The following is a 49,450-nucleotide window of genomic DNA, read 5'->3' on the forward strand; positions in this document are numbered from 1 at the left end:
ACGGTGATGAGGTTGCCCTCGGCCGCTTCGGCACCGTTGATCACGTCGTCACCCGCTAGGGTGTCGATGGTGATGGTGGCTTCTGCGCCCAGGTTCACGTCATAGGACTTGTCGGTCTCGGCGCTGTAGGGGTTGCCCGCCGCATCTTCGCCGCTCACAGAGGCGCTGATGCTGTCGTTGGCCGCCAGCAGCGCTCCGGGGACGTCGATGGCGTAGACCAGGTTGCCGTTGGCATCGGCGGTCACCAGGCCGGTGAACGCTTGGCCGCCCACGGTCAGGGTGACGGTGTCGCCGGCCTTGGCGTCGCCGCCCACGGTGCCGGTAACGGTGATGAGGTTGCCCTCAGCCGCTTCGACACCGTTGATCACGTCGTCACCCGCCAGGGTGTCGATGGTGATGGTGGCGGTGGCGTCCAGGTTGACGGTGTAGTCACGCTCGGCGTCGGCGCTGTAGGGGTTGCCAGCAGCATCTTCGCCGCTCACGGTGGCGCTGATGCTGTCGTTGGCCGCCAGCAGCGATCCGGGCACGTCGATGGCGTAGGTGAGGTCTTCGCCCACCAGACCGGTAAATTCTTGGCCGCCCACGGTCAAGGTGACGGTGTCACCGGCCTTGGCGTCGCCGCCCACGGTGCCGGTAACGGTGATGAGGTTGCCCTCAGCCGCTTCGACACCGTTGATCACGTCGTCACCCGCCAGGGTGTCGATGGTGATGGTGGCTTCCAAATCGGCATCCGCATCCGCATCAGCGTCGGCATCCGCATCCGCATCGGCGTCGGCGTCTGCATCAGCGTCTGCGTCGGCATCTGCGTCAGCGTCGGCATCTGCGTCTGCATCCGCATCGGCATCGGCATCTGCATCGGCGTCGGCATCCGCATCCGCATCCGCATCCGCATCCGCATCCGCATCAGCATCAGCGTCGGCATCAGCATCCGCGTCGGCATCTGCATCGGCATCGGCGTCCGCATCGGCATCTGCGTCGGCGTCCGCATCGGCGTCTGCGTCTGCGTCTGCGTCGGCGTCGGCATCCGCATCAGCGTCTGCGTCTGCATCCGCATCTGCATCGGCGTCTGAGTCGGCATCCGCATCCGCATCCGCATCAGCATCAGCGTCGGCATCAGCATCCGCGTCGGCATCTGCATCGGCATCGGCGTCCGCATCGGCATCTGCGTCGGCGTCCGCATCCGCATCCGCATCAGCGTCGGCATCAGCATCCGCGTCGGCATCTGCATCGGCATCGGCGTCCGCATCGGCATCTGCGTCGGCGTCCGCATCGGCGTCTGCGTCTGCGTCGGCGTCGGCATCCGCATCAGCGTCTGCGTCCGCGTCTGCGTCTGCGTCGGCGTCTGCATCGGCGTCAGCGTCGGCATCGGCATCGGCGTCTGCATCAGCGTCGGCGTCTGCGTCGGCATCGGCGTCAGCATCCGCGTCTGCGTCGGCATCCGTGTCCGCGTCGGCATCTGCATCCGCGTCAGCATCGGCATCCGCATCGGCGTCAGCATCTGCGTCCGCATCGGCATCTGAATCTGCATCCGCGTCGGCATCCGCATCGGCGTCAGCATCTGCGTCCGCATCCGCGTCGGCGTCGGCGTCGGCGTCGGCGTCTGCATCCGCATCGGCATCAGCGTCTGCGTCTGCGTCTGCGTCGGCATCAGCGTCTGCGTCGGCGTCAGCATCCGCATCGGCGTCAGCATCGGCGTCGGCGTCGGCGTCGGCGTCAGCATCTGCATCCGCATCTGCGTCCGCATCTGCATCCGCGTCGGCGTCGGCGTCAGCATCGGCATCTGCGTCGGCATCTGCGTCGGCATCCGCATCAGAATCGGCATCTGCGTCGGCATCAGCATCGGCGTCCGCATCGGCATCGGCATCGGCATCGGCATCGGCATCTGCATCTGCATCTGCATCCGCGTCGGCGTCAGCATCTGCATCCGCGTCAGCATCGGCATCCGCATCCGCATCCGCATCCGCATCAGAATCGGCATCTGCGTCGGCATCTGCATCGGCATCGGCATCAGCATCCGCATCCGCATCGGCGTCAGCATCCGCATCCGCATCAGCATCAGCGTCTGCATCCGCATCGGCATCCGCATCGGCGTCTGCATCCGCATCAGCGTCAGCATCGGCGTCCCCATCCGCGTCGGCGTCAGCATCCGCATCTGCGTCTGCGTCTGCGTCTGCGTCAGCATCTGCATCCGCATCCGCATCCGCATCCGCGTCCGCGTCGGCATCTGCATCTGCATCTGCATCTGCATCCGCATCGGCGTCAGCGTCTGCATCCGCGTCTGCGTCCGCATCCGCATCGGCGTCTGCGTCGGCGTCCGCATCCGCATCGGCGTCTGCGTCAGCGTCAGCATCCGCATCAGCATCAGCATCAGCATCAGCATCCGCATCAGCATCTGCGTCAGCATCTGCATCAGCGTCTGCGTCTGCATCGGCGTCTGAGTCGGCATCGGCGTCCGCATCGGCGTCAGCGTCTGCATCCGCATCCGCATCGGCATCCGCATCCGCATCCGCATCGGCATCAGCGTCTGCGTCGGCATCTGCGTCGGCATCTGCGTCGGCATCTGCGTCGGCGTCTGCGTCTGCGTCGGCGTCTGCATCCGCATCGGAATCCGCATCGGAATCCGCATCAGCATCGGCATCCGCGTCGGCATCTGTATCGTCAGCAGTAGCGGCAGCGGCAGCACCTCCGTCAAACTCTACGAATTCGGCGCCTTCCAAGCCGCCTTCGGTGCTGAAGCTTTGTGGGTCGGTTTCTTCGGCGATCCGGGCAGCGCGGACGAAGCTGCTGCCGCCGCCACCGCCACCACCTGCGCCAGCACCGGCAGCAGTAGCATCGAGGAGATCGAGCAGGTCACCGTCTTCATCTTCGAGGGCGGCGAGCAGGGCTTCCAGGTCGTCGTCCTGGGCGCTGGCATCGGTGGCGACAATGGCGTCTGTGTTCAGCTCAGGGGTAACGGCGACTTCCTGGCCGCCCTCTACCACGTTGGCGCCGGTGCCGTCGGCAAAGTCCAGCTCGACGCGACCATCGGCGGAGGTAATGAGTGTTTCCCCCTCCTGAATGACGTCACCAATGCGCAGTTCACGCAGGTTGCCATCTTCGTCGCGTGCCCATGCTTGACCTGAAATCGCAATTACCGTTGCCATGTCTTGTTCTCCACCCACCGCTCGATTAAGGGGTTGCCGAGGCTGACTGACTGCAGACGCAGAAAAGCCTATTGGCGGCATTGTAAACAAGGTAGCGCTGGCCAACGGGGTTGCCTATTGTACCGGTGGCCAATACGCAATGAACGGGCAAAATTTGCGTGTCAAGCAAACGAGTAACGGAGGTTATGGGTCTGCGCGCAGGGATTCATGAGCCTTTAACAGACCCGCCATCATATTGAGGGCGCCCGCGTCATTATCGAAGCGGCAGCGGTGGCAAAACTCATGGGCTCGCGCGGCCAGCGCGATGTGGAGCGTGGCCTCTTCCGGGGAGTGCAGCGCTTCCCATTCGGGGCTTTGGGTGAGCTGCGGCCAGTTTGCCGACAACAGCGCGAGCACTTCCCCATTGAGTTTGGCCGAGAGGGGCCAATGGGCGCCCAGGGTATCATGGCTCCAGCCTTGCCAGTCGAGTAATAGAGGTTGTTGGTTTATCAATGCGAGGCGTGCACTGGCGGGGTTCTGAAGCGTGAGGCCGGGTGGCACCTTCTCGACTAGCGCGACCATATGTGGCCAGTTTTCCTGGAAACGCGTGATCTGAAAGCCTTGCCTATCGTCCTGCATCAAATAATCAAAGCGGTTCGTATCAATGCTTCTCATGCGTTCTGGCAACGTGGCAAAAGTAGCTCGGTACTGTGCTATCAGGCTCGGTGACAGCGGCGTCTGCAGTAACGTTTGGCGAAGCGCCGCCAGCCAGGGTTTGCGTTCTTCCGAGTTGAGCCATTGCGGGCGCAGGCTGCCGATGTCTAGAGCGACGTAATGGCACCAGAGCAAGTCGCCATGACCGATCAGTTTGGGTATTTCAGACGACACTGCTCCCGCCGCCGCATTGCGCTCTTCGAGCAGCGCAATTTCGTGGTGCGCTTCGTTCTCTCGCGAAGGCACGTAACATTTCAACAGCCAGTAGGAGGGGCTTGCGCTGTCCTGCTGCGTGCGTAGCAGCACATGGGCGACGGTACGACTGTGCAGCAGACGGCACTCGACGATATCGACGAATACGCGATGATGACGTTCGGCCAACCAGCCGGGCAGCCATTGGGTCAATCGTGCCGCATCAAAGCGCTTGAGGAAGTCCGTTGCTTCGCCAATCGCTACCTGCCGGGCGCGAGGGAGCAACAGCATGTTGATGTGCTGAACGTGTTTGATGATACCCAGAGCGTTGACCATGCCGTTGACGCTGGCGGCCATCATTTGGCGCAACGCAATCAGCAGAACGAACAGTGTGAACAGGGGACGCGCCGATCCATACAGATAGTCGATGACCAGGATGACAAAGCCAAGCGCAAAGCTGATATTGATGACCGACAATACGTTGCTTTGCAGCGTTTCCTGAAGCTGTGGCACTTTTTCGAAGCGGTAGTAACGCGCCACGATAAATCCCAGGATGGCCACGCAAACCGCTGCCAGGAACCCTAGCGCCGGGTGCAAAAGGGCAATGACCAAACAAAACAAGAGGGCAATGCACGTCGAGGAGAGCGCTCCCATCACGATGGCCAGCATGCGCCTGCCCAAAGGCCGATGATTGGCTACCAGACGTGTCTTGTTGAGCCTGTGCAAAAGGGCGTCGAACAAACGTGAGATGCTGCGCTTGACCCACCACTGCATTAGCGCAAACGCGCAAAAGCAGAGAACGGCCAAGGCCAATAGCATCGCCATCTTGTCATTATCGCCAAACTGTGCAGGCAACCCGCGGGTCAAACGACTCTGACCGCTCATCAAGACTTGTAACAGCTGCCAAGGTAGCAACAGGCTGGCCAGCAACAGTATCTGCGCTGTTACTTGCTTCAAGAGAATGGCGCCTACCTGCCAGCGGAATGGTCGCACCACCTCACCCAAAAGGGCCCACATCAGGTCGCGTAGGTGGCGACGATGAGCCCTCTGCTCTTCGGTTGCCGACATGTAACCCTTCACTCCCGTTCTTTCAGCATGGTATCGATCAGCTGCATGAACCTACGCAGCTCTTCAGGCTGATGCTCCTTCGGCGCGTAGGCCGATATCGCCCGATATAAAGCCGCCAGAATGGCATGGTTATACTGCAAGCTGCGCTGCTCGGCTTCGGCCCAGCCGTAAGTGGGCCATTGCTGTTGTTCAGCCAGGGAAATGCTCGCCTGATGGAGTGATTCGAACAGGGGCGCGACGAAGCGGCTACCGTGAAGATGGTCCAATGTCACTACCTGGCTGCCATCGTGGTAGCGCAGCGACATCAGTGAGCTGGGCAGCGAGATACTGCCTTGGGGGTCGAGTAGATAAAATAATCGTTGCCATAGGGTCACGGCGCCATAGCTCGACTGCATGATGCTTTCCAGGTCGCTACTAGCCGTAGGCAGAGGGGGACCGGGCTGCACGTCACCACTCAGCAGCGACTCCGACCAGCGTGCCAGCCCTTCGTGTACCCACCCTTGCTTGAACATCATGTGGGCGTTTTGATACAGGTGGAAAAGCTCGTGGGCTGGTGTCAGGTTAGTGGCGGCCTCAACACGTCCGCCCAGGGCCATGCGAATATGGCATTCGGGAATAGCCGGGTTACGCACTACTTCGTCATAGGCTTGGCCGCCGCGAACCTGGTCATTCCGCAGAATCACCACGATTTCCTCAGCCTGTAGATAACGCGGCATCTGTAGCGGGGGCGTTAGTCCTAGCACCTCATGAAAAAGCACATTGGCGGCAGCTAGTTGGGTGGCGATATCGTCCTGTCGAATGAGGTCTATTGCTACAGGTGGTTCGGAGTCTCGCACGACAAAGTGCGTCAATGAACCCGATAAGCCTGGCACCTGCATCGCCCCAACCTTCGCCAGTGCAGGTTCTCGTGTCAGCGTATGACAAACACCAACCCCCTGCTGAGGCTGCGCCAAGGTGGAGAAAGCGCTTATCAGGAGGATAGCAAACGCCATACCATTACGCGCGAGCTCCCTTCCAGCCAGCTTATCCAACAAGATTCGGCGCCGCGAACAGTGAGGCAAGTCCCACGCCATGAGAGGCCTTGACCAGCACATGGTCACCGGGCTGCAAGTGTTGCATGAGTTCCGGCTTGAGTGCCTTTACATCCGAGTAGTGAAAAACGCCCTGATCTTCGCCACCCAACATGGCCAGCAGCGGTTGGCTTAGAGGGCCGCACAATAGCACGCGTCGTGTGGCCAATGCGGCAATCAGTGGCGACAACTCACGGTGCAACGCTTCTGCCTCCTCCCCCAACTCCAGCATGTCTCCAATAATCAAAAGCTTATTTTCTCCCTTGACCGGCAAGGCAGCAAAGGCTTCCAGGGCCATGCGCATGGAAAGAGGATTGGCATTATAAGCTTCATCATGCAGGGTGATAGGCACTCCTTGGTAATTCAGTTGCTTGACTTCACCGCGGCCCGGTACCGCCTGAAAAGTGCGTAACCGCTCGATGACCTTTGCCAAGGGCAGCCGGTCATGCTGGGCCACGGCTAGAATAGCGAGTGCGTTCAACATCATATGGCGTCCTGCCGCAGCCAGCTCGACGGTATATGCATTGCCATCGATGCAGACTTGTCCGCTCAACCCATGATATTCCAGTAGTCGAACATCCGCTTCCTCATGCTCTCCAAAACTGATCACCGTCAAGCGGTAGTGTCGTGCTTGCCCTGCGAGGTACCCGTAGTGGGCGCTGTCGCGGTAGAGAATGGCCACCCCGCCTAGTGCCATACTCCTGAAGATGCGCGCTTTCTTTCGGGCGATTTCATCCAGAGAGTGGTGATAGACAAGGTGCGATGCAGCAATATTGGTGATGATGGCAAGGTCAGGCCGCGCCAGCGCTGTATTGACCGACATGGAGCCAATGGCCATCTCGACGGCCCAATAGTTTGCCGTTTGCGGCATGGACGCCAGATTCCAGGCCACCCCGATGGGCAAGTTGGCACTCCCACGACTCTGCCCCACGGGGCCGTCATCCAAAGCGTGTGCCAACATCGCGACCACGGTGGTCTTGCCCGCGCTTCCCGTCACCCCGACCACTCGCCCACGAAACTGGCGACGCTGATGTTGCCCAATGGCGAGTACCGCTGCCTGGACATCCTCTACCTGCAGAATAGGCACCCCAAGCGCTTGGTAAACCTCGGCTTGTTCACATATGACGGCCGAGGCCCCCTGCTCCACCAGCGCTTTTATGGCGGCTTCCGTCAAAAAGCCTGTGTCGGCCCTGCCGCTCGCCACCACGAGATGGCCTGATGCGAAAAACGCCTGCTTGCAACATAGCCCTGTGGCCTGCCAGCCCATCGGCGGCATCACATGCCAGCGCCCGCTGGTCGTCGATGCCAGTGATTCGGCCTCCAGCTTGCCCCCGTCCACCCTGAAACTCGCTTGCCGACCATGGCCCAGCAGTTGCTGATAGGCCACCAAACCGGAGAGATAGTGCTCGACATCGTCGATGCGCACGCGGAAGCTGTGATGACGAATGAAAAAACCGTCTTGCACGGTGTGCGGGGCCTTGAAGTACATGGCCACTTCTGGCCAGAAGAATCCATTTTGCAAGTAGTTCGCGCGGGTATGCAGCGCGTGATAGAACGCATCGATGTCCAGGCCATCGAGCACATCGGCAAGCTCCGGCATCTGTTCCAGCGTGAGCAGTGTCTTGTGGAACGCCATGGAGAGTTCCAGCAGCGTTGGGAAAGTAGTGATCCGGTCGCGGATGAAGTCGATGTACCCCGCTACGTTGCGCACCGCGAATTCAAAATAGCGGCGTTCGGGGCGGTACATCACCAGCTCATTGGTACAGTAGGCCAGCCAGTGATCGTGGGCCTGCTCATGGCCGTTGTCGATGAAATAGTCAAAGGCCTTGACGACACACGCCAGCCACTGGGGGTTGCGGGTTTGGCCGTATAGCCGCATCAAAGCAAAGGCCGCTTCGCCATCGTAGTAGATGATCCGAGACTTTTCCTTGAGTGATAAATCTGGCGCATTCAGCACGTGCACGAAGCTGCCATCGGCTTCCTGCATGCGGACGATCCCCAGTGCCAGCGCATCGGCCAGCCCGACATAGCGGTCATCGTCCATCACCTGCCGATACTTGACCAACGCCAGGATAGCCACTGCATTGGCACCCAGCTTGATGATGTTGCCCGTATCGACCACATAGGCCGCGCCATCACGCTGGAGGATATCGTGGGCACACAAACTTTCCAGCGCGCGCCCTATCTGGTCACGCAGCTGGCCTAGCGCTTCGTCGTCGAGCAGCCGTTGAGCAACGCAGCTTTCATAGCCCTCCAGCAGCGCGTAGGTGCTGCTGGCATGGCGCAGTATGTTATAGGTACCAATATCACGATTGAAACAGGGAAAATAGCCATACACATAGCGGCCATTCGCCTGTACCTGCCTACCCAGAAAGCGCGTCGAGCGGGCAATCAGTTCAGCGGTGGAGGCAGGCGTCAACGGCGGGGTTTCACGACGCCCCCAGCAGCGGGGCTGCGTGCTCAGAAGATGGTGGCTCGGCTGTTCACCGCCAAGCGCCAAAAAGACGCCAGCCGTAGCAAAGCTCCACATGGGCATCCCATCGGCAAAGCTTGGCATCTGACTAGAGCCGTGGCGGGCTTTGAAGTAACGCTCCAGATGGGCCTGATTGATTTGCGCATGACCCACCTGGTGCCCACCATACAGGCAGGCGTTGGCATTCAGCTCCATTTCACTGAGCAGCAGTCGGGGTTCGCGCTTGCCTTCAAACGCCAAACCGCTGCGAAAGTAGCTGCGCTTGTAGCGCTTGAGCTCCTGCTTGAACGCCCCCCAGCGACCTTCACGCACGGCGAAAGGCCACTCGATGCGACACCCCACCAACGGATGCTCGAATTTGCGCTGCAGCCGAGTAATCGCTTGTTCAAGCGCAGGCATCAGTACTTCCCACTGGCCCGCCCGCAGTGCGCTGACATCGACCGTCAGCGTCGTTACCTGAGCTCGCGTATAGCCATCGCTCACCGAGACCAGTAACAGTGAATCGAAAGGGGCTACGCTGGCATGCTGATGCCGCCATTGTGACAACACGTCAGGTCCCACAGCATGCAAAGCATCATGCAAGGCTGAGTGGATAGCCTCACGGGCAACGTGTGCTTCCTGAACGGCGTGATCCAACATGTCATGGCTCGCATAAGTAGTGAAGGTATAAGTGACGAACGAGGTGAGGTACTGACAGTGGATGCTTTGGTGTGCAACGATGTGGCCCCCAAAAACGCAGCCACAGCGGGTCACTCAACGTTGTCAGGGGCATGCTCCGCCACCGGCGCCAACTTGAGAATCAACTGCAACCGATCACGTACTGACAGCTTTCGAAAAATAGCGCTCAGATGCGCTTTGACCGTGCGCTCCGTGATCTCCAGCTGGCGGGCCACCTCTTTGTTCGTGGCGCCACGCGCCACGGCCAACGCAACGCCACGCTCTCGCTCGGTGAGCAACTGTAGGTAGTCGCTGTGTTGATAACGGTCATGTTCAACGCGCTGCTGAAGAGCCTTGAACGTACCACCGAGGACTTTCGCCAGTAACTCTTGCCCTACCCAAACACCCTGATGGGTAACGACCAGAGCCACCTGGTTCAGCACATCAGCCGCCGCCAGGGTATGCACATAGCCTCTGGCGCCCAGGTCCAATGCCCTTAGCGCTTCACGGTCGTCGGGGTTGTAGCTCAGCACCACCACGATGGCACCCTGCTCTATCAGCGCAGGAACCATGAGTTGCCAGCTATCCACGGTAGTGGAAAGCCACACAAGGTCGTTGGGCACTACGTGCTGGCCCCACATGCCTGGCGTCACAGCTTCCATATTTTGGAATGCTTTTTTCCAGCGCGCCTTCAAGCTCCCGTCTGTTGTTATAAACCAGTGTTTCATCAGCGCTCTCCCATGGAATCTCGCCACGCTCTTAAAACAGGTTTCAGCATGAACTGCATGACGGTTCGCTTACCGGTGACGATATCCACCTGAGCGGTCATCCCCGGTATGACCTGTAGCCGTTCGGCGACGCTTTCGTTTTCCAGGCTGCGTACGCGAACCAGATAAAAAGTATTACCCTCATCATCGGTAATGGTGTCGGCACTGATATGCTCGAGTTCTGCCTGCAGGCCGCCATAAATCGCGTAGTCGTAGGCAGTGAGCTTGATGGTGGCAGGTTGTCCTGGGTGCAGGAAGGCAATGTCCTGCGGAGCAATACGCGCTTCCACCAGCAGTTGATCGTCACTGGGCACGATTTCCACGACTTCCTGCCCTGGCTGAGCGACACCGCCAATCGTATTGATGTGGATGCGCTGTACGATGCCATCTACCGGTGAGCGAATCTCAGTGAGCCGGACGCGATCCTGCAAACCGGTGCCTGACTGCTGCAATGCATTCAGATCACCCAGCGCCTGGGCCAGATCATTACGCCACTCACTGCGACGCTCGGCCCCCAGCTCCCTCAGCTGGGTTTCGGCCTCTTCCACGGCAGCTTGCAAACGTGATACCGAGGCATCTGCCTGACTGCGCTCGCCCGTGGCACGCGATACTTCCCGCTGCAAACGCAGCACTTCTACTTCCGATACCGCACCAGATGCCAGCAAAGGACGTGTCAGGTTCAGTTCCTGGCTGGCCATGTTCGCTTCGCGCTGGGCCGTATCTCGTCTTGCCTGCGCTTCACGTAGCTCTTCTCGACGCTGCCGGATACGATCATTGAGCACGTTTTCCTGCTCGCGCAGCTCTTCGCGGCGGCTGTCGTACACTTCGCGCTCTTGCATAACAATATGCGGCACTTCTTCGCGCAGCTCATCGGAGGGTTCGAAGGGTGAATTGGTGGCCAGCGCCCTTAACCGCTCGGCGCGCGCTTCCAACGCAAAACGCTGGGCGCGGTTTTCCCTGAAATCCGAGACGAAGCGGGTAGGGTCGATCTGCATCAGCACATCTCCCGCGCTGACCAGCTGCCCCTCGCGAATCATGATCTGATTGACCACGCCGCCATCGAAGGATTGGATACGCTGGAGCTGGCTCGCGGGAATGACGCGGCCCGTGCCTCGGGTCACTTCATCGATGGCGGCGAAATAGGACCATGTCAGCAGTGCCACGATGGTCAGCAATACCGTATAAAGAAACAAGCGCGCACGGATAGGCTCTTGCTGCATGCGCGCCCAGTCGGTATCGCTTGCCCAGTCACGATTGAGGTGCGCAGAGGTGACCCGTTTGGCGAATAGCCTGTCCATGAAAGGGCGAAATGGCTTTTGTCCTTTTTCGGAAAAACGGCCAATCGCGTCGAACCCTTTCTGTTCGGAGGTAGTAGAAGGTTTGCGTGCCATCAGGAAGCCCTCCCGATCTGACCTTTGCGCAAGGCCTCCACCACGGTATCGCGGGGGCCATCGGCCACCACTTTGCCCGCATCCATGACGATGATGCGATCGACCAGCGACAGCAGCGATGTACGGTGGGTGACCACAAGAATCGTCTTGCCTGCCGACATTCGGGTCAAGTTGGCTTTGAAGGCTTCTTCACTGGCGTTGTCCATGGAGCTTGTGGGCTCGTCCAACAGCAAAATGGGCGGGTCCTGCACCAGCGCTCGGGCAATGGCTACCGCCTGCTTTTGCCCACCAGACAATGCCTGGCCGCGCTCGCCCACCTGCAAATCCACCCCATGAGGGTGGCCATTCACCAGCGCTTCCAGGCCCGCCAGTTCCAGCGCCCTGAGCAATGCTTCGTCATCCACGCGGTCATTTCCACCTCCGGCCACGATGTTCTCGCGCAAGGAACCCGAGAACAGGCTGACATCCTGCGGCACATAGCCAATATGGCGGCGCAGGTGCAGCGGATCCAGCTGGCGGATATCGACGTTGTCGACCAGCACGGCCCCTGCCGTCGGCTGATAGAACCCCATGATCAGCTTGTTGAGAGATGATTTGCCACAGCCAATACGCCCCAGCAGCGCCACCTTCTCCCCCGCCTTGACGTGGATCGACACCTCGCGCAGGGCATCGCGCTCTTCATTGGGGTAACGCAAGGTGACTTTCTCGAGACGAATATTGCCCTCGAAGCTGGGCTTTTCGACGTAGGATTTACCCTCATGACGCTCGCTTTTCTTGTCCATGACATTATTGAGCGACTCGAGCGCCGTGGAAGATTGGTGGTACTGAGCCAGCAGCGCAGCCGCTTGGCTAATCGGTGCCATGGCCCTCGAAGAGAGCATGTAAGCGGCAATCAAGCCGCCCTGGGTCAGGTTGCCTTGAATGATCTGGTAAACGCCGACGATGATCACGCACACCGCAATGCTGTGCTGCGCCCACTGCGCCACGTTCGACACCGACGTACTGACCATTTTCAGCTGACTGCCGGTTTTGGCCAGAAATGCCGTGGCTTTCTCCCACTGACGCTGAATACGGCTTTCGGCCCGCAGGGCCTTGACGTTTTCGAGTTGGGAAATCGACTCTACCAACAGCGAGTTACGCTGTGCACCCACCTCCCACGTGGTCTGCGACAACTCGTGCAACTTGCCCTGAGCAGCCAGCGCGTAAAGCAGCACGAAGACGATGCCCACCAACACCGGCAGCACCAGCCAGGGGTTGATCAGCGCAATGATCGCCGCAAACATCAGCACGAACGGCAAATCGACGATGCCTAGAATGGTCGCGGAACCAATGAAAGCCCGCACCGACTCGAAGGATTGAAGCGTCGAGGTAAACGAGCCGGTGGACGCAGGCCGTTCCTCGAGCCGCAGCCCTAGCGATTTCGCCATGATGGATGATGAGAGTTTGACATCTGCACGGCTTGCCGCCAGATCAACGAAGCTGCTGCGCATCAGTCGCAGCGCCAAGTCGAAACACAAGACGATAAAAATACCGACAGCCAATACCCACAGGGTCTCGGTTGCCTGATTGGGTACGACACGGTCATACACGTTGAGCACGAAAAGCGGCATGGCCACCGCGAACAAGTTGATGGCCAGCGAACCCAACACGATGTCTCGGTATAGACGACGATTTTCGCGGATAACGCCCCAGAACCAGTGCTGGTCGCGACGCTTCTTGCTATTGACGCTTGGCTCTGAAGCATTGTCCGTCAGAAACTTCGGACGCACATAAATGGCATCGCCACTGTAACCCGCGTGAAGCTCCGCCAGCGGTATCTCGACCTCTGACTCTGCCAACTCAGGAAACAGAACGCGTGCTTTTTGCTGCTTGAGGTCAATGGCCAACAAGACGCATGCCCGCCCAGGTTCGAGCAGCAGTACGGCGGGTAGCAGCGCAGGATTGAGTGCCGAAAGACGACTTTTGACGATACGCGCCGTCAGCCCGGCCCTGGAAGCCGCACGCCCAAATACCGACGGCGTCAGCTTGCCTTGCTCCAGAGGAAGCCCTGCCCGCAATGCTTCGGCAGACACTTCATGCTGATGAAAGGAGGCAATCGCCTTGAGGCACTCCAGCAATTCATCGCCATTTGGCTGTTCACTGGACAGTGAGTTTACTGCGTCCGTCGTCGTTACCTTCGCTTGTGTCACACAGACCTCATATCCTCAGGTGAAGCGTCTACTGCTCATGAAAGGCACGCCAGAGTGGTCACTGAAACCAACCCGCCGCTTGCTGGCAGCGGGCATATCACTGGTTTTCAGTAGCCGGTGGCGGCTAGCCGTTGGTCACGAAGGCATCGGCGTAACCGAGGCCACGCAGGGTTTGCTGCAGTTGCTGGGCATCACTCATGGAAGCGACCGGCCCCAGCTGAACCCGAAAGTTGCCTGATGATGCATATACTCGCGACTGGCTGGTCAACTGCTCACCCAGCTGTGCGCTGAGCAGCTCGGCACGCTCAGCCACCCCCAGGGAGGCTACCTGAATGTACAGGTTACCCACGCTGGGCGCTGTGCTGACCGTGGCTATCGTCGGTTCGGCCCAGACGCTCTCTTGAACCTCTGCTTGCAGAGCGGGTTCACTCGAGGTGTAAGCCGTTTGCGGCGTGGTGGTATTCATCGGTAACCCGCTGATGCCACGGGTGAAATCTTCCAACGTAAACCCACGTGGCCCTTCGGTACCGCACGCCATCTCGGGATTCTGCGCCATGCCTTCGTAGCCAAGTTCTGCCAGGCTGGGGATGTCGTCACGGGCGACCTCCAGCGTTTGCATCAGTTGGCCCATGGCAGCCAACGTGCGGGCTTGCGCCAGCGTCAGGTCAAACTCAGCATTGGCGTAGGCCCGGCTGGCCTCGAAGAACTCGTTTTCGCTGTCCAGCACATCCAGCAGGGTGCGCTGTCCGATATCGAACTGCTGCTGATAGGCACCCCGAACTCGGTCGATGGACTGACGATGGTCATTCAAATAGCGCAGCTGTTCACCAATGCGCTGGGTATCGTTGTAAGCAATTTGCGTGGTCTGACGCACGTTGGTACAGGCGACTTCGCGCTGGTTGACCGCCTGCTCGATACGGGTAGTGGCCGCATCGAAGGCAGCACTGTCAGAACCACCGCGGTAGAGATTCATGCTCGCGACCAGCTGAATGCTGTGCTCGTCGCGGCGTCCTGAAATGGCGTCATCCTGATTATTGGTGCCGGTACGCCCCTGGATATCCAGACGCGGCATGAACGCAGCACGCTCTGCGCTCTGCACGGCACGCTGGGCAGCAATGTTCTCGATGGCCGCATGGAATTCAGGGTTACCCTGGAACGCCATCTGGATCGCTTGACCCACATCGGCAGGCAAATCAGCCGCCAGTGAAGGCGCAGGCGTCATGTTCTGAGGCGGCAGCTGGCCGACCAGGCGCTGATAGCGCGCCGTCACGTCATGAAGGTTGGAGGCTTCGGTCATCAGGTTGGACTCGGCAAGCGCCAGACGGCCACTGATTTGCGCCAGGTCTACCCCTCTGCCCGCACCCGAAAGGGCGCGCTCTTCGATCTGCGAAAACACGCGGCGGTGTTCACGGTAGTTATCCTGCGCCAAACGCACCATTTCACGGAAACGCATGACATCCAGATACGCTTGGAACGTTTCCAACGCAATATTTTCACTGGCCCCCAGTAGCTCGAAATAGGCAATCAGCCGCGTACGATCCAGACGCTCCACTTCACTACGCGTCGCGAAGCCATCGAAGACCATCTGGGTCAGGGTCAGCTCGGCGAAGTCACTGTTGTAACTGCCCCGGCCATCGTTCTGCTGGTCCCTGCGACCGACCCCCGCCGAGACATCGATGGAAGGCAGATAGTTGCCTTGGGCAACACGCACGTCGCTGCCTGTCGCGCTGAAATTGGCCCACGCAGCATTGACCTGAGGGTTACTGACGATGCTTTGCTGAATGGTGCTGACCACATCTGTCGAGCCCGGCGCGTACAGCGTGGAAGGCAGGTTTTGAGCCAGCCCAGTCAGCGGCAGGCAACTGAGCGTTGCCACGGCTGCGGGGAGCAAGCCGCGTTGTAGAAAAGTGGGTGTTGTTGGTGTTGTCGCGTTGTTCTTCATGGCCATGGATCCCTTATGAACGTTTCTCGCTGCAGATGAGCAAGTAGCCTTTCCTTTGCAACAACGCGGACACTTTGCATTGTCACCCCCTTGGCTGCTTACCCGCCGACACTGACTCATCTATCGCGTTTTGTTTTTGCCGCGCTCAATTGGCTAAGCATTGTCTAGCAAGAAAACCTTAGCAAATTGATATTAGCTTAAATTAAACGCCTGAGTGCCAGTGGCAAGCCATAAAAACAAAAGTCACAAAAATTTACAATAAAGTGCTGAAAAAAACATTCAGCCCGTCTCGAGAGGCGCTTTTCTGGGCCATTGCTGGAAAGCCAGGCCCATCAATATCAGCAACAGGCCAATCAGCGTCGAGCCCAGCAGCGGCTCGCCTACCACGACATAAAGCAGCATGAGTGACACCGGTGGAGAGAGGAATATCAGCGTAGATACCTTGGCGGTTCGAGAAGTTTTGTGGATTGCCAACTGCCAAAGCACGAAGGCAATGCCCATCTCGAATAGCCCCACGTAAACCCCGGATGCCAGTGCCACCATGCCATGCCACTGAAAGCCAGGCCCCAAAAGTAACAGAACGGTTAAAACAGGTAACCCGACACTGAAATTTTGCCACTGCCCTACCAACGGCGGACGTGCATCCCGCGCATTCAGCAACCAGTACAGTGCCCACAACAACGTTGACGCAAGGGCCAGCGCAACCCCTAACGCATCTTCGAACGCAACGTTCAATACGTGGCCTCGGGTCGCAATCACCCATACGCCCGCATAGGCAATGAGCCCTGCCACGATGTCTCTACGCGTCAACCGATGTCCTAACAAGGGGACTGCCAAAAACGCCATGGCCAATGCCCAGGTGTAGTTCAAGGCCATGGCCTCTTGTCCCGGCAGGCGGTCGTAGGCTGCAAACAACACCAGATAATATGCTACGGGGTTCATCAGCCCCGCCCACAGGGCCGTACGCCATCCATGCCTGAGCGCCTGGCGCATGTGCCCCTGAACGGCCACCAGCCCCCCCATCAGCAGCCACGACACCAGCGCCGCCAGCCACATCAGCTCTATCGGGCTCATCCAGGAGAGCGCCAGCTTGAAGGCAGTCGCGACCGTTGACCATAGCGCCACGGCCCCCAGCCCATACAGGATGGCTGTTCTGTCCTGACTCATCGGTCTATGTGCCCAAGATCACGCTCGGGGTCGATATGATCACGCACCTGCTGCTTGAGGGTCTTGATGTCTGGAAAGCCGCCGTCACGTTTACGCTCCCAAAGCAGCGTATCATCGCACCAGATTTCAAAGCTGCCGCCATGGGAAGGCACCAACGCCACCTGATCGAGCTGCTCACCAAAGGTAGAAAGTAACTCTTGAGCGTACCAGCCGCTGCGCAGCAGCCATTGGCACTGGGTGCAGTAGCGAATCCGGATCTGCGGCATGACGTACTCCTTATCGGTCGATTCCCAGGCAAGCTAAATTATCGTGTTGCTTACGCTATGATGTTGATCAACCATTCTGTCATCTTATATTAGCAACTGCCAAGGAACCCCCATGGCCCAGCCGGATGTTACACAAACGCGTCTCTATGAGTGGCTGACGGGCGATGATGATAGCCGCATGTGCGCCGATATTCCTGACGGCGCCTGCCAAGAGCAGCCGCGCAATTTTTTTCATCATTTGTGGGCGGCATTGGGCAACAAGCTGGCGGATGAACTTTCCAGCGCGCGGCTGGTGCTGCCCTGGTTGATGGGCATTATTGGTGCGCCGGTCTGGATGGTGGGCATGCTGGTCCCCATCCGCGAGGCTGGTGCGCTGCTACCTCAGCTTTTCGTGGCAGGATTTATCCGCTTGAAACCTCAGCGCAAGTGGGTATGGGTCACCGGAGCGCTGCTTCAAGCCTTGGCCGCACTGTGCCTCGCGCTACTGGCGCTCTGGGACAGCGGAACAGTGGGCGGATTTCTGGTGCTGGCGGTACTGGTGGTGCTGTCATTGGCGAGGGGGCTTTCGTCGATCGCCACCAAGGACGTATTGGGTAAGACCATTGCCAAGCGCCGGCGAGGGACCCTGATGGGTTGGAGTGGCAGCGTAGCAGGGGCCGCCACGCTGGCGGCGGGCGGTGTGTTGCTGTGGTTCGGTGATCGCCCAGGTAACGTGGCGCTGGCCCTGCTGCTATGTGTCGCGGCGGCGGGATGGTTGCTCAACGCGTTCAGCGCCGCGCGCATCAAGGAAATGCCGGGCGCCGTAGAAGGCGGTCAAAATGCCTGGGACAGCATCAAGCTCGGGGTCACCCTGATGCGCGAGGACCGTACCTTCCTGCACTTCAACCTGGCCAGAGCGCTGCTGCTCTCCAGTGCGCTCGCCCTGCCCTATCTGGCCTTGCTGGGTCAACAGCAGAGCGGCAGTGAGCTGGGCGGGCTAGGCATCATGGTGGTGGTGTCAGGGTTGTCAGCAATGATTGCCAGCCCCATCTGGGGTAAACGTGCGGACCACTCCAGCCGCCGCGTCATGCGTGATGCTGCCATCGGTACCGCACTGTGTTGCTGCCTAGGCGCGGGCATTGCCTGGCTACCGGGCGAGTGGACCCGCAGCGTACTGCCCTACGCCTGCGTTTATGCCCTGCTGATGATCATTCACCATGGGGTTCGCCTGGGCCGCAAAACCTACCTGGTCGATATAGCCAGTCAGGACAACCGAGCACTCTATGTGGCGCTGTCCAACACTTTCACAGGAGTGCTCATGCTGGCAGTGGGTGGCCTGATTGGCGGGCTGGCACAGTGGCTTGGCAGCAGCCTTCTGCTGCTGGTGCTGGCGGTCACTGCATTGGGTGCCATGGTAAGCGCTCAGCGCCTTCCAGAAGCAGAGTGATCTTCAAGGATTGCAAACCCGTGCAACGCTCGCCATGATGGGCGGGAATCACGGCGTAACGTGGTTTTTTTGCTATCCTAGCTGTAATCAGTGGTAAGTGGCATCGCCTACCCTGCCTATAACGAGCCTCGCGCTGACGAACAGCGACACGGCTAGAATGACGAGAAGCAACAGGAATCCATTGATGAAACGATCTCCCTTGATCAGCCCGGAGTTACTCGAACGCATTGTTGATGCTTCTGAAGATGGCATTGTCGTTGCAGAGCAGGAAGGTGACGAAAACATTCTGATTTACGTCAACAAGGGCTTCGAGCGTCTGACCGGCTACAGTGCAGACGAAATCCTTTATCGAGATTGTCGTTTCCTGCAGAACGAAGACCGCGACCAGGATGCCCTCGCGTCGATTCGTGATGCCCTGCAGGATGGCCGCCCCTCTCGCGAAGTGCTGCGCAACTATCGCAAGGACGGCACGATGTTCTGGAACGAGCTATCGATTACGCCCGTTTACGATGAGGCCGACAACCTGATGTACTTCATCGGCGTGCAGAAAGATGTCACCGAACGGGTCGAAGCCCAACTGGCCCTGGCGGCGTTGAAAAAGCAGCAGGAGCTGGCCGAATAGCGTCTATTGCCATTCCGCATTTGACAGCGATTGGTCACCTTGCTCGGCAGCTCGCAATTTTTAACGGCGGTCAATGCAAGTTGTACTTGAACTTCGCCTCAACTGACGTTATATAGCGCCTAGGCGCTTGTTTAGCGTTAGGTGCTTCCATTTGTCATGGCTCCTGGACAGCAAAAGGAGCCATGGTTGAAGGAAGCCGTTGTGATGCCGGTGCGCCGGCTTGGGTTGGAGGGCATACCATGAGCCGTGACCCCTTGAATCGCGAGACTTACACCAACGACGGGCTGGACGCTGACGACTTCGAGAACCTTGACGCGGTCAACGACGACCAGTATGCCAAGAGCAAGCCCAGCAAAGCCGATACCCTGCGCGCTCGGCGCCAGGTAGAGGCCTGGTTAGAAGAACGACGCCTGCAACGCGCCATCGAAGATGACTGGGACGAAGAAGAGTAGCGCCTTACGGGCAGATGCTCTGTCGTTCGAACAGGGGGCAATCATTGGATTGCCCCTTTTCATTTAATTCAGCGCGTAATGGATTCAGGATAGCCTGGGTAGCCACCCAAACCTGCTTGTGGGAGGCCAATTCATTGGGCGACGGCCTGGGCAGGCACCGCTGCCTGAATCGTCGCGATCTAAAGCTCCCTCCCACAACAACCCCCTCCCGTAGCAGTGAGTGCCTCCAGGCCAGCCTGTGGGAGGCCAATTGATTCACGCCCGTCTGCGTAGAACTTTTCATTTCCGTACGTTTTTTCGTTTCATCCTGCTCACCTGACTCAGTACCGTGCGGCTGGCCTTTAGCCGCGCTGGGCACTATCATCTGTACACCAAGCCAGCACTGCTGGCCCCGCTTTTACCACAACCTAACGGATTTCCATGGCGCAATACGTATTCACCATGAATCGGGTTGGCAAAGTCGTGCCTCCCAAGAAGCAAATTCTCAAGGATATCTCGCTGTCGTTTTTCCCGGGGGCCAAGATTGGCGTACTGGGCTTGAACGGCGCCGGTAAATCCACGCTGCTGCGCATCATGGCCGGTGTCGATAAAGAGTTTGAAGGTGAAGCTCGTCCGATGCCCGGCATCAACGTGGGCTACTTGCCCCAAGAGCCGCAGTTGGACGACGAGAAAAACGTCCGGGATACCGTCGAGGAAGCGCTGGGTGCCCTCAAGGAAGCTCAGCAGAAACTGGATGCCGTGTACGCCGCGTACGCAGAACCGGATGCAGACTTCGATGCCCTCGCCAGCGAACAGGCGCGGCTCGAAAACATCATCGAAGCCGCCGACGCCCATAACATCGAGCGTAAGCTGGAAGTGGCCGCCGAAGCGCTGCGTCTGCCGCCCTGGGACGCCAAGGTAGGTAACCTTTCCGGAGGTGAGCGCCGCCGTGTTGCCCTCTGTCGCCTGCTGCTGTCCAGCCCGGACATGCTGCTGCTGGACGAGCCTACCAACCACCTGGATGCGGAATCGGTGGCCTGGCTGGAGCGCTTCCTGCACGACTACAACGGCACCGTCGTGGCCATCACTCACGACCGTTACTTCCTGGACAACGTGGCAGGCTGGATTCTCGAGCTGGACCGCGGCCAGGGTATCCCCTTCGAGGGCAACTACTCGCAGTGGCTGGAGCAGAAAGAGCAGCGCCTGACCCAGGAAGCCAAGCAGGAAGCCTCGCGCCAGAAGGCCATCAAGCAGGAGCTGGAGTGGGTACGCAGCAACGCCAAAGGCCGTCAGACCAAAAGCAAGGCACGTCTCAATCGCTTTGAAGAGATGCAGTCCGGCGACTACCAGAAGCGCAACGAAACCAACGAAATCTACATTCCGCCTGGCCCGCGCCTGGGTGACAAGGTCATCGAATTCCACAACGTCACCAAGCGTTTCGATGACAAGCTGCTCTACCAGGACCTCTCCTTCACCATTCCCCAGGGTGCCATTGTCGGCATCGTCGGCGGTAACGGCGCGGGTAAATCGACGCTGTTCAAGCTGGTCACCGGCAAGGAGCAACCGGATGCGGGCGACGTGGTAATCGGTGAAACCGTGGATATCGCCTACGTCGAGCAGTTGCGCGATGCGCTGGATGACAAGCAGACGGTCTGGGAAGCGGTATCCGACGGCCAGGACATTCTCAACATCAACGGCTATGAAGTCTCTTCGCGTGCCTACGTGGGTCGCTTCAACTTCAAGGGCAACGACCAGCAGAAGCGCCTGGATGAGCTATCGGGCGGTGAGCGCGGGCGCCTGCAGCTGGCGCAAACCCTCAAGCAGGGTGCCAACGTATTGCTGCTGGACGAACCATCCAACGACCTGGACATCGAGACGCTGCGCGCCCTGGAAGAAGCGCTGCTGGCCTTCCCCGGCTGCGCCATGGTGATCTCCCACGACCGTTGGTTCCTGGATCGTATCGCCACGCACATCCTGGCCTTCGAGGGCGACTCGGAAGTGGTGTTCTTCGACGGCAATTACACGGAATACGAAGAAGATCACAAGAAACGAGTCGGCAACGACACGCCGAAGCGCATGAAGTACAAGCGCATCGACGCCTGACCGCAGGCGCCTTTCGCCCGCTAAAGCGACCTCCCACCAGTGCCTTTCAGGGCGGGTGTGGGAGGGAGCTTCAGCTCGCGATGGCTGACTTTGCCAGGGCGCATGACGGCGCCCTTAGCCCGCCAAAGCGAGCCTCCCGCGTTAGACTTAGCCTGCAGGCCAAGTGAACTGACGCCCGCCCATCAGGTGCATATGGATGTGGTAGACCGTCTGCCCGCCCATTTCGTTACAGTTCATGACCACCCGATAGCCGTCCTCGGCAAACCCCTGCTGTTTGGCCAACTGGGCAGCGGTATATTGCAAACGGCCGATCACCGGCAGGTCGTCAGGCGCAATGTCATTGAGCGTGGCAATGTGCTTTTTAGGGATGATGAGCTGATGCGTAGGCGCCTGAGGGCTAATATCGTTAAAGGCAAGCACATGCTCGTCTTCGAAGACGATATCCGCAGGAATCTCGCGGTTGATGATTTTACAAAACAGGCACTCCATCGCAGCCTCCTTGGTGTGGCGCGTTATTGTCAAAAGAGCTGGCTAAACGCGCCTATCGGAAACGGCGCTGAGCCAGCAGATGGCGAACCAACGGGGCGAGGATCAACTCCATCGCCAACGACATGCGTGCACCGGGCACCACCAGCGTGTGGGGCCGCGTCATGAACGCATCCTTGATCATGGCCAGCAGCCAGGGGAAATCCACGGTCGAGGGGTCGCGAAAGCGAATCACCACGAAAGACTCGGCATCGGTCGGGATATCCTGCACCTCGAAGGGGTTGGAGGTGTCGACGGTAGGCACGCGCTGAAAGTTGATATGGGTACGCGAAAACTGCGGCTGGATATAGCGCACGTAATCGTCCATGCGCCCCAAAATGGTGTCGATGACCGCTTCCTGTGAGTAGCCACGCAGCTTGGTGTCACGATCGATCTTCTGAATCCACTCCAGGTTCATGGTCGGCGCAACGCCCACCAGCAAATCCACGTGCCGGGCAATGTCGTACTCCTGAGTCACCAACCCGCCGTGCAGCCCTTCATAAAACAGCAGGTCGGTGCCACAGGGCAGTGCCTGCCATTCGGTAAAGGTGCCCACTCGGTAACCGGCTTCGATCTTCTGCTTGTCCTCTGCATGGATGTAGTGCCGATAGGTGCCAGTGCCATGTTCACCGTACTCGACGAACAGGCTTTCCAGACGATCCAGCAAGTTGGCCTCGACGGCAAAGTGAGAAAGCTCATCCTTGCGCTCGGGCTCTTCGCGGAAGATGCGCTTGAGGTCATCGCGGGTATAGCGATGGAAGGCATCGCCATCCACCATGGCCGCGTGGACGTCTTCTCTCAGGAACATGCGCTCGAAGCTGCGGCGCACCGTCGTGGTGCCAGCCCCGGAGGAGCCGGTGACGGCAATGATGGGGTACTCTCGGGACATCAGCTCCCCCTTGCCTCGGCGAGTGTCTGCTTCACCGCGTCAGGAATGGGCACCGGCTTGCCAGCCCCCAGATCCAGCAGCAGCTTGTTGATTCGGGCCGTGGCGACCACGGTCTCGCTGCCTTCCTTCAAGACACGCTGATAGACGGTCAATGCCTTGCCCTGAGGTTCAGGCACCGCCGTCTCGATAACCAGCACCTCCGGGAAGCGCGCTTCCTGCTGATACTGTATCGCCAGGTCCACCACGACGCTGGGATAGCCACCCATGTCCCACTCGGGCAAGTGCAGGCTACCCAGTGCTTGTGCCCTGGCTTCATGCAGCAGCGACACCAGGGCATCATGCCCCAGGTGGCGGCCGTAGTTCATGTCGGTCACCCGCACCGAGAGGGTATGGCGGTGGATCACCGCGTCTGCGGGAAATTCGATAGCAACGCGTTCCATGACGGCTCTCCTGCTTGGGTGACGAAAGGGGTCGTTAGTGATTCACTTCCCGGGCAATGGCGCGGAAGGCGATGTCACGGCGGAACTCGGCACCTTCCCACTGGATGGCCTTGACCCCCTGATAGGCCTGCTGCTGAGCAGCCGATACGCTGTCGCCCAGCGCCGTGACACACAGCACGCGCCCCCCGGCCGTGGCGATTTCGCCTTCATCGGTCAGGGCAGTGCCGGCGTGGAACACCTTGCACTGGGCCTGCTCGGCATCGGTCAGACCGTGAATCACATCGCCTTTGCGATAGCTGCCGGGATAACCGCCCGCCGCCATGACCACGCCCACCGCCGCACGACTGTCCCATTCACACTGCTTGCCTGCCAGCTCGCCTTTGGCACCTGCCAGACAAAGCTCCGCCAGATCCGACACCAGACGCATCATGATGGGCTGGGTTTCCGGGTCACCAAAGCGGCAGTTGTATTCGATCACTTTGGGTTGGCCCGCAGCATCGATCATCAAACCGGCATACAAGAAGCCCGTGTACGCATTGCCCTCTTCAGCCATGCCTCGTACGGTAGGCAGGATCACCTGCTCCATGATGCGGGCATCCACCTCGGGCGTGACCACAGGCGCCGGTGAGTAAGCCCCCATGCCGCCGGTATTGGGGCCGGTATCACCATCGTAGGCACGCTTGTGATCCTGGCTGGTGGCCATGGGGACGACATGTTCACCGTCGACCATGACAATGAAGCTGGCTTCTTCGCCGTCCAGAAACTCTTCGATGACGACCCGGGCACCGGCATCGCCAAAGGCGTTGGCTTCCAGCATATCGCGAATGGCGGCTTCGGCTTCGGCTTCGCTCATGGCCACGATCACGCCCTTGCCGGCGGCCAGGCCATCGGCCTTGATGACGATGGGCGCGCCCATGCGGGCCAGGTAGTCAAGCGCTGGCTCGACCGCCGTGAAGGTCTGGTAGTCGGCGGTGGGAATGGCGTGGCGGGCCAGGAAGTCCTTGGTGAAGGACTTGGAGCCTTCCAACTGAGCAGCCCCCTGGGTAGGGCCAAAGATGGTCAGGCCCGCTGCCTGAAATTGATCGACCACCCCTTCCACCAGCGGCGCTTCCGGGCCAACGACCGTCAGGGCGATCTGCTCTTGCTGAGCAAACGCCACCAGTGCCGGCAGGTCGGTTGCGGCTATGGCCACATTGCTCAGCTTGGGCTCCGTGGCCGTGCCTGCATTACCAGGCGCTACGAACACCTGCTCGACCTGGGGGGATTGGGCAAGCTTCCAGGCAAGGGCATGTTCACGGCCACCGCCACCGATCATCAAAACTTTCATGGGTATCCTTCTCAAAACAGGAGAGCATCGATGGGCGCATTATGCCATAACGCAGCCGCTAGCGGGGCGCCAAGCGCTGTCTTAAACCCAGCGCTGTTGTGAAGCTAAGGCTTGCCATCCGTTGGGTCGTCGTCTTCCTTGGTGGAAGGCTGGTTGAGCGTGTTCTGCCAAAAGCGCATGTTCTCCTCGGCCAGTTCACGCATGAACTCCATGGGCGTATGCCGCATGGCCTGCTGCCACTGGCTCTGGAGGCGCTTCTGCTGCTCCAGCATCAGCTGGGTGCCCTGTTCCAGATAGCGCGCCAGAGGCAGCGGTGACGACATGTCATACACGCGAATCAACTGGGCCAGCAGGTCGTTGGAGAACACTTCCGCTTCACTATCGGCCTGCTCCTGTTCGATAATGATCGACAGTAGAATCGTGCGCGTGAGGTCTTCGCCACTTTTGGCATCTTCGACACGAAAAGGCTCTTCGTCGATGATCAGACGGCGCAAATCTTCCAGCGTCACGTAGCGGCTTTGTTGTGTGTCGTACAACCTGCGGTTGGCATATTTACGAATGACGCGCACAGCGTATCTCCTTAAACGCGATAAAGGCTTTTGTCGCCATGGCTGCTATTGTGCCTGCAACACACGCCCATGCAAGCCAGCTTAACGGATTAGTGCCGCGATGCGCGGCCTGCCCACGACTAATAGACGACCATCATGAATCTGATTTTGCTCGACCCCAGTGAGGTGAACGGCCAACGAGCCCACCTGACCGACACCCGCCGCCTGACGCATCTGCGCGACGTACATCGCGCCCAGCCGGGGGACCAACTGAGCGTGGGCGTTCAGGGAGGCAACATGGGCAAGGCCGAGCTGGTCGAGCTGAGCGACAGCGTTGCCACCTTCCACCTGGGCCCGCTGGAAACGCCTCCACCGCCCCCGCTACCGGTGCATCTGGTGCTGGCCTTGCCGCGCCCGCGCATGCTGGCCCGCACGCTGGAACATGTCACTGCGCTAGGCGTGAAACAGATTACCCTACTGCACACCCAGCGTGTGGAGAAAAGCTACTGGCAATCGCCGGAGCTACGCCCAGAAAAGGTGCACCAGCATCTCCTGCTCGGGTTGGAGCAGGCACGCGACACGCAGCTCCCGCAGGTCACGCTGTGCAAGGGCTTTCGCCCTTTTCTGGAAGATCGCCTGAACGGCGTACTACACGAGCGACGGGGGCTCGTTGCTCACCCCGGCATGCCCGACGCCTGCCCACGCGGCATCGACGAGCCCTGTGCACTTTTCGTGGGGCCAGAGGGTGGTTTTATCGAATGGGAAGTCGAGCAACTGCTGGCAACAGGATGCGAGGGCATGCACCTGGGCCCGCGCATCCTGAGAGTAGAAACCGCCGTGACGGCGCTGCTGGCACGGCTGTTCTGACTCACCCTATTGATCAGGTTTGATCGTCTTCGGGGTCGTGGGGAACGTACTCGGCATTCTCCCCACACTCCGGTGTCTGCAGGAACGTTCTGCGCACATCCAGCAATCCAAGGTGGCTGATCGTGCGACGCCCCAGCAGCAGCGGGTAAATCATTTCTTCACGGTCGCGCAGGCTGAACTGCTCTTCATAGATGGTGTCGCCCATGCACACATCCATCAGCACCACGGGGCGTTCATCGCGCCCACCGGCGCCGCGCACGGTTTGCTCACGATAAAGCGGACGTTCGATTTCGTCGCTGAAGGTCTCACCGCTAGCCTGGTCCTCAAGCTTTAAGCGAAAGCGCACCCAGTCTTCGCCATCCTTCTCGAAAATCTCGATGTCACGGGCGTCCAGCGACGAGGTCAGCGCACCGCTGTCCAGTTTGGCCTTGACGCCAATGCCCCAAGGCTCGATGAACGCATTCTCCACCCAGCCGAACACCTTGTCCTCAGCCTGTACGCTGGCACTCGCCATCAGCACACTCGCCAGAGCCGTCATGCCCATGGCCTTTCGCAGTCTATTCACCATCGCAACGCATCCTTGATAGTTGGATTAAAGGGGTAATGGAATTATGGCAGTCGCTCGAGCAGCGATTGAGTGGCAAAGCCATCTGGCACCAGCCCTTGATCACGTTGGAAGGCTCGCACACCTGCCTGGGTATTGGGTCCCATGATGCCATCGGCGGTGCCCACCGAATAACCGGCGTTGTTCAACCGCTGTTGCAGCGTTCTGACATCGTCGCGCGACAAAGGTGCCTCATGAGTGGGCCAGGACTGAGTAATGCCCTGACGCCCGGCAATGGCATCGGCCAATGTCGCCACCGCCAACGCATAGCTGGTCGCATTGTTGTAGCGCAAAATGGCACGGAAGTTGGGGCCTACGATGAATGCTGGGCCACTGGCGCCTGCTGGCACGATGACGGCAGCGCTATCGAAAGCAGGCAAATCGCCATTCACTGCTCGTACGCCCTGCGCGGCCCATTGGGCCGAGCTCAAACGCTCGGTTTGCGAGTAGTCGAACGCATCAGGCAGCACCACTTCGGCTCCCCAGGGCTGGCCTGCTTGCCAACCGGCGCGGGCCAGGTAGTTGGCCGTCGAGGCCATGACATCGGGAATACTGCCCCAGATGTCACGCCGTCCATCGTTGTCGCCGTCCACCGCATAGGCTTCGAAGCTGCTGGGGATGAACTGAGTATGCCCCATGGCCCCGGCCCAGGAGCCGCGCATCTCATCGGCGGCGATATCTCCCTGATCGATGATACGCAGCGCTGCCAGAAGCTCTCCGCGGGCAAAATCACGGCGACGGCCGTCGTAGGCCAGGGTGGCGAGTGACTCCAGCGTCGAAAAGTCACCAAAGTTGCTGCCGTAATTACTCTCGACACCCCAGATAGCAACGATGATTTCGGCAGGCACCCCATAGCGCTGCTGCATCTGTTGAGCAGTATCGCGATGCTGGGCATACTTTTCACGACCATTGGCAATGCGCGTACTGGACACTGCGCTATCGAGGTATTGCCAGATGGGCCTGACGAACTCGGGCTGATAACGATCCAGCTCGATCACGCGCTCGCGATAACGCACACCGTCCAGCGCTTTGGCCAGAGTAGCTTCACTGATCCCTTGATTGGCGGCGTAACGGCGGAAATCACTCAGCCACTGGTTGAAGCTGGCATATTGAACCTGCTCGGCGGCCCTCGCATCGACTTCGGTCATCAGTTGAGGGCTGGCTTGGGCAGATTGCCCCCCCAAAGCCAGCATCGTTGCCAGTATCAAGGCTGGCTTGAAGGTGGGCGCGAAAGCGGGTGATGCTTGGGATTTCAATAACATGTCATCGTCTCATGGCTGTCCTTGGCGTGGCTGTGATAATGGCTCAGAAACGGGTCTGATACCAGCCTCAGGCCATGAGCCGCCACAGCACCACCAGGTGGGCAGCCCCCACGATACCGGTCAGCACACAGCGTAACCCTGTGTACCAGCGAGGAAATCCTTCACGGCCATCGCGGCTGACATCGTAAAGACCAATGAGCACAAAGCCTGCCAACAGCACCCATAGCCCCGTCACCACATCGAACATCAGCGCAGGCCAGGCGATCAGGCTAGGCACCATGGCCAGTAGCAGGCGCCTGCCGTTACCCAGCCGCGAGACCTGCAGCGCACTGCCCCAATGAACGCCACCCAGAAACGACAGAATCACCGCACTGTAGTAAGTAAACCCGTAAATCGCCGTGACCTGCCAGGCGGTAGGCGCCCACCATGCTGCGCCACTCGCCGCAATGAACGGGATCAGCCCGGCCAGACCCAAGCCCCATGCCAATCGACATTCGTTCATGACGCGTCCTGCTTCCTTACTCATCGGTCTCCTCGAACTCTTCGGCAGAAATCAGCCAGCGGTGCCATTCACTGGGCAGCACACAAGGCGCATCGAATCTGGAAGGCGCGACTCGCCAGGGCTGGTGCCGTTCGAGGCCAAAGGGCAAGGACTCGAGGGCGGGCAGCCAGTATGCGACATAGAGACCTTTGGGGTCGTAATGCCCCGCCTGCTTCAGCACATTGAAATAGCGGTCTTGCCGAGGGTCTCGCCCTACTCCGGCAATGTAGCGCCAATTACCCCAATTACTGGCCACGTCGTAATCGATCAGGCAATGCTCGAACCAGCCAGCGCCCAAGCGCCAATCAACGCCCAGGTCCTTGACAAGAAAACTGGCCACATTCTGCCGTGCGCGGTTGGATATCCATCCGGTCCCTTTGAGCTCGACCATCGCCGCATCGATGAACGGGACCCCTGTCTCGCCATCACGCCAGCGATTGAACGCCTCGCTGGGTACGGGGAGTTGCTCGCGACCAAATAACGTGGCCCCTTCCAATTGCGCGGCGCGATGGAAGTAGTCACGCCACAATAGTTCGAACACGATCCAGTAGCTGGACTCGCAGCTACCGTTGATGGCTTCCCAGGCCTTGACCTCTCGATGTATTTGTCGAGCAGAGAGGCAACCTCTGGCCAGCCAGGGCGAAAACCGCGTCGAAAAATTGGCACCCAGCAAGCCATTGCGGGTCTTTTTGTAAGACTCAGCGCCGTTCTGCCGCCACAGATAGTGCTGCAGCCGGTCTCGGGCGGCAGATTCACCGCCTACGAATACAAAGCCTTGGCGCTTGTCTGGCTGCCAGGCCGCGCTCTGCTGACACACATCCTTGAGCGGCGGGAAGCCACGGGGGGCGTCGTCTGGCCACCCAGGCAGCGTCACTGGCATGCTCAGCGGCTCGGGGATCTCGCAATGCTTTTCCACATGGCGACGAAACGCCGAAAAGCTGGCGGGCAAATCTTCCAGCGTAAACGGCAGCGCCGAGGCGTCAATCAGATAACCGCTATCGGAACGCACCAGTGAGCAATACTCGGGCAGCGACTCGGCCACTTGATCGATGTGGGCACGCTCTTCGCAGCCTGAGTGCTCGGCAACCAACACTTGTCGAGCATTGAGACGCGTGGCCATGGCCACCACCTCTTCGGCAGGGTGACCGATACGTACCAGCAGATCGCTGCCCAATTGCAGCAGCTCGCCTCGCAGCTCCATCAGGCTTTGCCACAAGAAACGCAGGCGCGCCGGGCCAAGGCGGCAAGTCTCTTCGCCTGATATATTGGAGCGCAACCATGCGCGGTCCAGTACATAAAGGCAAACCAGTTGATCAGGGGCGGATGTGAAATGTAACAAGGGGTTGTCCGCTACACGGAGATTATCCTGTAGCCAGACAATATCAGTCGTGCTGTTCATGCTCGTGCCTCCTCGGCGTGCTGTGCTGTCTGGCTTCGCGTCGGCAACGTTCGCTGCAAAAACGCACTTCCTCCCAACAGCGCGCCCATTTTTTCCGCCAAGTAAATGGGCGCAGGCATTGAACGCAGTCTTTTTCCGGTAGGTCTTGTTTTCGTCTCATCTGTCCATCTCGCTACGCGTCAATCACCGCGCCACGCTTTCATACATGGACACTATATATTATACAGTACATATATTGTATATAATTTGGCGAGCATAGTGTGCCGCTACACGCATTGCGTAAAAGACAGCCCTCCGTTGGCACAGCCATAAAAAAAGCCACCCGAAGGTGGCCTTTAGCTAACTCGTTGATTAGCTGTCAATCAGGGTCTGTTGGTCGAGGTTGACGTTTGGCGTTTTCCTCGGTTTCCAGCCCACTCTTCAATTCATGGGTGAGCGGATCATAATTGGGCCTGAGCTCGTCCTTCACCGTACCGCTCCATAGACGGGAGCCCACGAAGTAACCCGCCCTGCCAATCACGTGAGCGGCAATGGGCGCTGTGATCAAAATAAAGACGATGATCGCGAACGCACGTGCGACCACCCCTACTTCGGCAAAGTGCATGGCCGCCGCCAGCATGATCAAGATAACGCCCAGCGCGGCGGCCTTGGTAGTGGCATGCATGCGGGTCAACAAGTCGGGCAGGCGCAGCAAACCGATGGAAGCCAGCAGCATGAAGCTGGCGCCGGTCAACACCAGCGTTCCTTTGACAAAATCAATCATCACGCGGTCCCCCACGTTCCAGAAAGCGAGCGAATCCTATGGCGGCCAAGAAGCCCATCAGCGCGATGACGATGGCGGCATCCAGAAAGCTCGATACACCTGACTGAATGGCGTACACCCCCACCAGCCCCACTACCGTGGTGGAAAACAGCTCCAGCGCCACCACTCGGTCCGGCAAGCTGGGGCCTCGCACCACGCGCACAAAGGTCAATATCAGGGCGCAGCCCATCAAGACCTGGCTAATCAAAATCACGGTATCCATCAGCGAAATAACTCCAGGGCTCGGTGCTCCATCTCTTTGAGGCTGCGTCTCAGCTCATCTTCATCGTCCAGGAACATGGCATGGATATAGAGCACTCGGCGATCATCGGAGACGTCCAGACTCAAGGTACCCGGCGTCAGCGAAATCAGGTTGGCCACCATGGTGATCTCCATTTCCGTGCGTGCCGCCAGCGGCAGTGCAATGACGCCTGGCTGCATGTGCCAGGGTGGCGTCAGGATGTCGAACGCGACACGTAGATTGGCCTGCACCAGCTCTTTCATGAAGAAACCGATGAAGCCGATGATGCGCGGCACTCGTAAAGGGTATCCCTTCAGCGCCTCGACCTGAGGCTCGATCAATACCAGCGCAATATAACCAAACACCATGCCTACCAGCAGGTTCAAGCCCGAGAAATCACCGCTCAACAGTACCCAGGCCAGGCCGAGTAACAAGTTCCAAATTGCACCGGTCATGGAGCTTCCTCCTGAACTTCACTCGCCTGATCCACGCCCGCATCTGCCGCTTCCAGCAGTGCATCGATGACATTCGCTGACTCGCCGAGCACGGCTTCAATGTAGCCTGCCGGGTTCATCAATTGATCGCCAATCTGATTCATGACCTGCATGATGGGCTCGGCGAAAACACCCACCAGCAGCGACATCATGGCCAATACGATCACCGGCAGATACATCATCCACAGGCTCGGTTTGAGCATACGGCCATCATCGCCTGTGGGCGTTTGGGTTGCAGGCACCTTGTTCTCTTCCGGCAAGGCTTTCCAGAACACTTCGTTCCAGATCTTGACCATGGAGTAGAGGGTCATCAAGCCCACGGCCAAAGCAATCCCGGTGGCTACATAGGCGCCCGCTTCCAGGCCTGCTCGCACCAGTACGAACTTGGCGAAGAAACCGGACAGCGGCGGTATGCCTGCCAACGAGAAAGCCGAAATGAAGAACGCGACGGCAAGCCAGGGGCGCTCGCGATAAAGCCCGCCCATCTTCTTGAGCTGATAGGTACCCTGCAAGCGGTGCGTGATACCACTGATCAGGAACAGGTTCGTTTTTACGATGATGTTGTGCATGATCGCAAACACGCCACCGGCGATGGCCAGCGGGGTATAGAGCGCCAGACCAAGAATCATGTAGCCAATCTGGCTGACGATGTGAAACGAGAGAATACGGCGGAATTCATACTGCGCCGCCGCCCCCAGCACGCCGGTCACCATGGTCAAGACTGCCCCCCACAACATGATGTCCTGGAGATAGCCCATGGTCTGATCGAAGATCAGCGTGAAAACGCGGAACAGCGAGTACACCCCGACCTTCGTCAGCAGCCCGGCAAACAGCGCCGATACCGCCACGGGCGGCGTGTGATAGGACGCGGGCAGCCAGAAAAACAGCGGAAACGCGGCCGCCTTGATACCAAAGGCCACCATGAACATCACGGCCAGCACTTCCACCATGCCACTGTGTTCGGCTTCGTCCATGCGCAGGGCGATATCGGCCATGTTCAGCGAACCGACCGTGCCATACAGTAGACCGACGGCGGTCAGAAAGATCACCGATGCCAACAGGTTCAGCGTCACATACTTGATGGCTCCTTCCATCTGGGCACGCTCGCCACCCAGAATCAGCAGCGCAAACGATGCCACCAGCATCACCTCGAACCACACGTAGAGGTTGAACATGTCGCCGGTCAGGAAGGCTCCGGCCACACCGGCCAGCAGCAGGTGCATCAGCGGGTAGTAGCCGAATTTTTCATGGCCACGCCCGGTGGTGGCCAATGAGTAAATACCCATGGCCAGACCGATGATGCCGGTCAGCAGGATCATCACGGCACTGAGCATGTCCGCCACCAGCGTAATGCCGAATGGCGCGGGCCAGTTGCCCATCTGCATGGTGATATAGCCGTCGTTCAGTACCGCGACAAACAGCCATAGACTGACCGCCAGCAGCGCAACGTTACCGGCAACGGCCACAAAACGCTGCATGGGCCGCGACCGCCAGAACAGCAGCGATATTGCCCCCGAAAGCAGAGGCAACAAAACGGGAAGTGCGACTTCAGGCCTCACGTGTCGGTATCCTTCATCTTGTCCAAATCATCCGCCTTGACGATTTCATAGGCGCGGCGAATCAGTACGACGGCAAACGCCAGCACGCCAAACGCGATGACGATGGCGGTCAGCACCACTGCCTGGGGCAGCGGGTCTGCCACGGGCCCCAATGGCTGCAGCATGCCCTCGGGAATCAGAGGGGGTGCGCCACGGGTCATGCCTGCGGTGGTAAAAATCAACAAGTTGGCGCCGTTGGAAAGCAGCAGCAAACCGATCACCAGCTTGACGATCGAACGTCGCAGCATCATGAATACGGCAGTGGCGTACAGCAAACCAATCGCCAGGGCCATTAACGGTTCCATGGGGAGCCTCCTGTGTTATCCGGGGTATGCAGCTCAAGGCTCATCCTTGTCCACCTCCATCAACGCCATGACCATGCCCATGACGGAACCCAACACCGCCAGATAGACGCCCACGTCGAAGATCAGCGGCGTAGAGGCCTTGAACTCGATACCGGGAATCGTCCACCACTGTGCAGTCAAGAAGGGCTCACCCATGAACCAGGCGGGCACCACCGAGATCATGCCCAACAGCAGCCCCGCCCCGACCAGGTCGCGGGGGTCGACCATGCGCAGCACTTCTCGGGTGGCGCTGGCACCAAAGGCGAACAGGTAAAGCGCAAACGCCCCCGCCGCCACCAGCCCGGCGATGAAGCCGCCGCCGGGCTCGTCATGGCCACGCAGCAACAGAAAAATAGAGAACATCAGTTGCAGCGGCATCAAAAAGCGTGCCGCCGTATTGAGAATGATCGTACCTGACTTAACCATCGTAGGGCTCCTTGACGCTGCTCTTCTCCGCCTCTACTGATTTGCCCTGGGGGCCATCGTGACGCAGTTTCAACATGGCAATGACACCAATGGCGGCCAGCGCCAGCACGAACATTTCGCCCAGCGTATCCAGGGCACGGTAGTCCACCAGAATCACGTTGACGATGTTGCGCCCATGAGCCAGCGGTGCGCTGTTCTCGACCATGTACGTGGAAATGGTTTCGAACTGGTCGATGCTCCATGCCGTCATGATCAACAGGAAGATCATGACCCCCATGGCAGCTGCCACGGCACCGTCACGCACGCGCTCGAGGCTGGTCGAGAGGTTGGAGTAACGCGGCAAGCGAAACAGCACCAGCACCAGCAGAATGACCGTCATGGTCTCTACCAGCAGCTGGGTGATGCCGAGATCGGGGGCACTGAACAGAATGAAGATCAGCGCAATCGAGAAGCCCATGATGCCAACCGACACCACGGCTCCCAGGCGCGAGCGCGAGATGGTGGCAAAAATTGCCCCCATGGCCATGGTACCGACCACGATGATTTCATGAAAACGTACGTCCAGCGTCAGCGCCAGCTGGGGCGAGTGGCGCAGCAGAATCGAATTACCGACCAGGCCGATCAACACCACCAGCATCACCAGAATGTAATTACGCATGTAGCCATTCTGCAGAATATGGGTCTGCCACTCGGAGAAGCGTACGACGCCATTCATGAAGCCTTCATAGCCTGCTTCCGGCCCATAGCGCATGACCGGTGCCAATCGCGCCAAATGGCTGCGCACCTCGTCCCAACGCTTGAACAGCAAAAAGCCCAGCGCCATGCTCACCAGCGACATGATCAGCGCCACGTTGATACCGTGCCACAGCGACAGGGTAACCGTCAGCGCATCGCCCACTACCGAAGTGGCCGCAGCGGTCAGCAGTGCATCCACCCCCAGCAGCGCGGGCGCCAGCCCCAGCAGTAGCGAGCCGCAGGCCAGCAGTGCAGGCCCCAACAGCATGCTAAACGGCGCTTCATGGGCGACCTTGGGAGTGGCATGCTGCGCGCCAAAGAAAGGGCGCAGCGCAATGATGGCCGCCACGGCAATGGTCAGAATGGCCGAGAAGAACGCAAACAGCACCAGCATCAGACGCACGCTGTCGGCGCCCAAGGCAGCCTCCAGCATCAGCTCCTTGCCAATGAAACCGAACAGCGGTGGAACCCCGGCCAACGACAGCGCCGCCACGAAGGCAATCGTCGCCGTCACGGGCATGGCTCTCCGCAAGCCCCCCATGGCCGTGACATCCTTGGTACCCGTTTCATGGTCCAGAATACCCGCCACCATGAAGAGCGCGCCTTTGTACATGGAGTGCGCCAGCAGGAAGGTGACGAACGCCGTCATGGCATAGTCGGAGCCAATGCCCAGCAGCATGGTCAAGGTGCCCAGCGCCATGATCGTCGAGTAGGCCAGCAGCTTCTTGATATTGGTGTGGTGGATCGCCAGGAAGGCGCCCGTCAGCATGGTGGTCGCACCCACCACCGAGAGAATGCCCACCCACATGCCGGTACCGCCCAGTTCGGGCTGCAGGCGCGCCAGCAGGTAGATACCCGCCTTGACCATGGTGGCCGAGTGCAGGTAAGCCGAGACCGGCGTTGGCGCCGCCATGGCATTCGGCAGCCAGAAATGAAACGGGAACTGCGCCGACTTGGTGAACGCCCCGAGCAGCAGGCAGATCAACATGGGCGTATAGAGCGCATGCTCGCGCAGGTTGTCGTCGGACTGCAGAATCTCGCTCAGCGACCAGCTGCCGCTGGCCACACCCAGCAGGACCAGTCCCGCCATCAGCGCAAGGCCACCGGAAACGGTCACGAACAAGCCCTGGCGAGCCGACTTTCTGGCCTCGATATCGTTATGGTTGAAGCCGATCAACAGATACGAGGTGATACTGGTCAGTTCCCAGAACACGAACAGGGTCAACAGGCCATCGGCCATGACCAGCCCCATCATGGAGGCCATGAAGGCCACCAGCGCCAGATGGAAGCGGGCAATATCCGGATGGCCTTTCAAGTACCCGCCAGCATAGATCAGTACGCAAGTACCGATGACGGAAATCAGCAGGCCAAACAGCAGCGACAGGCCATCCAGCAAAAAGCTCAGGCTGATCCCCAGCGAGGGCACCCACGCCCACTCCAGCAGTTGCGGCCCTTCAGTCAGCACCACCGGCGCTTGGCCAATCAGCCACGCGGCCATCAGCGCTGGAAACAGCGCAAGCACCAAACTGGTTCGTTCCCTACACCAGAGGTTGAGCAGCGGTGACGACGCTGCCAGCACGAAGCCTATTAAAACGGCAAATTGCATCCGGCGTTCTCTCCCTAAAATAAGCGCAAACTATTCCCGTGAGCGGCGCATGGTACGACATGTGCCGCTTAAACGTTGAATAAATGTGATTTTATATGCACAAACCTTATACCAGCCCTTCGAAAAACTCCAGACACCTCGCTGGCATAAAAAAGCCGCTCGGCCAGTGGCCAAAGCGGCGTCAGCGCGAGCAGAAATCTTACTGAGCGGGCACGGGCAACCAGCCCAACAGCTCATTGTTGACCACGGCCAACAGGGCATCGATATGGTCATCGCGATCATTCAGGCAAGGAATATAGCTGAACGTCTCGCCACCGGCCTCCATGAAGCTGTCGTGAATTTCCTCCTTGATCTCTTCGAGGGTTTCCACACAGTCGGAGGAGAAGGCAGGTGACAGAATGGCAATGTGCTTGTGGCCCTGCCTGGCCAGCTCGGCCACATGGTCCACGGTTTGCGGGCCTACCCACTTTTCCGGGCCAAACTGTGACTGGAAGGCGGTATCGACCTCCTCCTTGCTCAACCCCAGACGCTCACGCATCAAGCGCGTGGTTTTCTGGCACTGGCAGTGGTAGGGGTCGCCTTCCATCAGATAGCGTTCCGGCACACCGTGGTAGCTGGCCACGAGCTTGGTGGGACGGCTTTCAAAGCCGTCGTACGCCTCTTGCACCGAGTTGGCCAGCGCCTGGATGTAAGCCGGATGTTCAAAGTAGGCCGGCACCGTACGCAGGTAGGGCTGCCACTTCATCTTCATCAGCGTGCGAAAGGCCTGATCGTTGGCAGTAGCCGTGGTGGGCGAGCCGTACTGCGGGTAGAGGGGGAAGAATACGATGCGTTCGCAGCCCTTCTCTTTCATGCGATTCAGCACGCTTTCCGTGGAAGGGTTGCCATAGCGCATGCAGAAATCGACCTCGACACTGTCGCCATACAGCGCTTTCAGCCGGGCGGTCATCTTTTCCGTTTGTGCACGGGTAATGGTCAGCAACGGGCTCTCGTCTTTTTCGGTGTTCCAGATGCTTTTGTAGGCATGGCCCGACGTAAAGGGGCGCTTGGTCAGAATGATGAGCTGCAGCAGCGGCTGCCATTTCCAACCCGCATAGTCCACGACCCGCTTATCCGACAGGAATTCGTTGAGATAGCGCCGCATGGACCAGTAGTCAGTCGCATCGGGAGTCCCCAGATTGGCCAGCACCACGCCCACCTTAGCGGGGGCAACCGGAGGATGACTGCTTGGCGCGTGGGCCAAGCGCCCTTCACCTGGTTGATCCTTTACAACGCTGTCGGCCATCTCACTTACTCCTGGGGGCTGTCGATCATTCACAATGGTCTAAATCTTATCACTTTTCAGCAAAGACGCGGGATAAAGTTATACTATCAACATAATTTGTATAACTGTAGGCCAACCCATGTCCAAGCCTTTGCTACTCATTCTGGGCGACCAGCTTAGCCCGTCGCTTCCGACACTTCGCCAGGCCCCTGAAGGCGCAGTAGTGGCGTTCTGTGAGGTCGCTGAAGAAGCACGCTACGTCCCTCACCATATACACAAGATCGGCCTCTTTCTGGCCGCCATGCGACATTTTGCCCAACAACTGCGCGACCAAGGCTTCAACGTTCATTACAGCCGCATGGACGATGCGGATAACACCCAATCATTGATCAATGAAGCCGAGCGGCTGGCAAGACAGTACCAGTGCGATGAAATTCGTGTGACGCGCCCCGGCGAGTGGCGGCTGTGGAACGCCATGCAGCAGCGTCAGGCCGCTTCACTGCCCTGGAAAATCCTGGAAGACGACCGCTTCTTCACCACCCCAGACGACTTTGCCCAATGGGCCAAGGGGCGTAAGCAAATCCGCCTCGAATACTTCTACCGGGAACAGCGTAAACGTACCAGGCTACTGATGGAAGGCGACGCCCCCATGGGCGGACAGTGGAATTTCGACCACGATAACAGAGAACCCTTACAGCCTGGGCTGAGCTTCCCCCAACTGCCCATGCACGGGCAGGATGAAATCACTAAGGAAGCGCTGGCCAATGCCGCCGAGTGGTTCCCCGAGCACATGGGCGAGATCGAGACCTTCAACTTGCCGGTCACCCGACGTCAAGCACTGGTAGACCTGAAGCACTTCATCACCCACGGGCTGGCCGACTTTGGCCGCTATCAGGATGCCATCAGCGACCAGTCACCCTACCTGTACCACTCGCGCCTCTCTGCTGCCATGAACATTGGCCTGCTCACGCCCTTCGAAGTATGCGAAGAAGCGGCTGCGCAATATCAGGCAGGCAAGGCACCGATCAACGCCGTGGAAGGGTTCATACGGCAGATTCTCGGGTGGCGTGAGTACGTGCGCGGCCTCTACTGGACGCGCATGCCGGATTACAAACGTGAGAACCAGCTGGGTTTTCAGCGCGACTTGCCCGCCTTCTACTGGGATGCGAAGACCGACATGCGCTGCCTGCAACGCGCCATCCAGATGACCATCGACCACAGCTACGCGCATCATATTCAGCGCCTGATGGTCACGGGCAACTTCGCCCTGCTCTGCGGGGTCAAGCCAGAGGCGCTGTGCGACTGGTACCTGGCCGTTTACGCCGACGCCTGCGAGTGGGTCGAGCTACCCAACACCTTGGGTATGGTGCTGCACGCGGACGGCGGCTTGATGGGCTCCAAGCCCTATTGCGCTTCCGGCAAATACATCGACAAGATGTCCGACCACTGCCAGCACTGTCGCTACTCCCCCAAGCAGGTCACCGGCCCCAAGGCCTGTCCGCTCAACAGTCTCTACTGGCATTTTCTGGAGACCCATGCCGAACAGCTCAATCGGAATCCACGCATGAAACTGATCTACGGCTCGCTGGCACGCATGAAAGAGGAAAAACGCGACGCCATGCGCCAGCAGGCAGAGCAGTTCCTGGCATCGCTCCCCACTGCCGCCGATTACGGGCAAGCCGTTCACACCCAGGGATACACCCACGAGGAGCGCTCCTCATGAGCCGTTTCGCCACGCTGCATACCGAACCACCGGTCACGCTCTACCACGATGGACACTGCCCCTTTTGTCGCGTCGAAGTGGCCTGGCTGGCCAAACACCGACACCAGCAGCGCATTCGTCTGGTCGATATTCAGCACGAGGATTTCGACCCCGGCGCATTGGGGCTCAGCTTCGAAGCCATGATGGGGCAACTGCATCTTCAGGATCAGCAGGGAAATTGGTATGTCGGGATGGATGCCAGCCGGGCCCTGTATGCCGTGTTGGGCTACAGGCGGCTGGTAAGACTGTCTTGCTTGCCTGGCCTGCGCGCCGTCATGGATGCAGGCTATCGGTTCTTTGCCCGTCGCCGAATTCGGCTGGGCCAATGGTGGGAAAAATGCGGGTCACGCTCGCGCAATCAGTGATGCCTGGGCGTCAGAATACCAGCGGCATACGCGAGGTCAGCGGCGCGCTGTAGTGGGCGTCGCGACCAATGACTTCATCCTGAGGCACGTGCTGAACGAGGTAAGCCCGGTGGATACCGGCCCGCTTGAGTTCGAGGTACACATCGTCCAGCGCTCGAAACAGCATAGGCTTGCCACGTTGGGTCAGCATATGACGCTCACCCTCGACGTCTTCGAGCTCGACCTGATAGAAACGGCTGCCCGAATGCGTGATTACCCGGATTTCAAAATTGTCATGACGTTCGACGAACTGTTTAAGCTCTTTAAGTTCCATGGTTCCCTCCTGTTATTGGTCATCGCCATGGAGCAGAGCATGCCTTTGCCCCATGACAATAGTATTACCTTGGCACTATCCCCCTAAGAGGGCAATAACAGAAAAGAGTTCCTGACCGAAACGTCAAGATGTGTGTCGTATTACTGATATTCCGAGGGGTCGATGGCCTTGCCAAGCGAGTTGCGATCGATCCAGTTGCCCCCTTTGGTTTCCTTGTAACGGAACACGACCTTGTCGCCAATGGTGACAGGTAATTCCGCATCTTCTGTTTGGTAGCTGTACTGCTCCCCTTCCACTACCAGGTGGTAGCGATAGAGATCGGGCATGCCCAACCACTCTTTGAAGGGACCTTCACGCTCTAACGACTGGAGCTCACCCCGACCTTCCAGCTTGGGAAGCCGCTTACGGTTACCGCGCCTAAAACCACCTGCCATGCGTTACTCCTGTCTATCTACCAATGCGATTGACCCACGCTTCTCATCCCGCCCTTCCAGTGAGGGTTACCCAGACGACTCAGCCAACGGGGAGCGCATTATACGTGCTCCCCTCTCAGCCTCAAGTCAATCGCCGAAGGCTTCACCGTAACTATCCGGCGCCAGGTCTTCGAAGCGCGTGTATTTGCCTATGAAGGCCATGTGTACCGTCCCGATGGGACCATTACGCTGTTTACCAATGATCAACTCGGCCAGGCCCTGGTTGTCCGGGTTATCGCGGTTATACACTTCGTCGCGATACACGAAGGCAATGACGTCTGCATCCTGCTCGATCGCGCCCGATTCGCGAAGGTCCGACATGACTGGACGCTTGTTGGGACGCTGCTCCAGCGAGCGGTTCAGCTGGGAAAGCGCCACCACCGGGCACTGGAACTCCTTGGCCAGGCCTTTCAGCGAACGCGAAATTTCCGAGATCTCGCCCGTGCGGTTTTCGTTAAAGCCAGGAATCTGCATCAACTGCAGATAGTCGATCATGATCAAGGCGATATTGCCGTGCTCACGCACCACCCGACGTAGCCGTGAGCGCATCTCATTGGGTGACAAGGCTGCCGTGTCATCGATGAACAGCTGCTTGTCTTTCAGCAGGTTCACCGCCGAGGTCAGCCGCGGCCAATCTTCGTCTTCCAACTGACCCGAACGCACGCGGGTCTGATCGATACGTCCCAATGACGAGAGCACACGCAGCATCAGCGATTCGGCGGGCATCTCCATGGAAAACACCATTACCGGCTTGTCACTGGAAATGACCGCATGCTCGACCAGGTTCATGGCGAAGGTGGTCTTGCCCATCGAGGGCCGCCCGGCAATGATGACCAGATCGGAAGGCTGCAGGCCCGAAGTCATCTCATCCAGATCACGAAAGCCGGTGGAAAGGCCGGTCATTTCCCCTTTCAGGTTGAACAGCTCATCGATCCGATCCACGGCCTTGGTGAGCAGGTCACTCATGCCAATGGGGCCACCGGTCTTGGGCCGCTCTTCGGCAATCTGGAACACCAGCCGCTCGGCCTCGTTGAGCAGCTCGTCGGCGGGCCTGCCCTGAGGCGAAAAAGCCCCTTCGGCAATCTGGTTGGCCGCCCGAATGAGCTTACGCAGCGTGGCACGCTCACGGACAATATCGGCATAGGCGCGTATGTTGCTGGCCGAAGGTGTGTTGCGCGCCAGCTCGGCCAGAAAACTCAGCCCGCCCACCGTATCCAGCTGGTCACGGGCTTCCAGCGCCTCGGAAAGGGTCACGACGTCCAGCGGCTGGCCCGATTCGGCCAGATGTGTCATCACATTGAACACCAGCCGGTGTTCATAGCGGTAAAAATCGTCGGCCACCAGACGCTCGGAGACGTTGTCCCACGCCTGGTTGTCCAGCATGAGCCCGCCTAACACCGACTGCTCCGCTTCCAATGAATGCGGTGGCAGTTTTAACGCTGCCGTTTCCTGATCAGCAGAAGGCTGGTCCTGCATTGCGAGCTCCTTAACAATTACCCGATAGCCAACGGCGCTTATCTTAGCCGTGCGGCTCGGATAACACCACTGGCCCCCACGTAAAGGGAGGGCTTTATAAGCCTGCTGTGTCGCCCCTTGCCAAAAGAGCCCCAGGGCCTAAAAAGACAAAGTACCTATAAAGACAAAGTACCTAAAAAGACAAAGGGCGCGGGAGAACCCGCGCCCTTTGAGGCGTCAGCGTTGGCGAGTATGATTACTCGGCGACAACGACCACGCGTACAACGGCGTCCACTTCTGCATGCAGGTGGAGGTCGATGTCGTATTCGCCAGTTTGACGAATCGGGCCTTGCGGCATGCGTACTTCGCTCTTGGCGACGTCGATTCCAGCAGAGGAGATCGCGTCGGCCAGGTCACGAGGACCGATAGAGCCGAACAGCTTGCCTTCGTCGCCTGCCTTGGACACCAACGACAGTTCGATGTCGTTGAGTTGCTCGGCACGCGCCTGGGCTTCTGCCTTACGCTCAGCGGCTTGCGCTTCGAGCTCGGCACGCTGCGCTTCGAACGCTTCGATGTTGTCCTTGGTGGCCGGTACGGCTAAGCCGTAAGGCACCAGGTAGTTACGACCATAACCAGGCTTGACAGTGACCTTGTCACCCAGGCCGCCCAGCTTACCAATCTTGTCGAGCAGAATGACTTCCATCTCGTAAACCTCTTGTCAGTTGCTGCGGGCAAGGCGTGCGCGAACGTTCGCAAATGTATCGATCAGCCCCAACAGCAGCACAATGAGAATCGTGGGCCAGGTCGTGATCAGCAGCACATAAAATGCCACCAGCCACAGCCCGTTCATCCCCTTTATTCCAATAAAACCATGCACCAACGCAATACCGGCAATCAGCAGCGGAACCCAACACAGCATCGCCAGTGCCTGCGCACCAAGCGCCATGCCTGCCACTCCCAGCACCACCAGAACGACAAGTTCACGGGGGTTCAGGCGCAACGCATGAAACTCTTCGCGAAAGCCACCGGGGTTGTACAGCCCGGCTTGCCAGCTGCGGGCCAGCGCCAGGCAGATAATGGCGGCCAGCAACACGACCAAGCCCGTCACACCACCGATGACCATGGCAGCCAAGGCCGTCGTATCGACGCCCTGGTTGGCAAACTCGGTGAGCATGCGGTCGATCTCGGTAGAGCTCTCCCGCAGCTGCTCCAGCATGAGCTGCGTTCCCCCTGGCGGGCTGAAAATGCCCAGCTGAACCATGACCGCGGCAGCCAATGTGCCCACGATCAAGGCTTCGCTCCAGCGCATCCGCTCGCGCAGGATGACGGACATCAGCGTGACCAGCAGAACGCTGGCCAGTGGTATCACATCACCTTGTGCCCACCAGAAACCGGCAGGCAGAGCAGCGGCGATGATGACCGGCAGCGCAGGAGCGAACCCCTTGCGCAAGGTCACCAGTGCGGCAATGGCAGCGCCTAGCCAAAACAGCCAGGGCACCAGCGATGCCAGGGCCGCCCCGCCTACGGCATAGGGCGTTCCGCGCATCAGCCATCTTGCCAGTGCCAGCATCACGTTAAACGCTTACTGATGGCTATCGGAGTAGGGCAGCAGTGCCAGGTAGCGTGAACGCTTGATAGCGGTCGCCAGCTGACGCTGATAGCGTGCTTTGGTGCCGGTGATACGGCTCGGAACGATCTTGCCGGTTTCCGTGATGTAAGCCTTCAGCGTGTCGAGATCTTTGTAGTCGATCTGCTTGACGCCTTCAGCAGTGAAGCGGCAAAACTTGCGGCGACGGAAAAAACGTGCCATGGACTAGCTCCTTAAAACGTGCAGTGGATAGAATCAGGCAGTTTCTTCAGCTTCAGCGCGCGGCTTTTCTTCGCGACGCGGACGCTTTTCTTCTGCCGGCTTCATCATCGGAGAAGCTTCGGTAACGGCTTCCTTGCAGCGCACAACCAGGCTGCGGATGATGGCGTCGTTGAAGCGGAAGATGTTCTCGATTTCTTCGAGAGTCTCGCCGGTGCACTCAACGTTCATCAGCACGTAGTGGGCTTTGTGGATCTTGTTGATCGGGTAAGCCAGGTGACGACGGCCCCAATCTTCCAGACGATGCACAGTACCGCCGCTTTCGGTGACGATGCTGGTGTAGCGCTCGACCATTGCCGGTACTTGCTCGCTCTGATCCGGGTGGACCATGAACACGATTTCATAATGACGCATGGAATCTCCTTGCGGTTTGGCAGCTTCCTGAGTGTGCCGAAGCATATGCTCTGACAGCGACTGGGAAGCAAGGAGTTGACTGAAATGCCCTTGGCAAGCCACGTATGGCTGAAAAGAACATCAAGCAGATAAAACCAGTGTCGTAGTGGGGTTACCAATACGAACGCCCGCTTATGTATAAACGGGCGCAAGCATTCTAGTGGGACGGAGGCTAACTTGCAAGCTGCCGCTGACGCACCGCTTCAAACAGACAGATACCGGCAGCCACCGAGACATTCAGGCTAGATACCTGCCCCGCCATGGGCAGCTTGGCCAGATGATCACACGCTTCCCGCGTCAACCGGCGCAACCCCTTGCCTTCGGCACCCATCACCAGCGCGGTCGGGCCGGTGAAGTCGATATCGAATACGCTGGCCTGTGCCTCACCGGCGGTGCCGGTGATCCACACGCCCTCTTCCTTGAGCCTGGCCAGCGTGCGCGCCAGATTGGTGACCTGATAGACCGGCACCACCTCTGCGGCACCACAGGCGACTTTTCTGACCGTGGCGTTGAGCGGCGCCGCCTTGTCCTTGGCCACGATCACTCCATGGGCACCCGAGGCATCGGCACTGCGCAGGCACGCGCCAAAGTTATGCACGTCGGTGACGCCATCCAGCACCAGCAGCAAAGGAGGCGTATCCGACGGCCAGGCGCGGAGCTTGAGCCACAAAGACTCCTCTCCTTCTGCCATCAAGGGGGCACAGAAGGCAACCACCCCCTGATGCGCCGCCCCTTGGGTCAACTGGTCGAGCACGTCACGCGACTGCTCCTTGACCGCCGCACCACTGGCTCGGGCATCGGCCACCAGCGTTTGCAAACGCTGGCCTGCGCCCTGCTGCACCCACAGCTCCTTGGGCGACTCGCCCCGTGCCAGCAGGCTTTCCAGGGCATGCACACCATAGACGTGATCCAGCCCATCGGGCGTACGGACAGAAGTGCGCGTAGCCGGGCGAGGGCCACGTCGAGACGACGCCGATTTCATGCTCAACCCTTTTTCGGAGATGGTTTACGTGAGCCACTGCGCGTACGGCGCGGGCCGCGACGGGCGGGCTGCTCACCGGCTGCCGCCTTTGCCCCAGCGCCCTTTGCACCCGAGCCGTCACTACGACGCTTGCGCGGCTGACGCTGCGGGCGCGGCTTGTCATCGGCAAGACCGAAGTCGATCTTGCGATCATCCATGTCCACCCGCGCCACTTGCACGGTCAGGCCATCGCCCAGGCGATAGGTGGTGCCGGTGCGCTCACCCTTGAGACGATGCTTCTCGGCTTCGTAGTGGTAGTAGTCGGAAGGCAGTGACGTGACGTGCACCAGCCCTTCCACAAAGAAGTCATCGAGACGCACGAAGAGCCCGAACTGGGTCACCGAGGCGATGGTGCCCTCAAAGGTTTCGCCCAGCTTGTCCGACATGAACTCGCACTTGAGCCAGCTCTCCACGTCACGGGTGGCTTCATCGGCCCGCCGCTCGGTCATGGAGCAGTGTTCGCCCAGCTCCAGCATCTGCTCGAAGGTATAGGGGCACCACTTGCTCGGCGGATCCACCGGCGCACCCTCTACCCGCACCACGGTGGCGGTCTGGCGCGGCCCGCGAATCACCGAGCGAATGGCCCGATGCACCAGCAGGTCAGGATAACGCCGAATGGGCGACGTGAAATGGGCGTAGGCCTGGTAAGCAAGGCCGAAGTGCCCCTCGTTCTGCGGCGAATAGACCGCCTGATTCATCGAGCGCAGCATCACGGTCTGGATGATGTCGGCATCCGGGCGGTCGGCAATCGCTTCCCGCAGTGCCTGGTAATCCTGAGGCGTCGGCTCGTCGCCGCCGCCCACCGAAAGCCCCAGCTCACTCAGGAACAGGCGAAGCTTGTCGAGCCGCTCAGGGGTCGGGCGCTCGTGGATACGATACAGCGCCGGCAGGTCGTGCTTGTCGAGGAAACGCGCCGTCGCCACGTTGGCGGCCAGCATGCACTCCTCGATCAGCTTGTGGGCATCGTTACGGCTACGCGGCACGATCTTCTCGATCTTGCGCTCTTCATTGAAGATGATCGCCGTTTCCGTGGTATCGAAGTCGATTGCCCCACGCTCTTCCCGAGCAGCGCGCAGCAGGCCGTACAGCTCATGCAGGTTCTTGAGCGGCTTGACCAGCTCGGCGTGCTCCCGACGCAGCGCCTCCCCTTCTTCACTCTCGCCGTCCAGCATGGCCGCCACCTTGTTATAGGTGAGTCGGGCATGGGAATTCATCACGGCTTCATAGAAGGAGTAGCGGCTGATGGCACCGGTCCTGGAAATGTTCATTTCGCACACCATCACCAGCCGGTCGACGTGCGGATTCAATGAACAAAGACCGTTGGAAAGCAGCTCGGGCAGCATGGGCACCACTTGCCCCGGGAAGTAGACCGAGTTGCCGCGGGTGCGCGCTTCGTCATCCAGCGCGGTACCAGGGCGCACATAATGAGAAACGTCGGCAATCGCGACGACCAGCTTCCAGCTACCGGACTTGGTCTTCCAGGCACACACCGCATCGTCGAAATCCTTGGCGGACTCGTCGTCGATGGTCACCAGCGGCAGGTCGCGCAGATCGACGCGGTGCTGCTTGTCGGCTTCCAGCACTTCAGCGGAGATTTCGCTGATCTGATCCACTACCTCCGGCGGAAACTCGGCGGGAATGTCGTAGCTGCGGATGGCGATGTCGATTTCCATGCCGGGGTCCATACGCTCCCCCAGCACTTCGATCACTTCACCCACTGGCTGAACCCGAGTGGCAGGCTGCTGGACGATCCTGGCTGAGATCACCTGACCATCCTTGGCACCACCACTAACGGTGTGCGGGATGATCACTTCCTGGGTAATCCGCGGGTTTTCGGGAATGAGAATCCCGAATTCCGGCGTATTGCTGCGGTATACGCCCACCATGGTCTCGGTATTACGGGCAATCACTTCGGCAATCGTGGCTTCCTCTCGACCGCGACGGTCTCGCCCACTGACGCGTACCAATACGTGGTCACCGTGGAAGACGCGACGCATCTGACGGGGCGGCAGCAGCAGGTCCGGCTTCTTGCCGTCATCACGCAGCACGAAGCCAAACCCATCCCGATGGCCCAGCACCTTGCCCTTGATCAGGTCGAGCTTGTCGATCAGTGCATAGGCGCCTCGGCGGTCGCGCAGCACCTGGCCGTCGCGCTCCATGGCCGCCATACGCCGACGCACCGCTTCCAGATGGTCTTCGTCTTCGATGCCCAACATGCGGCTCATGTTTTCATGGGTGATCGGCTTGCCATAGCTTTCCAGGGCAGCCAACAGGTATTCACGGCTAGGAGCCGGGTTATCGTAATTCTTCGCCTCGCGCTCGGCGTGCGGATCATCACTCAACGTCCAGTACTTCATGCGATCAACATCCTTGATAACGGTTGCGGGAGGCGAACAAAAAGCGCGGGCAGCGTGCACTGCGGGCGAAAGGCATGTGCGCCTCGAAGGGCGTCGTGTTCAACTAACGATGAGTTGAAATAAGTCATGTTTTGTTTGGTCATGGGCGCAGTATAGCGCCGCCCGTTCAATCACCCAACCACTTGGGGCTGCAAACCCCGGTTTTTTACATTAAAAAAATCACCCAGGGGCTTGCATTTAGCCACAGCCTCGGTATCATACGCGCCACTTGCCCAGATGGCGGAATTGGTAGACGCGCTAGCTTCAGGTGCTAGTGACCGTATGGTCGTGGAGGTTCAAGTCCTCTTCTGGGCACCAACTGTTTCATGTTATCCCCTTTCATGAATCAGCACGGTGCGGCGGCAAGTAAAGCAGTGAAAGAAAGGCAGTACGTTCGTGTTCGCCCAGGTGGCGGAATTGGTAGACGCGCTAGCTTCAGGTGCTAGTGACCGTATGGTCGTGGAGGTTCAAGTCCTCTCCTGGGCACCATGCGAACACCGACGTAATGGCTGAATATATTGTGAAAGCAGTACAGCAGTGAAAGAGTCGATACGCCCAGGTGGCGGAATTGGTAGACGCGCTAGCTTCAGGTGCTAGTGACCGTACGGTCGTGGAGGTTCAAGTCCTCTCCTGGGCACCATCGATGCCCCCGTATCGCTCTTGCTTTCGTATTATCCCATCTAATGTGTTTCTATCTGTTTGCTGTCCCTCATCAGTCGCTCTCTTTTGGCAAACCCTCATCTGTATGCTTCTATTCTCTGATACCCTTTTGCTCTGATACTTTTTCTTCCCCACTATTTTTCTTCTGCCTGCCTTCTCTTCTGCCTGTTTATCTCATACGCATCGAGCCAATGCCGTTCGAGCATTGCCGTGTCTGCGCTCAAGCGGCAGGCCAGGGCAACGCCTTGGCCTGCCAGCATGCAGCGTACCGTACTACTGGAACCTGCCTGGGCGACGAGATACCTCCTCCAGCGCCCACCCCTGGGTGCGCAGCTCGCCTTCCAGCACGGCTTCAAGCTGAGGTGAGAGATTCGGGAAAAAATTCAGCCCGGTGCGGGCTTCGATCTCATCGATGGTCACCAGGTAGTCGTTCAGCGGCTCATTGCCCTGCACGTCCTGGGGCATGATGAAGGCCAGCGCCAGGGGCGCCTCATCATGGGGTGCCACGATGATCTTGTAAAAGGCTTCGGGTATTTCCACCCACCCCACGCGGTTGAAGACGTTATCCATGAAGCGCTCGGGGTAGACCGGCCCGGTAATCACCTGCAAGCGATCGAAACGCGGCGCAAAGTGATCCATGACGGAGGCTTCGAGCCGCTGCCAGAGCTGGCGATTCAGATTCGGCCGCTGGGGAAGCATGTTGCTCATCAAGAACGTGTCCACCTGCGCGCTGCGCCCATGCACGGCAGCAATGGCGTAGTTGGGCGCCAGATGTCCTCTGTCGTAGCCACTGCCGGAATAGCTATCGGTACTCACCGGCCACAGCATGCGCCAGTCTGGCTGGAAATTGGGCCTGGGGCCAATACGCATATCCTCAGGCACGGCCTCTACCTGGTAGCTGACCCACAAGGCCCCCACCCGTACATCCGACCATCCCACTAAAAAGCCATCGTTACGCAGTACACGGTGCAGGCTGGTAGGGTGCAATGTTTCCCAGGTGGGTACGCCCATCCAGGTATAAGCTTGCTGGTGCTGGCGCCCTTGATACTCCCACAAGCCCGTACCGACCAGCACGAACAGCACGGCAATGCCCAAGCGTCGCCCCTGACGACGCCAGCGCAAAAGTGATTGTAACTATTCAGCACCGGTTGGCTGAGTCGGGGCTTCTTGCTGCATGAAGGCTGGCACCTCCCCCGCAAACAGTTGCTCCAGTGCGGTATGCGCCGCCACCCC

45 protein-coding genes and 3 tRNA genes are annotated in these 49,450 nt (G+C 59.2%); 10 read left to right on the forward strand and 38 right to left on the reverse strand.

Annotated features, from left to right (window positions below; translation table 11 throughout):
- From IE091_RS15395 to IE091_RS15440, 10 genes are all read right to left on the reverse strand, one after another.
- On the reverse strand, positions 1-3,143 hold a 3,143-nt coding region (locus IE091_RS15395; RefSeq protein WP_189464050.1), incomplete at its 3' end, for an Ig-like domain-containing protein.
- A 183-nt stretch (positions 3,144-3,326) separates the two neighbouring features.
- Entirely contained in the window at positions 3,327-5,096 is a 1,770-nt protein-coding gene (locus IE091_RS15400) for an ABC transporter ATP-binding protein (protein WP_229800862.1), read from the reverse strand.
- An 8-nt stretch (positions 5,097-5,104) separates the two neighbouring features.
- Positions 5,105-5,779 (reverse strand): hypothetical protein, encoded by a 675-nt coding sequence (locus IE091_RS15405; protein ID WP_229800863.1) that lies wholly within the window; start codon positions 5,777-5,779, stop codon positions 5,105-5,107.
- Positions 5,780-6,119: 340 nt separating this feature from the next.
- Positions 6,120-9,188 (reverse strand): UDP-N-acetylmuramoyl-tripeptide--D-alanyl-D-alanine ligase, encoded by a 3,069-nt coding sequence (locus IE091_RS15410; RefSeq protein WP_229800864.1) that lies wholly within the window; start codon positions 9,186-9,188, stop codon positions 6,120-6,122.
- Positions 9,189-9,388: 200 nt separating this feature from the next.
- Positions 9,389-10,024: a response regulator transcription factor gene (locus IE091_RS15415; protein WP_189464053.1), complete on the reverse strand. Its 636-nt coding sequence runs from the start codon at positions 10,022-10,024 to the stop codon at positions 9,389-9,391.
- The gene (locus tag IE091_RS15420) at positions 10,024-11,454 is read right to left on the reverse strand and encodes an HlyD family type I secretion periplasmic adaptor subunit (protein ID WP_189464054.1); all 1,431 of its coding nucleotides are present in this window, start codon (positions 11,452-11,454) and stop codon (positions 10,024-10,026) included. The genes IE091_RS15415 and IE091_RS15420 overlap by 1 nt, the downstream gene beginning before the upstream one ends.
- Positions 11,454-13,571, reverse strand: a complete 2,118-nt coding sequence (locus IE091_RS15425) for a type I secretion system permease/ATPase (RefSeq protein WP_422822533.1) — start codon at positions 13,569-13,571, stop codon at positions 11,454-11,456. Before IE091_RS15425 ends, IE091_RS15420 begins: the two co-directional genes overlap by 1 nt.
- A gap of 196 nt (positions 13,572-13,767) precedes the next feature.
- Complete coding sequence (locus IE091_RS15430) at positions 13,768-15,585, reverse strand: TolC family outer membrane protein (protein WP_229800866.1); 1,818 nt, start codon at positions 15,583-15,585, stop codon at positions 13,768-13,770.
- Positions 15,586-15,864: 279 nt separating this feature from the next.
- Complete coding sequence (locus IE091_RS15435) at positions 15,865-16,752, reverse strand: DMT family transporter (RefSeq protein WP_144980157.1); 888 nt, start codon at positions 16,750-16,752, stop codon at positions 15,865-15,867.
- Positions 16,749-17,018 carry an Rdx family protein gene (locus IE091_RS15440; RefSeq protein ID WP_039182071.1) on the reverse strand — a complete coding sequence of 90 codons (270 nt, stop codon included), beginning with the start codon at positions 17,016-17,018 and terminating at the stop codon, positions 16,749-16,751. The genes IE091_RS15435 and IE091_RS15440 overlap by 4 nt, the downstream gene beginning before the upstream one ends.
- 112 nt (positions 17,019-17,130) lie before the next feature.
- On the opposite strand from IE091_RS15440, the gene IE091_RS15445 reads away from it, so the two are divergent.
- The 4 genes from IE091_RS15445 (at position 17,131) to ettA (ending at position 21,600) form a co-directional block, all read left to right on the forward strand.
- Positions 17,131-18,444, forward strand: a complete 1,314-nt coding sequence (locus IE091_RS15445) for an MFS transporter (RefSeq protein WP_189464055.1) — start codon at positions 17,131-17,133, stop codon at positions 18,442-18,444.
- 184 nt (positions 18,445-18,628) lie between these two features.
- Positions 18,629-19,066, forward strand: a complete 438-nt coding sequence (locus IE091_RS15450) for a PAS domain S-box protein (protein ID WP_039182065.1) — start codon at positions 18,629-18,631, stop codon at positions 19,064-19,066.
- A 239-nt stretch (positions 19,067-19,305) separates the two neighbouring features.
- The gene (locus IE091_RS15455; RefSeq protein ID WP_189464056.1) at positions 19,306-19,518 is read left to right on the forward strand and encodes a PA3496 family putative envelope integrity protein; all 213 of its coding nucleotides are present in this window, start codon (positions 19,306-19,308) and stop codon (positions 19,516-19,518) included.
- 420 nt (positions 19,519-19,938) lie between these two features.
- Positions 19,939-21,600 (forward strand): energy-dependent translational throttle protein EttA, encoded by a 1,662-nt coding sequence (ettA, locus tag IE091_RS15460; RefSeq protein WP_189464057.1) that lies wholly within the window; start codon positions 19,939-19,941, stop codon positions 21,598-21,600.
- A gap of 147 nt (positions 21,601-21,747) precedes the next feature.
- Here the strand turns inward: ettA and IE091_RS15465 are convergent, their stop codons facing one another.
- From IE091_RS15465 to phaR, 5 genes are all read right to left on the reverse strand, one after another.
- Positions 21,748-22,089: a histidine triad nucleotide-binding protein gene (locus tag IE091_RS15465; protein WP_039182057.1), complete on the reverse strand. Its 342-nt coding sequence runs from the start codon at positions 22,087-22,089 to the stop codon at positions 21,748-21,750.
- Positions 22,090-22,141: 52 nt separating this feature from the next.
- Positions 22,142-23,014 (reverse strand): phosphoribulokinase, encoded by an 873-nt coding sequence (locus IE091_RS15470; RefSeq protein ID WP_039182055.1) that lies wholly within the window; start codon positions 23,012-23,014, stop codon positions 22,142-22,144.
- Positions 23,014-23,454, reverse strand: a complete 441-nt coding sequence (locus tag IE091_RS15475) for an acyl-CoA thioesterase (protein ID WP_016916577.1) — start codon at positions 23,452-23,454, stop codon at positions 23,014-23,016. Before IE091_RS15475 ends, IE091_RS15470 begins: the two co-directional genes overlap by 1 nt.
- Before the next feature lie 34 nt (positions 23,455-23,488).
- Positions 23,489-24,781 carry a phosphoribosylamine--glycine ligase gene (purD, locus tag IE091_RS15480; protein WP_144980149.1) on the reverse strand — a complete coding sequence of 431 codons (1,293 nt, stop codon included), beginning with the start codon at positions 24,779-24,781 and terminating at the stop codon, positions 23,489-23,491.
- Between the two features lie 104 nt (positions 24,782-24,885).
- The gene (gene phaR / locus IE091_RS15485; protein ID WP_016916575.1) at positions 24,886-25,350 is read right to left on the reverse strand and encodes a polyhydroxyalkanoate synthesis repressor PhaR; all 465 of its coding nucleotides are present in this window, start codon (positions 25,348-25,350) and stop codon (positions 24,886-24,888) included.
- Positions 25,351-25,485: 135 nt separating this feature from the next.
- Here phaR and IE091_RS15490 point away from each other — a divergent pair, with 135 nt between their 5' ends.
- Positions 25,486-26,196: a 16S rRNA (uracil(1498)-N(3))-methyltransferase gene (locus tag IE091_RS15490; protein ID WP_189464058.1), complete on the forward strand. Its 711-nt coding sequence runs from the start codon at positions 25,486-25,488 to the stop codon at positions 26,194-26,196.
- 13 nt (positions 26,197-26,209) lie between these two features.
- On the opposite strand, the gene rloA3 is transcribed toward IE091_RS15490, so the two are convergent.
- The 13 genes from rloA3 to hemH form a co-directional block, all read right to left on the reverse strand.
- The gene (gene rloA3 / locus IE091_RS15495) at positions 26,210-26,740 is read right to left on the reverse strand and encodes a retropepsin-like aspartic peptidase RloA3 (protein WP_016916573.1); all 531 of its coding nucleotides are present in this window, start codon (positions 26,738-26,740) and stop codon (positions 26,210-26,212) included.
- Positions 26,741-26,805: 65 nt separating this feature from the next.
- Positions 26,806-28,062, reverse strand: coding sequence for a lytic murein transglycosylase (locus tag IE091_RS15500; RefSeq protein ID WP_189464059.1), 1,257 nt, complete (start codon positions 28,060-28,062; stop codon positions 26,806-26,808).
- Between the two features lie 67 nt (positions 28,063-28,129).
- Positions 28,130-28,588: a DUF3429 domain-containing protein gene (locus IE091_RS15505; protein ID WP_227407785.1), complete on the reverse strand. Its 459-nt coding sequence runs from the start codon at positions 28,586-28,588 to the stop codon at positions 28,130-28,132.
- Positions 28,581-30,002, reverse strand: a complete 1,422-nt coding sequence (locus tag IE091_RS15510; protein WP_039182040.1) for a DASH family cryptochrome — start codon at positions 30,000-30,002, stop codon at positions 28,581-28,583. Before IE091_RS15510 ends, IE091_RS15505 begins: the two co-directional genes overlap by 8 nt.
- Positions 29,986-30,162, reverse strand: coding sequence for a DUF2256 domain-containing protein (locus IE091_RS15515; protein ID WP_144980136.1), 177 nt, complete (start codon positions 30,160-30,162; stop codon positions 29,986-29,988). Before IE091_RS15515 ends, IE091_RS15510 begins: the two co-directional genes overlap by 17 nt.
- Positions 30,163-30,360: 198 nt before the next feature.
- Positions 30,361-30,765: a monovalent cation/H(+) antiporter subunit G gene (gene mnhG / locus IE091_RS15520; RefSeq protein ID WP_039182037.1), complete on the reverse strand. Its 405-nt coding sequence runs from the start codon at positions 30,763-30,765 to the stop codon at positions 30,361-30,363.
- The gene (locus IE091_RS15525) at positions 30,758-31,027 is read right to left on the reverse strand and encodes an MrpF/PhaF family protein (protein WP_039182034.1); all 270 of its coding nucleotides are present in this window, start codon (positions 31,025-31,027) and stop codon (positions 30,758-30,760) included. The genes mnhG and IE091_RS15525 overlap by 8 nt, the downstream gene beginning before the upstream one ends.
- Complete coding sequence (locus IE091_RS15530) at positions 31,027-31,500, reverse strand: Na+/H+ antiporter subunit E (RefSeq protein ID WP_039182030.1); 474 nt, start codon at positions 31,498-31,500, stop codon at positions 31,027-31,029. The genes IE091_RS15525 and IE091_RS15530 overlap by 1 nt, the downstream gene beginning before the upstream one ends.
- Positions 31,497-33,098 carry a Na+/H+ antiporter subunit D gene (locus IE091_RS15535; RefSeq protein ID WP_039182026.1) on the reverse strand — a complete coding sequence of 534 codons (1,602 nt, stop codon included), beginning with the start codon at positions 33,096-33,098 and terminating at the stop codon, positions 31,497-31,499. The genes IE091_RS15530 and IE091_RS15535 overlap by 4 nt, the downstream gene beginning before the upstream one ends.
- Entirely contained in the window at positions 33,095-33,442 is a 348-nt protein-coding gene (locus tag IE091_RS15540; protein WP_039182023.1) for a Na+/H+ antiporter subunit C, read from the reverse strand. The genes IE091_RS15535 and IE091_RS15540 overlap by 4 nt, the downstream gene beginning before the upstream one ends.
- 33 nt (positions 33,443-33,475) lie before the next feature.
- A complete protein-coding gene (locus IE091_RS15545) occupies positions 33,476-33,907 on the reverse strand; it encodes a Na+/H+ antiporter subunit B (protein ID WP_016916564.1) in 432 nt (143 codons plus the stop codon).
- Positions 33,900-36,248, reverse strand: a complete 2,349-nt coding sequence (locus IE091_RS15550; protein ID WP_096921227.1) for a putative monovalent cation/H+ antiporter subunit A — start codon at positions 36,246-36,248, stop codon at positions 33,900-33,902. Before IE091_RS15550 ends, IE091_RS15545 begins: the two co-directional genes overlap by 8 nt.
- 199 nt (positions 36,249-36,447) lie before the next feature.
- Complete coding sequence (gene hemH / locus IE091_RS15555; protein ID WP_096921228.1) at positions 36,448-37,533, reverse strand: ferrochelatase; 1,086 nt, start codon at positions 37,531-37,533, stop codon at positions 36,448-36,450.
- Positions 37,534-37,651: 118 nt separating this feature from the next.
- Between hemH and IE091_RS15560 the strand changes: the two genes are divergently transcribed.
- Positions 37,652-39,235 (forward strand): cryptochrome/photolyase family protein, encoded by a 1,584-nt coding sequence (locus IE091_RS15560; protein ID WP_189464060.1) that lies wholly within the window; start codon positions 37,652-37,654, stop codon positions 39,233-39,235.
- On the forward strand, positions 39,232-39,639 hold the full coding sequence (locus IE091_RS15565) for a thiol-disulfide oxidoreductase DCC family protein (protein WP_189464061.1): 408 nt from the start codon (positions 39,232-39,234) through the stop codon (positions 39,637-39,639). Before IE091_RS15560 ends, IE091_RS15565 begins: the two co-directional genes overlap by 4 nt.
- A gap of 10 nt (positions 39,640-39,649) precedes the next feature.
- Here IE091_RS15565 and IE091_RS15570 read toward each other — a convergent pair whose 3' ends face one another.
- The 9 genes from IE091_RS15570 to rnr all read right to left on the reverse strand — a co-directional run bounded on the left by IE091_RS15570 (position 39,650) and on the right by rnr (position 47,518).
- Positions 39,650-39,952 (reverse strand): DUF6482 family protein, encoded by a 303-nt coding sequence (locus tag IE091_RS15570; RefSeq protein ID WP_039182006.1) that lies wholly within the window; start codon positions 39,950-39,952, stop codon positions 39,650-39,652.
- Between the two features lie 140 nt (positions 39,953-40,092).
- Positions 40,093-40,386, reverse strand: a complete 294-nt coding sequence (locus IE091_RS15575) for a hypothetical protein (protein ID WP_039182003.1) — start codon at positions 40,384-40,386, stop codon at positions 40,093-40,095.
- A gap of 126 nt (positions 40,387-40,512) precedes the next feature.
- Complete coding sequence (gene dnaB / locus IE091_RS15580) at positions 40,513-41,901, reverse strand: replicative DNA helicase (protein WP_039182000.1); 1,389 nt, start codon at positions 41,899-41,901, stop codon at positions 40,513-40,515.
- Between the two features lie 235 nt (positions 41,902-42,136).
- Positions 42,137-42,583, reverse strand: a complete 447-nt coding sequence (gene rplI / locus IE091_RS15585; protein WP_016916556.1) for a 50S ribosomal protein L9 — start codon at positions 42,581-42,583, stop codon at positions 42,137-42,139.
- A gap of 15 nt (positions 42,584-42,598) precedes the next feature.
- Positions 42,599-43,450, reverse strand: coding sequence for a hypothetical protein (locus IE091_RS15590; protein WP_039181996.1), 852 nt, complete (start codon positions 43,448-43,450; stop codon positions 42,599-42,601).
- Between the two features lie 12 nt (positions 43,451-43,462).
- Positions 43,463-43,690 carry a 30S ribosomal protein S18 gene (gene rpsR / locus IE091_RS15595; RefSeq protein WP_009097135.1) on the reverse strand — a complete coding sequence of 76 codons (228 nt, stop codon included), beginning with the start codon at positions 43,688-43,690 and terminating at the stop codon, positions 43,463-43,465.
- A 33-nt stretch (positions 43,691-43,723) separates the two neighbouring features.
- A complete protein-coding gene (gene rpsF, locus IE091_RS15600) occupies positions 43,724-44,101 on the reverse strand; it encodes a 30S ribosomal protein S6 (RefSeq protein ID WP_016916554.1) in 378 nt (125 codons plus the stop codon).
- A 211-nt stretch (positions 44,102-44,312) separates the two neighbouring features.
- A complete protein-coding gene (gene rlmB / locus IE091_RS15605; protein WP_081192232.1) occupies positions 44,313-45,122 on the reverse strand; it encodes a 23S rRNA (guanosine(2251)-2'-O)-methyltransferase RlmB in 810 nt (269 codons plus the stop codon).
- Between the two features lie 2 nt (positions 45,123-45,124).
- A complete protein-coding gene (rnr, locus tag IE091_RS15610) occupies positions 45,125-47,518 on the reverse strand; it encodes a ribonuclease R (RefSeq protein ID WP_100731287.1) in 2,394 nt (797 codons plus the stop codon).
- A 270-nt stretch (positions 47,519-47,788) separates the two neighbouring features.
- On the opposite strand from rnr, the gene IE091_RS15615 reads away from it, so the two are divergent.
- The 3 genes from IE091_RS15615 (at position 47,789) to IE091_RS15625 (ending at position 48,197) form a co-directional block, all read left to right on the forward strand.
- A tRNA-Leu gene (locus IE091_RS15615) sits at positions 47,789-47,875 on the forward strand.
- Positions 47,876-47,959: 84 nt separating this feature from the next.
- Positions 47,960-48,046, forward strand: a tRNA-Leu gene (locus IE091_RS15620).
- 64 nt (positions 48,047-48,110) lie between these two features.
- A tRNA-Leu gene (locus IE091_RS15625) sits at positions 48,111-48,197 on the forward strand.
- Positions 48,198-48,490: 293 nt separating this feature from the next.
- On the opposite strand, the gene IE091_RS15630 is transcribed toward IE091_RS15625, so the two are convergent.
- Positions 48,491-49,339 carry a DNA/RNA non-specific endonuclease gene (locus IE091_RS15630; RefSeq protein ID WP_039181985.1) on the reverse strand — a complete coding sequence of 283 codons (849 nt, stop codon included), beginning with the start codon at positions 49,337-49,339 and terminating at the stop codon, positions 48,491-48,493.
- Positions 49,340-49,450: the final 111 nt, after the last annotated feature.

The sequence above is a fragment of the Vreelandella hamiltonii genome, from assembly GCF_014651775.1.
In the GTDB taxonomy this organism is placed as follows: Bacteria; Pseudomonadota; Gammaproteobacteria; order Pseudomonadales; family Halomonadaceae; genus Vreelandella; species Vreelandella hamiltonii.

What these genes read in the sequence shown, in the direction of transcription:
- IE091_RS15570 (WP_039182006.1), bottom strand. Translation starts at nt 39,952, where the DNA reads ATGGAACTTAAAGAGCTTAAACAGTTCGTCGAACGTCATGACAATTTT.
- IE091_RS15560 (WP_189464060.1), top strand. Translation starts at nt 37,652, where the DNA reads ATGTCCAAGCCTTTGCTACTCATTCTGGGCGACCAGCTTAGCCCGTCG.
- IE091_RS15445 (WP_189464055.1), top strand. Translation starts at nt 17,131, where the DNA reads ATGGCCCAGCCGGATGTTACACAAACGCGTCTCTATGAGTGGCTGACG.
- rnr (WP_100731287.1), bottom strand. Translation starts at nt 47,518, where the DNA reads ATGAAGTACTGGACGTTGAGTGATGATCCGCACGCCGAGCGCGAGGCG.
- IE091_RS15470 (WP_039182055.1), bottom strand. Translation starts at nt 23,014, where the DNA reads ATGTCCCGAGAGTACCCCATCATTGCCGTCACCGGCTCCTCCGGGGCT.
- rplI (WP_016916556.1), bottom strand. Translation starts at nt 42,583, where the DNA reads ATGGAAGTCATTCTGCTCGACAAGATTGGTAAGCTGGGCGGCCTGGGT.
- IE091_RS15575 (WP_039182003.1), bottom strand. Translation starts at nt 40,386, where the DNA reads ATGGCAGGTGGTTTTAGGCGCGGTAACCGTAAGCGGCTTCCCAAGCTG.
- rpsF (WP_016916554.1), bottom strand. Translation starts at nt 44,101, where the DNA reads ATGCGTCATTATGAAATCGTGTTCATGGTCCACCCGGATCAGAGCGAG.
- IE091_RS15590 (WP_039181996.1), bottom strand. Translation starts at nt 43,450, where the DNA reads ATGCTGGCACTGGCAAGATGGCTGATGCGCGGAACGCCCTATGCCGTA.
- purD (WP_144980149.1), bottom strand. Translation starts at nt 24,781, where the DNA reads ATGAAAGTTTTGATGATCGGTGGCGGTGGCCGTGAACATGCCCTTGCC.
- IE091_RS15510 (WP_039182040.1), bottom strand. Translation starts at nt 30,002, where the DNA reads ATGAACAGCACGACTGATATTGTCTGGCTACAGGATAATCTCCGTGTA.
- rloA3 (WP_016916573.1), bottom strand. Translation starts at nt 26,740, where the DNA reads ATGGGCATGACGGCTCTGGCGAGTGTGCTGATGGCGAGTGCCAGCGTA.
- dnaB (WP_039182000.1), bottom strand. Translation starts at nt 41,901, where the DNA reads ATGCAGGACCAGCCTTCTGCTGATCAGGAAACGGCAGCGTTAAAACTG.
- IE091_RS15465 (WP_039182057.1), bottom strand. Translation starts at nt 22,089, where the DNA reads ATGGAGTGCCTGTTTTGTAAAATCATCAACCGCGAGATTCCTGCGGAT.
- IE091_RS15475 (WP_016916577.1), bottom strand. Translation starts at nt 23,454, where the DNA reads ATGGAACGCGTTGCTATCGAATTTCCCGCAGACGCGGTGATCCACCGC.
- IE091_RS15515 (WP_144980136.1), bottom strand. Translation starts at nt 30,162, where the DNA reads ATGAGACGAAAACAAGACCTACCGGAAAAAGACTGCGTTCAATGCCTG.
- IE091_RS15525 (WP_039182034.1), bottom strand. Translation starts at nt 31,027, where the DNA reads ATGGATACCGTGATTTTGATTAGCCAGGTCTTGATGGGCTGCGCCCTG.
- rpsR (WP_009097135.1), bottom strand. Translation starts at nt 43,690, where the DNA reads ATGGCACGTTTTTTCCGTCGCCGCAAGTTTTGCCGCTTCACTGCTGAA.
- IE091_RS15505 (WP_227407785.1), bottom strand. Translation starts at nt 28,588, where the DNA reads ATGAGTAAGGAAGCAGGACGCGTCATGAACGAATGTCGATTGGCATGG.
- IE091_RS15400 (WP_229800862.1), bottom strand. Translation starts at nt 5,096, where the DNA reads ATGTCGGCAACCGAAGAGCAGAGGGCTCATCGTCGCCACCTACGCGAC.
- mnhG (WP_039182037.1), bottom strand. Translation starts at nt 30,765, where the DNA reads ATGATTGATTTTGTCAAAGGAACGCTGGTGTTGACCGGCGCCAGCTTC.
- IE091_RS15440 (WP_039182071.1), bottom strand. Translation starts at nt 17,018, where the DNA reads ATGCCGCAGATCCGGATTCGCTACTGCACCCAGTGCCAATGGCTGCTG.
- rlmB (WP_081192232.1), bottom strand. Translation starts at nt 45,122, where the DNA reads ATGAAATCGGCGTCGTCTCGACGTGGCCCTCGCCCGGCTACGCGCACT.
- IE091_RS15420 (WP_189464054.1), bottom strand. Translation starts at nt 11,454, where the DNA reads ATGGCACGCAAACCTTCTACTACCTCCGAACAGAAAGGGTTCGACGCG.
- ettA (WP_189464057.1), top strand. Translation starts at nt 19,939, where the DNA reads ATGGCGCAATACGTATTCACCATGAATCGGGTTGGCAAAGTCGTGCCT.
- IE091_RS15450 (WP_039182065.1), top strand. Translation starts at nt 18,629, where the DNA reads ATGAAACGATCTCCCTTGATCAGCCCGGAGTTACTCGAACGCATTGTT.
- IE091_RS15545 (WP_016916564.1), bottom strand. Translation starts at nt 33,907, where the DNA reads ATGGTTAAGTCAGGTACGATCATTCTCAATACGGCGGCACGCTTTTTG.
- IE091_RS15490 (WP_189464058.1), top strand. Translation starts at nt 25,486, where the DNA reads ATGAATCTGATTTTGCTCGACCCCAGTGAGGTGAACGGCCAACGAGCC.
- IE091_RS15415 (WP_189464053.1), bottom strand. Translation starts at nt 10,024, where the DNA reads ATGAAACACTGGTTTATAACAACAGACGGGAGCTTGAAGGCGCGCTGG.
- IE091_RS15540 (WP_039182023.1), bottom strand. Translation starts at nt 33,442, where the DNA reads ATGGAACCGTTAATGGCCCTGGCGATTGGTTTGCTGTACGCCACTGCC.
- IE091_RS15435 (WP_144980157.1), bottom strand. Translation starts at nt 16,752, where the DNA reads ATGAGTCAGGACAGAACAGCCATCCTGTATGGGCTGGGGGCCGTGGCG.
- IE091_RS15530 (WP_039182030.1), bottom strand. Translation starts at nt 31,500, where the DNA reads ATGACCGGTGCAATTTGGAACTTGTTACTCGGCCTGGCCTGGGTACTG.
- IE091_RS15500 (WP_189464059.1), bottom strand. Translation starts at nt 28,062, where the DNA reads ATGTTATTGAAATCCCAAGCATCACCCGCTTTCGCGCCCACCTTCAAG.
- IE091_RS15430 (WP_229800866.1), bottom strand. Translation starts at nt 15,585, where the DNA reads ATGAAGAACAACGCGACAACACCAACAACACCCACTTTTCTACAACGC.
- IE091_RS15565 (WP_189464061.1), top strand. Translation starts at nt 39,232, where the DNA reads ATGAGCCGTTTCGCCACGCTGCATACCGAACCACCGGTCACGCTCTAC.
- hemH (WP_096921228.1), bottom strand. Translation starts at nt 37,533, where the DNA reads ATGGCCGACAGCGTTGTAAAGGATCAACCAGGTGAAGGGCGCTTGGCC.
- IE091_RS15455 (WP_189464056.1), top strand. Translation starts at nt 19,306, where the DNA reads ATGAGCCGTGACCCCTTGAATCGCGAGACTTACACCAACGACGGGCTG.
- IE091_RS15550 (WP_096921227.1), bottom strand. Translation starts at nt 36,248, where the DNA reads ATGCAATTTGCCGTTTTAATAGGCTTCGTGCTGGCAGCGTCGTCACCG.